Genomic DNA, 57,671 nt, shown 5'->3' on the forward strand with positions numbered 1-57,671 from the left:
AGCGACTATCTTCCAGATTCCATTCACAACAGCTGTCACATTGGTCAAATCCTACAAAACCAAAGTAGGTCGAATCGATAAAAAGAGGCATGGCTAGAATAGACTTAACACTTTGCATAGGCCAAAGGACCCGGACTGAATCCTCGGGAAGCTCTTTGATATCGCGACAATTGATACTGCTGCGGTTTAGCATAGTCTGGTGCCACCAAGGGATATCGGCTGTTTTAATTCCCTGCAGACGGTGTTTCAGAGAAGGGACGCCTTGTGCCAACCATTCATAGGTGTTGTTTATCGTTCCCTGTTCGGCATGGTATTCAAAGATATATACCCGGCTGAGCCGCAGCTTTTCGCCGATAATAGCCAGACAGCGGGAAAAGAATTGTTCGGGGTTGGCCTCTTGCATGGCTAACATGGCAGCATTAAAGAGCAGTTCTTCATTTGAAAGCTGGCGTTTTAAATAGCGCTCCGCTTTGCGGTTCTTTAAGAGCTGAGAGGAGTCGATTAAATGTATCACATAATGCTGAGGCTGCGGCGAATGAATGTTTGCCTGGTAGATACGGCGGTGGGATCTGAAATAAGTTCTCAAGCGTAATGGCCTGCCTTGGGCGACCCGCCCTAGAGCACCCAGGAGAAAGCTGAGTTCACGCTCCATTCCGCTACAAAGCTTGGAAAGCGGCTGCCCTTTAATATTGTCTTGATTAAGGTTGAAAATCTCCATAAAAGCCGGATTGGCTTCAATTATCTCCAAATCGCTGATGCTGCCCGCATGGTCTGTCAGCGAGCGGCAATAAACATACCCGGAAAGTGCGTTCTGCACCACCGTGCGGTAAAACTCTTGCTCGTTCATACAAGTCACTCCTGATGAATCCTTTGCGGATTTCTTATCTCTACTAAATTATATCGGATATGCCAGTACCACTCTGCAGTACAATGTAAAAATGATTTCCCCATCAGGGCTCTGATTCGCATTTGCTGGCAAATTTTGATAAAATGGGGACAGTTTAGAATACAGATAATCACAAGGAATGAAGGCTGATGGGAGGGTTTTAGTGCGCAAAGATCAAGACCATTATGAAGGCTGCCTTTTGGGAGGGCTCTGGGGATGCTCTAGGCGGCGGTGGAGTTTATCAATTATCAGCAGATATTATACCGCTACGGCGCTGAAGGCATTCAAGAACCGCAGCCGGGTGAGCAGGGATTATTTGAAATCACTGACGACACCCAGATGACACTGTTTACTGCAGAGGGGTTATTACGGGCCAGAGTGGCGCAGGCAACTGCGCCCCAAAGCAGCATCGTCGGCATTGTGCATCACGCTTATTTGCGCTGGCTGCATACTCAAGGCGAGGATAACCCTCATTTCGCTAATATGTACGGTTTTCATAACGACGATGGCTTGCTGATACAACAATTTGAATTATTTAAACAGCGATCCCCCGGATTGACCTGTACTGCGGCCATGATGAACCCGGAAATCGGAACCCCGCAGAACCCGCTTAACAACAGCAAAGGCTGCGGCGCGGTGATGCGCTCAGCTCCGGTGGGGATGATAGATCTGGGCGTTGCGCCTTTCCAATTATCCTGTGAGATCGGAGCTATAACCCATGGGCATATCGACGGTATTCTGCCAGCCGGGGTCTTGGCCGTTTTAATCCAAGAAATCCTGGCCGGCCAGGATTTAGAGGAAGCAGTTCAAAGCTCCCTGCAGGTGCTGCGGCAACAGGATGGCAGCGGTGGCCTGGTGCAAAGGATCGAAGAGGCGGTTGGCCTGGCTCACAGTGACCTCCCCGTGCAGACTTGTTATAAAAAGCTGGGTGAAGGCTGGGTAGGTGATGAGGCCTTGGCCATAGCCATATACTGTGCCCTGAAATCTCCCCGTGACTTCAGGCAGGGAATCATACTGGCCGTTAACCACAGCGGGGACAGTGACAGTACCGGAGCAATCTGCGGCAATATTTTGGGGGCTTACCTGGGTCGAAGCGCGTTGCCTCAGGATTGGCTGGCCAAACTGGAATTGTGCCAGGTCATTGCCGAGATGGGGCGGGATTTGTTGACCGCCTACCGCGAGGATGAAGAGTGGCAGGCCAAATATCCCGGCTGGTAAAACAATCTAGGGCTAAAAAATATCAACCTACGGAGACTGCCAAAAGCGAAGTCCGAGACTGGCAGAGGGGACCGGGGGTTTTCTGTTATAATTGACAATAGAGAGTAGATAGAAAGACTGATAAGGTGGGAGTATAATGGGGGGAACCTTTAAGCAGATATCTGGCGGCACCATGTGTCGGTTGGAGATCAACTTTTTTGACCGCGACCGAGCCTGGGTAGGTATCATAGCCTATCTGTTCGATATTCGCGAACTGGATGTGATCCGCTTCTTTGCTCTGTACCTGGCCAAAATTCTTTTTACACTGGGAAACAGCAACACCGCCAGTGCGTTGTTGCTCAATGTCTACGACCATTTTATGGCCATGGCCAGCTACCCGCTGCCAGACGGTTCAGTAGCCCGCATCCAGGTACTGCAGAAAGAACAGAAGTTGGAAGATTCCAATGAACCGCCGCAGCGCATCTACCGCTCTCAGTTTTACGGCACTAATGATCTGGACCGGGAAATCGACATCAGTATGCCGCTGGGCGAAGAAAGCTATTATGCTCCGGCGGCGGTGATGTTCTTTTTGCAGTACCTGATTTTGAACCTGTCTGATAAAGGCCTGCAGATGATGGTGTCATACATGAAGCATGTCCTGGATTATTACCTGCACATCGGGGATTATGCCAAACTGCGGGCTGGTTGGGAGGCTGACCAGTATGCCTTGAACATGCTGCTGGCGGCAAGCAGTGATAGCGATCCAAATCCCGGGCTGATGTAAGCCGGCCCGATAAGTACATGAGTATAATAGCACCATTGAGCCGCAGGCGAACAGGTCAATCTATCGCCACGGAAAAGAATCATATAATATATTTAGGAGGCGGTTCGCTGAATTGGCCGCATCTGGCTGCAGCCCGTACTGCGCCGTCATGACGGACAAGGCCGGGCCATAGAGGGGTCATCGTGATCGTCTCCGCTCCCCGGTTGGTTCTGACCAGCCCTGGACAACGCATATAATAATAAGTGAGCATTGATAAGCAGCCAACAGGTCACAGCTATTCAGGAAGGGGAGTAATCGGCAGGTGACATCAATCAGCAAGCTGAACAAGCTAGTTAATGTAGAGCAGGCCTTGGAGCTGACCTGTGGTCTGGTCAGGACAGTGGGAGAGATCCAAAAGGCCAACCTAAGCCACAAAAATTTAGGAGTGGGCACCAAATCATCCGGCATTGATCTGGTCACCGAGGTTGACCATTATTCCGAGCAGTATCTGATCACCGCGATTCGCCACGCCTACCCCCAGCATGCCATATTGTCTGAGGAGCAGCCTCGGCAGATCGGCGCTTCGGAGTACCTGTGGGTTATCGATCCCTTGGACGGGACCACCAATTACTCACAAGGGCTGCCGATCTTCTCTATATCAATAGCCCTGCAATTCCAGGGCGAGACTATAATGGGGGTGGTGTATGCTCCGCTGCTGGAGCAGATGTTCACCGCCATCCGCGGTCAGGGGGCTATGCTAAATGGCAGCTCCATAAGCGTGGGCCTAAAAACGGATTTGGGGCAATGCGTGCTGGCAACCGGATTCCCTTATGACCGTGCCACTCATGCGGACAATAATCTCAATTATTTTGCCCGCCTGACTCCACGGGTGCGAGGTATATTACGCATGGGATCGGCCGCTTACGACCTCTGCAATGTGGCTCTGGGCACCTTGGACGGCTACTGGGAATTGAATCTGAGTAAATGGGATGTGGCGGCCGGTGCCCTGCTGGTAGAAGAAGCCGGAGGCCGGGTGGTATACCTGCCCTACCACCGCGGCGTATCGCTGGTGGCGGGTAATTCTACCATTTGCGAACGTATACTGGCAGAAATGCAGCATGCCGAAACCCTGTGGCCGGTAAGCTATTAAAAACATGGAAGATTGCGAGCAGGAGGAGGAGGAGATTACTATCATGCTGGAATTATTGATCAAAAGACGCAGTATACGCAAATTCCAGGATAAAAAGGTGGATGCGGAGCACATCGAGCAATTAATCAAGGCTGCATTGCTGGCCCCGTCTTCACGAACCCGGCGCCCCTGGGAGTTTATCCTGGTGGAGGACCAGGAACTGTTGCGAAAACTGGCGTTGTGCAAAGAGCATGGCGCTGGTTTTCTAGCAGAAGCCCCGCTGGGCATTGTCATTGCGGCCGATCCTGGCAAATGCGATGTTTGGGTGGAAGACTCAGCCATCTGCACCCTGCTTTTACACCTGCAGGCAGCTTCCATGGGACTCGGGTCGTGTTGGATCCAAGTGCGGGAGAGGTGGCATGCTGACCACAAAACCTCTTCCAATTATGTAAAAGAACTTCTGAATCTGCCTGATCAATTCCAGGTCCTGGCTATCATGGCCATCGGTTATGCGGCGGAGCAAAAGCCTCCCAACGATGACCAGAACCTCCCTTACCATAAAGTGCATTATAATACCTTTGGGAACTCCTTTGTGAATGATTAATGATACACCGCCACACGGAAAGATAAGGAGGTAGATAGAATGCAGCAGTTAACCGAAAATGTCAGGCTGTTTGGCAATAAGTATTTTAATTATTACCTGGTGGGTGATGAAGAAGCTGCTTTGATCGAATGCGGCACCAGCGCTGCGGCGCAGATTTTTGCGGCTCAGTGGCAATCCCTGGAATCGAAACCGGATGTTAAATACATAGTCATTTTGCACTCCCACTTCGATCATGTCTGTGGCCTTCCCATACTGAAAAGCCTGTTCCCATCTGCTTTGGTGGTGGGCAGTGGCAGCGCCCAAAAGATTTTGTCCAAAGAGAAGGCTATGGCCAGTGCTTTTAGCAGCGATAATTTTGTGAGTGAATCCTATCTTAAAGCGGGCTTCATCAACACCCTTCCCGAGCTGCCGGAATGCGCCACCATTCCCGTCGATGTGGTGGTAGGGGAAGGCGACCATTTGCAGTTAGGGGACAAGCTCAAGCTGGACATCCTCGAGGCCCCGGGACATAGCGCCTGTTCGCTGGCAGTGTATCTGGAAAGTGATGGCGTCCTACTGGTCTCGGATGCAGCCGGTTATCAGAGCGCCCCAGGGGAAATATCCCCGGTGTTTTTCCACAATTATGACAGCTATATAGCCACATTGAAGCGCTTTCAAACCCTGCCGGTCAAAGTCTTGGGCATGGCTCACGGTGATATCATCACTGATGCAGCGGTAGCCCCATATCTGCAGGCCAGTATCGCAGCTGCCGAAGAGGGCTGTGCATGGATCCAACAGGCCTTGACGGCTGGTGAAGACGAAGAGCAGGTAAACCAAAAGGTATTCGATCGTTACTTTAAGGGCGGTCTTACCTACTACCCGGCAGACATCATGTACAGCACCATGAAGCTCCTGGTGCAAAATGCCAAGGCCAAATTATAAGTCTAAATAATGATTCCACTGCAAAAACCCCAAAAATATTGTAAAACAGCAGGATAACCATCAGAATATCGGCGCTAATATGATATTTAAAGCAAAATAAAAGATAAACTAACTTTAGGGTATTTTATGGTATGTTCCGGTAAAAACGATAGTCACTATCAAGATGAACTTTTTAGGCCATTACCAGTCCATATGAGAGACCAAGCATAACCATTAAAACAAAACCCAATTCAGTTTAAACATGTTTTTGTAACCAACGAAGATCTTGTTTGTTCCATGTATTGTCTTGATACCGGCAGACCCAATGTTCCAGTTAATATACTGATGTCATTAGAGATTATCAAAAAACATGTTTATTATAATTGATCAAGAATTAATCGAGCAGTTCTACTTAACTTCCAGGTCAATTATGCCCAGGGTATAAGAACCTGCGAGGTTTAATTGGCTGAACGTACCTTAATGAATTCAGAGAAAGAGTCATATGGGCACATTAGAGCATCCCGAGCAAGATGAAGTGATTTTCCAACAGTTTGAAATCCTATCCAAGAATTTTATCGAACAAGCCGGGATAAAAACCGATTGACCAGGTATGGATTCACTCTGATTCTAACATCAAGAAAGTTGGTAGATTCCTGTTAGCCTTTGGATGTATTGGTTCAAGCGGTATGAGGCATTGCCTTCTTTTCCGGATAATTCCCAAACAAGGTTAAGATAGTTTCAGGAAACTGATTTACTATACAGAATTAGAAATCAGGAACTGGAAAGCATGGTTCCAGAGTCCTTAACCTCGCGCAAGAGGTAGATAATCAGTAAAATAAGGATTATAACCTTTGCTTCCAAAACGAGAAATGGTTCGCTAAGGTTTCTAGGCGGAACAGGTCGCTTTCGATGGAATCTGGTATGAAGTTTATGGTTTCGCCAAGCCCAGTAGTGAACGAAAGCGGTCTCCCGTAAATCAGCTGCATGATAGTGACGCTACCTTCCGCAACAAAGCGGGTATAAGAACCATAGCGGATACGTTTTAAACGAGCTGAAGTTCAGTAGCAAAGAAACCTGATTCAGGTGATTACCGACTTTTCAGTACAACCAATAACATCGAAGCGATGTAGAGGATGGCTAAGGAGCGTATACCCATCATTAAACAAAGTATACGATGTATTGACATCTACTTTAGATGAGGTTACTACGGCCAATATGTCATAGAAATGGCAGATGAGCTAGAGGCGTTAACCTACACCATACAGATATGACCGGAGCGGGTATTCCATCAGATAAACTTCCACAACCAGTTTTAAGCTCTGGATGAGATGATGAAAATAATCAGTTGCCCCAGGCAAGAGTCTATTTAGCGATTTCAATCGGTTCCAAGACTAGCAGTTGCCATCAAACACGAGGATTGCTGGCGATGCGCTTCCGAATTTTGACATATGTCCATAGTAAAGACCTCCAGAAGAAAAGACCGATAATACGGGTTAGCGAAACCATCCAGGCTATCCAGAGATCAAATACACGATATTATGTCAGACGAAAACACCAGTTATCGTTAACTGAGCAACCAACTTCCGCCTAAAAAGAGGAGAATATCCGAATAACCTACACGGCATGCTAAAAACTTACTTGTTCACTGCTTACAAAATTATAGCCCGAAACATAAGGCGTTTTCTGGATGACTCAAGCGTTAAGGAAGCCGAAAAGGCCAAAAGTAGGGATATTATGCCCAAATTTAGGTTAACGAACACAAAACCATAGAATGGAGGTCTAAATTAGCGATCTTCAGTTGAAAAAGAACTTATTGTGTATCACTATTGACCCCCTAAGAAAGTCTTGGCAAGTAAATAGTCTTTGCTAATGTAGTTCTTCGGAATACTCTTCAATATATAACAAAATTAGGTAACAAACACCATTTGCCCCTCATACTATAAAACGAGAATCGATCCATATGCTGGAATCTTTATAAATAGTAGAAAGGGGAGAATAAATTGCCGAACTATAAAGTTTTTCAGGATTTTGCTGATTCTTTACGTACAAAAGTATTCGGCGTAGATAGTGGTAATAACACAAGACCAATTCGGATAGACAGTAGTGGAAGATTGGAAGTTCAATCAGCCATCAGTGGTCCAGTCGATGTAAGTGGTGTCGTCGGTATCAGTGGCCCTGTCGAGATTAGCGGTGTTGTCGGCGTCAGCGGCAGTGTTGCCGTCAGTGGTCCTGTCGATGTAAGTGGTGTCGTCGGTATCAGTGGTCCTGTCGAGGTTAGCGGTATCGTCGGCGTCAGCGGCAGTGTCGCCGTTAGTGGTCCTGTCGAGGTTAGCGGTATCGTCGGTGTCAGCGGCAGTGTTGCCATCAGTGGTCCAGTCGATGTAAGTGGTGTCGTTTGGCGTCAGCGGCAGTACGCCGTTATGGTCCCACGATAGCGGTGTCGTAGCCAGCGGCAGGCTGCCATACCAGTGGTCCTGCTCGATGTAAGTGGTGTCGTCGGTTTCAGGCCCATTAGAGATTGAAGTGATTGTCGGCGTCAGCGGCAGCGTCGCCAGCAGTGGTCCTGTCGAGGTTACGGTATCGTCGGTGTCAGCGGCAGTGTTGCCGCCAGGTATCCTGGTTTTATTAGCGGTATCGTCGAACAGTGTTGCCGCCAGTGGTCCTGCCGATGTAAGTGGTGTCGTCGGTATCAGTGGTCCGTCGAGGTTATATGTGTCGTCGGCGTCAGCGGCAGTACGCCAGTGCATATCCTGTCGAGGTTAGCGGTATCGTCGGCGTCAGCGGCAGTGTCGCCGTTAGTGGTCCTGTCGAGGTTAGCGGTATCGTCGGCGTCAGCGGCAGTGTCGCCGTTAGTGGTCCTGTCGAGGTTAGCGGTATCGTCGGCGTCAGCGGCAGTGTTGCCATCAGTGGTCCAGTCGATGTAAGTGGTGTCGTCGGTATCAGCACGCCGTTAGTGGGTCCGGTCGATGCGAAGCGGTATCATGCGTCAGCGGCAGTGTCGCCGTTAGTGGGTCCCACGAGGTTGAAGCGGGTATCGTCGGCGTCAGCGGTAGTCGCCGTTATGGTCCCCGCCGAGGCGAAGGGTATCGGCGTCAGCGGCAGTGTCGCCGTTATATCCAGTCAGATAGCGGTATTACCGCGTCAGCGCAGTCGCCGTTAGCGGTCCTGTCGAGGTTAGCGGTACTGTCGGTGTCAAGGGCAGTGTTTACCAGTGTCCAGTCGAGGATGCGGCAGTCGTCGGCGTCAGCGGCAGCGGTTACAATTGTGCGGTCCAGTCGATGCAAGTGGTACGTCGGTATCAGTGTCCCGTCGAGGTTAGCGGTATCGTTTGCGTCAGCGGTGTCGCCGTTAGTATCCCATTATGTTGAAGGCATCGTCGGCGTCAGCGGCGTGCTGCCGTTATATCCCATCGAGGTTAAGGTATCGTTTTACGTCAGCGGCAGTGTCGCCGTTAGTGGTCCCAATATGTTAGCGGTATCGTCGGCGTCAGCGGCGTCGCCGTTAGTGGTCCCACGAGGTTAGCGGCATCGTCGGCGTCAAAGGCAGTGTCGCCGTTAAAGTGGTCCTGTCGAGGTTAGCGGCATTTTGTCGGCGTCAGCGGTACGCTGCTATTAGTGGTCCTACGATGTTTAGCGGTATCAATGGCGTCAGCGGGCAGTGTCGCCGTTAGGTATCCCATGAGGCGAAGTGGGTATCGTCGGTGTCGCGGCAGTGCTGGCCACCGGCGGTCCAGCCTGATGGCGAATGTCGGCATCAGTAAAATTACGAGGATTAGCGGTGTCGTCGGCGTCAGCGGCAGTGTCGCCGTTAGTGGTCCTGTCGAGGTTAGCGCATCGTCGGTGCCTGGCGGCAGGTTGCTACCGCGGTCCAGCCGATGGGCGGTGTCGTCATCAGTGGCCCCACAGAGATTGAAGGTGCTCGTTTACCGGCGCCAGCGCAGTGTTGCCGTTATGTCCTATTCGATAGTTACGGCATCGTTTGGTGTCAGCGCGCGTTGCCATCAGTGGTCCAATGATGTAAGTGGTGTCGTCGGTATCAGTGGTCCTGTCGAGGTTAGCGGTATCGTCGGTGTCAGCGGCAGTGTTGCCATCAGTGGTCCAGTCGATGTAAGTGGTGTCGTCGGTATCAGTGGCCCTGTCGAGATTAGCGGTGTCGTCGGCGTCAGCGGCAGTGTTGCCGTCAGTGGTCCTGTCGATGTAAGTGGTGTCGTAGGTATCAGTGGTCCTGTCGAGGTTAGCGGAACGGTTATCGTACAAAACACTAGCGGAAGTCCGCTATATGTCAATATATTTGCCAGAAATACTGTTGATTCAGGCCCTATATTAACCCCGGTCAGTGGAGGCACATCAGGTGCACTCAATGGTGGAATTTGGGATGTGCTAGGGTATAATTCCTGGACCCTGGCTGTAAAATACAGTGGAGCCAGCGGGGAACTAATGAATGTAAAACTGCAGATGGCAGCAGTAAGTGGGGACGAAAACTTCGTAGATGATGCTGCTTTTGTAAATTATAGCGGAAGAACCTGGCATTTCTTTACTCCTAATTATCACGTCCGCTATGCTCGTATGTACTACCAATTTAGCGGCACCTCCGATGATGGTAATTTGTTGCTGCAATTCCAAGGAGAATATTAATTTCCGGAAAAGGTCTGCATATCCAAAGGCAAGCTTATTAGCTTGCCTTTTCTATGCTTAGGTAAAGGTATAATATTCACCCATTCAATTATTGGTTTATTAACAGGTCTGCTATTGCCTGGATTACTCCCTGACCACCGTTGATATCAAGTACATAATCAACCTGATTTTTTAGTTCCAGAGTGGAATCCTTCAGCGCCAAGCTGAGACCCAACCTGGGCATAGATAACAAATCAGACTGGTTATTACATAAACAAGCAATTGCTTCACAACAGAGGCCTTCTTTCTGACAAAGCATGTTAGCAACAGAAGCTTTGTCAAAATTCGAATAATCAGTATTAAGCTGAAATTCTTGAGCAGCAAATTTGATGATAGGATCTTCCTCCGGATTAATGAGCAGAATGGTAATCCCTTTCTGCAATAAACGAAGGACGCCTGTACGATCCTGGTAATTGAATTTCTTAAATGCTTGCCCGGAAGCATTATAATAAACCGAACCATCAGTCAGGATACCATCTCCTTCTAGCAACAAGACTTTAATTTTAGCAGCTTTGGCGCCGATATATTGGTTTTTAATTGCCTCATTCATGGCCTGGAAATGGGGGCTAATATCGTTGATATCCTGTTCACAATGTAACAAATAGGGACGGAACTTTTCTTCCATCATCTTTGCTTTACGAACGGGTTCCCTTTCGGCTGAGATGGTTGGAATCGCTAACATTAAAAATTCCAATTCTACCCGATTCATAGGAGTAATAAAAGTGCTGAAAAAAGGATTATTCCTTAATTCTTCCATACTTTGATTAAACTGCTCATAGCTCTGGTTAATCCTTACCGGATCACGGCAACTTGCCAGTTCATTAATCATATCCAGCTTATCTTTACATACGGTTATCAAATCGAATACCTTTGCATAGGCATCCTGCATAATCTTGTTTTGTTTAATTACATAGTCCATATCATAACTTAAGTTATTGCCTTTGAGCCAATCCTCTTCTACAATGTGCTCTTGCAGTTGATTTTTTATCACATCATCTAGACTTTGAAATATGGTCCCTTTTATATGGGCACCTTGTTTCGTGGTATTGATTACATGCAGGGATTTATAATGACTTAGATAAGCTTCAAATTGCTGGCGCATGCGATTAAAGGTATGGCTGCTGGGTACGGGATTTCCATGTACATCTTCAAGCCAAAGTGCCTTATCCAGGATTTGTTCGCTAGCCTCCCAGGGATGAAAAGTAGTGCCAGCCGCATATACTTTATGGCCACGATAAGCCAGGTTTTGACCTACCAGGATGATAGGGTTGAAACCTAGCCGGGCTAGCAACTGGAGGGTGATTACTGCAATAGTAGTAGCATCATAAATAGTTTCATTAGGAACGTTGTTTCGTGGCTTGAGATAATATGCAGCTAGAGTATCCTGGCTGATTAACATATGCATTTTAGGGCCCGGGTATTGGACAAGAGTCTTGTAATATACTGTGCTGCCAAAGATTAGTGGAATTGAATTAATCCCTTTATCTATAACTTCTTTGCCAATTACTAAATTTTTTTCACTAGGGTCATAGGTACAGGCAGCATCAGGATAAATTCCGTTGCGAACCAAGGCATTCAATGCTGTACCTACGGAAAAAATATAGGCTAAGCCTTGTTCCTTTATTTTTCGCAGGTTTTCCAGTTCGTCCTCCAATGAAGGCCCTGAAGCTACCATGACCGCTGGTTTATTAACAAAGTAATCCTTTTTCTCTAGAAGAATATTAGGACAATTTAATACTTCAATTAAATTATGGGCACTGTTCAGGGTCCAGCGCTTTTCAAAAGCGGATAATGTATTTATCGAAGCACTACGCTCTCTGATATGGTCTTCAAAAACAGTAAAGAAGTAGTGTCGCTTTTCCGTAAAGATCTCTTTGTAAGCAGGAAGCTCTATAACCATTCCTGAATAGCCAATAGTTTTAACATAATTACGGCAAAATTGTTCAACGTCTGCGGGCTGGGTTTCTATAAAGATGTTTTTTAATAAATGGCGCGGGATTTTGGTCAGATCAGTTTGTGCCAGAAACTGTTGGAATATCTCGGGGACAGGTTCATATATGGAAAAAGGCTTGTAGGGATATGCTTCTATAAAAGCTTGAATAGCATAGCCTAATCCTGTTCCATAAAACAAAATATCGGAGTGTTCCTCAACATTTTTTTGGCTTTCAATAAAATCTTGGGCTTCCCGACGGGGATTGTTTTTATCATGAATGAAATTTTGTTCTACCTTAATATTATGAATGCCCTTTTTATTTGCTACCAGTTGAACCAAATCATGATTCAATGTTTTTTCTAATGAAGACATCTTTTCCCAGGCCTCGGGATAAAAATCTTTTAGAAATTTCATGTTTTTCTCTAAATATGACATGTTGCTCTCCTTTTCTGGTCATAATGTTTTTTTATTCTATGACCAGGTTGGAAAGATTGTGTTAATGGCAACAGAACATGTTTATTTTGGAGATTTGGGATGTAGCGCTCCCCGTCCCATATTAAGTTTAATTAACCAAGAGGCAAGGAATTATGCTAGGGATGGTTTGGTGGCTTAGAGCTTGCCCAGAGGACTTTAAGGGCATGGGGGTCCTGTTGAGGATAGAAGAAAGCTCCCATATAACAAATCTACTTCACTATCTATATCCAGGGATCTTTCAACAGGCATGGTATAGGCAATTGTTTGTCGGTTTATAAAGCTGCGTTCTTGCATTAAATTAGGAATGAAAGCCATGTAGATGGCACCATTAAGAACATATACAGGGGGGAGATCTTGTTTGCGAGTAATAGAATGCTCCTCAGGCATTAAGGGAATAAGCCTTTTTTGCTGGTTCAGTATGTACATCCAATACGGGCTTGATTGGGCAGCACAGACCGAAACACAAGATGGCGCATTTTCTTGTATACAATAATATATGCAGTTGTCAATATCCTCCGTAGTACGTAAAGGAGAAGTAGGCTGAAGTAAAATAACATAATCATAAGTCGTTTTCAGCGTTTGTATAGCGTGAATAACCGGTTCGATCCCAGGAGTTTCATCCCTGGACAGCTCAGCCGGACGTACAAAAGGCACCTCACACCCCCAGGTAGCAGCAACGGTAATAATTTCCGGATCTTCCGAAGAAAGAATTAAGCGGTCAATGTAGCGAGAATGGAGCCCAGCTTCGATTGTCCACGCTATAAGTGGTTTGCCTCCGAACATGGTAAGGTTTTTACGGGGGATACCTTTAGAACCACCTCTAGCGGGAATAACTCCTAGAATTCTCTGTCCATTGATCATGTAAACACCTCGTTAAATTCGTGGTTAGCCCGCTCATACTCATCGAAGTGACCAATATCAATCCAATACTCACGGATAGGAAAAACGGTAATTTCTTTTTGATCTTCTTGGAGGGCTTTGATTAAATCAGGAATATCATAGAATGTTTCCGCAGGTACATATTTCAGAACCTCCGGATTAAATACATAGATGCCAGCATTGATAAAATAGCGTTGAAAAGGTTTTTCTTCAATATGCAGCAGACGGTTTTTGTCAAAATTCACAATTCCATAGGGAATCTGTCTATATTTTTCCTTAACACAGATGGTAGCAACACCCCTATTTTTTCTATGAAAATTGAGTAATTGCGTGGTGTTTATTTTGGTTAAAATATCCCCGTTCATGACCAGCAGAGGTTCAACCGGTTGGTCGGGAAGCAAGCTCAAAGCACCGGCGGTTCCTAAACGTTTGTTTTCGTGCAGATATTGAATTGATACCCCCCATCTCGAGCCATCACCAAAGTAATCCATAATCATTTCCGCCTTATAATTGACCGAAAAATAAAAATTCTTTAATCCTTCTTCTACAAAATTTTCTAATATAGTCTCTAATAGAACCTTACCACCTATTTTTAACAAGGGTTTAGGGCAATTTTCGGTTAAGGGTTTTAAGCGCTGACCCAAACCACCAGCCATTATTATTACAGAGTTATTGTATGAGGGGGAATCAAAAAAGTCCTGGGATACTTCTATCCCTACCACACAATGATCCTGGTTCAGAATGGGAATCTGATTTAATTTATGGGTTTTCATGAGTTGAAAAGCGTTTTCTCGGGATTGCTTGTCAGTGATATATCGTGGATGAGTGTTCATAATATTGGCCACTGGTTTGTTTAGATCCGTATATTTTAATATAGCACGGCGAATATCTCCATCCGTAACCGTTCCTAATAACTGGCCTTTTTCATTGACAACCAGGGCGATCTGCAGGGTGGACTTGTCAATCACGGCAATGGTGTCCTGTATACTCGTTTCCGGCCTGACTAGCGCTTTCTTCCACATTATGAATCACCCTATTTTCTTACATAGGAATTTAGTAATCCATTATATGTGGAATGAGTAATAAAAGTTCAATTGGGCTATGGAGAATTGGTAAACTTGTGCTTAATGACTGATCCTGCTCTAATGATGCAATTAGCACCAATTTCAATTCCCTGGACAATGGTAGAACCTGCACCAACGAAAGTACCGTCGCCGATAGTAACATTACCACATACAGTAGTTCCGGGAGCAAGGTGTACATGGCTGCCGATCATCACATCATGGTCAACTGCTGTCCGGGTATTAATTATGCAATTTTCCCCTATGACAGTACCCGTCTGTATAACCGCACCAGCCATGATCTGCGCCCCCTCCAGCAGAGTTACATTTGCTGCCAACACGGCTGAAGGATGCACTATGTTGGCAAAGGTGTAACCTTTATGTTTGAATTTATGGTAAATGTCCCTGCGGCGGAGAAACCCAGAACCGGGTACCATCCCCAGGCCATTGACTAAATAAATAGTTTCCGGAGGATAACTAAACACCTGTTCATCAGTCCCGAGCAGAGGAAGCTCAAAAAATGCATCAGAAGTGATATTTCGCTGAAGGCAAAGAGAAGTAAACCCCAGAATGGTACAGGATACTTGGCTTAAAGTATCTAACAATACCCGGGCATGACCTCCTGCCCCAATAATAATAACAGGTTTCAAGATATCACCTCATCAGCCTCATAGGCCCGGGATGCCTTCTGGCCCAGCATTTGCCAATAACAAAGTGGAGACATTCCGGTGCCAGGGCGTTTAATTCCCAGGTTCTCTTCCGTAAAAACCGCACCTTTTTGTATAGCCCTGGTTGCTACCAGGCTTTTTCTTACTAATAAACGATTTGCGGTTTCAGCCGGGGTAACGGTTTTGTGGGGGGAACCCAGGGCCATTTCTACCTGGTGAATAGCTTCCACCATGGATTGTAGTTCATCCGGTTCAAGTGAAGATTGATGATCTGGGCCGGGTAGATTACGATCTAGAGTAAAGTGTTTCTCGATAATGGCAGCCCCTCTGGCTGCTGCCGCTATGGGGACTACAATGCCCGGGCTGTGATCGGAATAGCCCACAGCTAAACCAAATGCTTTTCGCAGGGTTTCCATTGCCCTGAGATTGATTTGATCCAAAGGTGCCGGGTATTCTGAAGTACAGTGCAGCAGGGTGACCTTATCTCTAAGAACCGGTTCTCCTGCTAATAATGCATAACTATCCTGAAAAGCTGGCGGAGATAATGTTGTGTTTTTATTCAGATAGCCCCAGGCTAATAACCCGAGAGCAGTTTCAATCTCTCCCAGGTTGCTCATCCCGGTGGACAAAATGATTTTTTTCCCGGTTGAAGCGGCTTTCACTAGCAATGGAGCATTGGTGATCTCCCCAGAGGGAATCTTCAGGCATGTTACTTGTAAACGGGAAAGCACTTCTATACTATTAAGATCGAAAGGACTACATAAAAACTCGATATTGCGAGTACGACAGTATGCTGAAAGTTTCTGCAATTGGAATTCATCTAATTGTAGTCTCTCCAGCATCTGCCATTGGTTTTCTCCCAGTGGATCCGATTTTTTTTGGTAACCTGCTTTAGGGGCAGACTGGCTAACCAATTCCGAAGCCGTAAAGGCCTGAAATTTGACCGCATCAGCCCCGGATTTAGCTGCAATATCTATTAATTCATAAGCCAATGCCATCGAACCATTATGATTCACACCGGCCTCTGCAATAATATAAACATGTTTCATGACCACAGCCCTCCTTATTAACAACCCAACCTTGACCGTAATTAATAATCAAAAGAGGTCATAAAATTTTTTCTTTAAAATTCCACTTAAATGAGCCTTTTTTAACACTTCTTTTATTTTTTCAGCACTATTTCCTGCTCCGTATAATGACTTCGTACCCGGGAGCTTGGCCTGGAATTGCGGCGAAAGGGCGTAATCTATAGCTCTCTTTATATCCGCTTCTCTTGGTTCACAGTCAACAATACACGTTGCTTTTAATCTACCGGATTGCCTGCTGCCGATATTTACCACGGCTTTTTTGAATACTGGTGCTTCGATAATGGCACTGGATGAATTACCAATGAGCAGTTGACAATGCTGCATTGCACTCAGATATTTCAACTGTCCCAGGGAAGGACTATAGTAAACCCGGCCCGGATTCTTAAAAGCATAGTCCTTCATTAAGGCGCTAATCCGTCTCCCCCCCATGTCAGCATTGGAACCGGTCATAACGATTTTGATATTTGGGTAGTGATGCAAAGTTGCTGATAGTTCCATAGCACTATCGTTGGCTTCTGTTTCCAAGGTGGGAGGATGATAGGAAACCAGGAAAAATGGAGGCTTAAGATCAAAGTCCAGCGCTTGCGCCAATTCCTGTCGGGATAAGAGTTGCAGTTTTTTTAAGTGATCAATACCGGTACTGCCCACATTATAAACCCGCTCCGGATCTTCGCCCAGTTGGATTACCCTTTGGCGGTAGATTTCCGCGGCAACAAAATGAAAATGTGCCATCTTGGTAACAGCATGACGTATGTATTCATCGACCGCACCTTCCGTAATCTCTCCCCCAGCGATATGGGCAACAGTAATATGGTGTAATATGGCAGCCTGCGCTGCAGCCAGTATTTCATAACGATCTCCTAACAGCACCAGTATATCCGGGCGCAAACGTTCCAGCGCTTCAGCCAAGCCGATGATGGCAAGGCCCAATGATTTGGCCATACCCACTGCAGTATCGCTGGATAAAAGCATTTCCAGTTTTTCATTGATCTTGAAGCCATCATTTTCAATAATTTGATAGGTAAGCCCATATTCGGGAGACAAATGGGTACCAGTAGCAATTATTTGTAGTTCCAGGTCGGCATCAGCCGCAATTTCTTGCATTAGCCAATACAGGAGTCCATATTCGGCTCTCGTACCGGTAAGCACACAGATTTTCCTATTCATAATCCTCCCTCGGTATAACCCCTTGCTTTTCTATATAAATATAAATAATTCGGAATAAAAAATATGTTCGGCACTTTTCTGTCATGCCAAAAAAGCACTGCTGGGCAGGTTGATGATTCGGCGTTCCAGGCTTTCAGCGGTAGAAAGATCCATCAGCGGGCATTGCGCATACATCGGTAGTTTATGCATAAGAGTCCATGCTGGCCGGGTCATAATACCGTTTTTGTGGGTAAGTTGAAGCACATGATCGCGTTCCTGCATGTGTGCTTCATCCAGCAAGAGCACATTCAGCCAATAATTACTGGTAGCATAGTCCGGTTCGTGAAATATTTTTATACCTTCCAGACTTTTAAAAGCTTGCTGGTAACGCTGAGCCAGGTCTCGTTTCTTTTTAATGAAATGCGGCAACTGTTCAAGCTGGGCACAGCCCAGGGCAGCATTGAGGTTGGGCATACGGTAATTAAATCCTGTCTGATCATGGTTAAAAGCCCATGGGTGGGGAAGTTTGGCCTGTGTACTTAAATGCCTGGCTTTTACTGCCATCAGGCTATCATTGGTTAGTATCGCCCCACCGCCTCCAGTAGTAATTATTTTATTACCGTTGAAACTAATAATAGAGAGGAGACCGTGATGACCTACATGCTTTCCTTTATAATATGATCCTAAGGCTTCGGCTGCATCTTCAATTAGAATCAAATTATGTTCTTGACAAAGTCGCAGCAAAAGATCCAGATCTACCGAATGTCCAAAGGTATGCATAACAATTAAGGCCTTGATACGACGGCCTGTATTCTTGTTGAAACATCCTTCCGGTTTTTGCGAGGCTACATCATGCAAATATTGATTCAATTTAGCACCGTCTAAGCCCAAACTGTATTCACTGCTGTCTACAAAATGGGGAATAGCTCCAATATATTTAACCGCATTGGCAGTAGCGATAAAAGTAAGGGTTGGCAACAATACTTCATCGCCTGCTTTAACCCCGGCTACGAGCAGGCTTAAATGTAGAGCTGCGGTACCATTCACAACCGCAACCGCGTATTTAGCACCGGTAAAGGTTTTAAGGCGCTCTTCAAAATCATTCACATATTGTCCCGCAGAAGATACCCAACGTGAATCGATACACTGTTTTATATAGTTCCATTCATTACCAGCAAAAGAAGGTTCATGCAAGACTAACGGACGCTGATGATTCGGCAGAATTATGTCCAACACTTGCATAATGGCATCAGCCTTGAATTTTGATTTCATAGATTATACACATCAGTTCGATACTTTTTTAGATGGTTAGGATCGCAAAACCAATGTATGGTTTCTTCTAGCCCTCGTTTTAAGCCATCTATACCTCCATAGGTTGGATGCCAGCCCAGGAGTCTTTGGGCTTTACTATTATCTGCCCACAGGCGCTCTACTTCACTTTTTTTCGGCCGCAGGCGCTCTGCATCTGTTTCAATTTTTACTTCTACCTGCATGAGATCGATAATTGTTTTCGCCAGACTTCCCACCGCAATTTCATAATTACTGCCGATATTAATAATTTCTCCGATAGCTTCATCACATGCCGCAACGGCTAAAAATCCCGAGATGGTGTCCTGGATATAATTAAAGTCGCGCGTGGGATGGGTTGCTCCTAGTTTTATTATTCGTTGTCCGCTGGCGAGTTGAGTGATAATCGTTGGGATAACGGCCCGAGCCGATTGGCGTGGTCCATAGGTATTAAAGGGACGGATGATGGCAACCGGTGTTTGGAAAGAACGATAAAAGGCTAATGCCAGTTGATCGGCAGCGATTTTAGTAGCAGCATAGGGAGACTGTCCCTGGAGAGGATGATTTTCATCTATAGGTACATAACGGGCGCTGCCATAGACTTCACTGGTGGAAGTATGGATAACCTTCTCTACACCTAATTCACGAGCTGCCTGTAATATATTTAATGTGCCTTTAATATTGGTATCCACATAAGTCTCCGGTGAGTGGTAAGAATAGGGAATAGCAACCAGTGCAGCTAAATGAAAAACCAGATTGCAGCCTGTCATGGCTTTCTTGACCCCATATGGATCACGTATATCTCCTACAACAATATCCAGCTGCTGCAGGATGTCCGGTGGAGTATTATCTAACCAACCCCTGGAGTTAAATGAATTATAAAAAACAAACGTCCGCACGTTGCACCCTGATCTCACCAAGGCCTCCGCCAGATGTGATCCCAGGAATCCATCAGCACCAGTGAGTAAAATTTTGCCACTATTAAGTTTCATATCAATCCTCTTTTCATGTCCTACTATTCCGATTATATTTAGCATTTGGGATTGTTATCACTCTTTTCTTTTAACTGGAATAATATGTTTAGTAGTATTAAATTTTTCATTAAAGGGAAGTGAAACCATGAAAAAGACTGTTTTGTCTTGCTTTGAAGCCAATAAAAATCATGTTTATAATTGTAATTTTTTACTTCCAAATAATTGTAGAAATGTTCCAGATGGTTGGCTGATTTGCGCAAATGAGGGTTATGCTCGGTTTTGTTGGCATAAATCATGCCGTAGTAAATCTTCGGTAACCATCCAGAACACTTGCCCGCAATTTAGTAGTATATGCCAGGAAAGACCCTATTATATACCGGTTAATGCCCAGGAAGAGTGGCAGGTAGGAGCAGTTTTAAAGGCTAACCGGAAAATGCGGGCCAGTATTATAGTGCACATGATTAATAGCTGTGGTCAGATTTCCAGCTTCGAAATGATTTTTATGCTGCAGCCTGGGTGCCGCTACTATTATCGGCATATAACTATACCTGACGATATGCAGTTAGCCTTCCTGGAAATAGGTACCGCCGAACTGAAAATTCTGAGTATACGTGGAGTAGTTTTTAGAAAAGATGAATCGAAAATAAATGTTGGTGTAGTTGAGGCTGTTAAAAAGATAATAGAGCCGGTTAAAATTGATAGATATATCTGTGATACGAGTGAAGACGTCATTGCTACTATGATTGAACAGGTTTCGGAAACAAAAAATGTACTTTTACTTAGAAATTATACTTTTTCCGTACTAAACTTGGGAAGTATGCCGGCACTGGTTAGACTCCAATCAAGTCCAGATGGGATTCATTTCATGGATGAACCTATGGGAGATGAAATAATTGCACCCGATGAAGTTAAAGCCTATACGTATAACTATTTTCTCCCCTTTGTTCGAATCTGTTTTAAAACGGAAACAGGCAGCACTCATTTACGCGTTTTTTTCCACGGACATGATTAAGCAGTCCTGTAATGCTTAAAAGAACTTTGAAAAAAGGGACGCCTTTCTCTACAATGAAATTGTGCTAGATCCAGCAAAGACGGCACAAATCATAGTTCGGAGGCGTCCCTATATGAAAATACACAGAATGAAAAGATTCCGCAAATCAATTTTTTGACTCTGGTGGTTGGAATAGATATGGCCAAGGAAACGCACTACGCTAGAGCTTTTGTCTACAGGGGGATAGAGCTATTCAAGTTGCTCAAATTCAGCAACACTGCAAGGGTTATGAAGACTGGTGCATTGGCATATGTCTCATCAATAGCTTAAGCCGTCTGTTGCCAAGGTGCGTTGCCTCAAGAAACCACCTACCTGGGCTCCCGGCGGCTTGGCTGTTGAATCAGATGCGGAAACGTTTAGATGTTTTCTTCTCCGTTACCAATATATTTGACCTTGAGGTTGATCTGTTGATTCTGGACACTACCACCACCTACTTTGAAATAGAGGTGAAGATGAGGATACTGATGAACAGGACAGTCTTCGAAAGCGTGGTCATGGCAAAGATAATCACCCGAAGAAACCCTGGCCAGTGTTGCGGAAGGGGTCTAAGCAAAGAATCATACCTAAAGTTACAGCGAGGCAGGACGCGCGTCCTGTTTTTTTGCGTCCTATTTTTTTTGAAGGAGAAATATATGGATAAACGAAAGATGTATCTCTTCTTTCTGCCGGTCCTGTTCCTCTTGGACATATGGATAGTGGGATACATTTCAGCATTCTTTGTCGCTCCAGAAGTATTGGGGTTTATTAAAGAACACCCCCTCCGCGCAACATGGGAATTGACGATTGCTCTGTTTGGAAAAAATGCTTCCCCCGCAGGGGAGGCGATAATCCATACCTGGAAATGGGCTAATCTCTTATTAATGATATCTGTCCTGTCGCTTCTAGGCGCACATCGGCTGGGAACTCAAAGCAAAACCGAACCTGAATATCACGGAAACCTTCTGGGTTCGGAACGATGGGCCACCTTTAATGAAATCAAAAAGATTTTCAGATTCAAACTCTCTCCGGGCTTATTATTCGGAACCTTCAACAACAGACCCCTGATACTTCCTTCTGATATAGGAGGAAACCTGAACGTATCCGTTCTAGGGCCGCCCGGCTCCGGTAAATCAAGGGCTTATGTGAGATTGAACTTATTCCAGGCCGTAGACAGCGGTTGGTCGGTAGTGGTCACTGATCCCAAAGGAGAACTCACCAGGGATTTCCGATCATTTTTTTTAAAACAAGATTACGATGTGAAGATATTTAACTTGGTTGATATGCTCCACTCCGACCGTTGGAACCCGCTATCACAAGTAAAAACAGACATAGACGCGCAGCTTTTTACTGAAGTAGTGATCGCGAACACTCAGGCACCAGGTAGAAAGAGCGGTGACCCCTTCTGGGACCGCGCTGAAGCGAACTGTGCGTCCGTAATGGCAATGTAGAAAATCTGCCATAGCAAGCAGTGGGCGTGACCCATATACCCATCATCAACCGGTTTACCTGAGAGGGAAACCTCAAAAGGGAAAATAGCATACTGGTGAAACCATGAGTTGGCAAGTTACCATGCCACGACTGAATGGGAAGATGAAATCTGGCGAAAGCCGACCAATAGATACAAGGATAAAACCTGAATTGGTTGAACGATAGTCTGAGTGGTCTGACTCGGGTCTATGACGTAAGGTAACTACAATCGTCATACTGTAAATCTGTCTTTCCGCAAGTTTGGGAAAGATAGCATGGGGAATTTACAGCACAATTTCAACAAGAAATAAAAGGCGAAAGTCGTATCCGACAATCTATTGGGCTAGTTTCTACATTTGCTAAACGGAGATTGCCTAAGTTGGAACGCTTGCAATACAAGCTATTAAGCACAAGGTTTATGAATATCCAATATGGCAACGGAGCCGCCATAGTAGTCTGAGAGCGGGAAAGCCGTTTACATGGCGAAGGGCGGCAGCTTATGAACTTAACATTGATTTAGGAAGGTGTGAGAGACACTATGAGAAATCCCGAAAAAATGTTGAGCAGTCTAGTAAAACACAGTGCACAAAAAGAGTACAAGTATGAACGCCTGTACCGTCTGCTTTACAATCAGGAAGTGTGTTTAGCTGCATACCACCTGGATTCCCGTCAACTCATAACGAGGTGGGCAATTCAACCCCCAACGCGTGATAGACTTCTTTTTGCTTTTCTAGCAGTTCGCCTACACGCAGCCGTTGACCAGGGAACTCAAAGCATTCAATAACATCCAGCTTATCCAAGGCTCCCTGGATGCTATACTTTTGGAACAACTTCGACACCTGCATTTGCTTTTTGATGTAAGACAAGTAGATCAGTGCCACAAATTCAACGAAAAGCTTGCCATCCAAGCTTTGCTCGGATGATACTAGAGCGCGGCGCAGGTTTAACCGTTCTTTTAGGTTGCCAAAAGCCTTTTCTACCAGATCCTTGTTCCGGTAGGTTTCAAGAGCAGTAATCGCATCCATGGTTTCGTTGGTGAGTAGTGCAAAAAACCCGAAATACTTCTTGGCCTGTAAAACCGCTTCTTCCTTTACGGTGGCCTTTGTACCCCGTTTTGGTGTGGTTTTAACATCGAAGTACTTCCTATACTGAGTTTCATGTTCTGGAACCCGCTTGCCGGATTCTAGTTCGCGACGTAGCATGATCAACTTTCTGTCAAAGGCCTTTTCCTCATCAGCTGCTTTTTCAATGTTGTAGTAATAGTGAACGTAGATCCGACGGGGTTCTTTTAGGGTTTCTTTCTTGTATGGTCGATACTGGGTATACTGCCATTGGGTTTCAATGCTGCGGTAATAAAGCTCATAGGTCTCGCTGTAGTGCTCAAAGTTGCGAAAGTTGTCATAGACACCCTCCAAATTGGACTTCATAAAGTTTAGAGACATTTTGCCGGCAATGAGGAATTTTACATGGTCTTTGAAAAGGGCATTCAGGTTTTCTTCACTGTAGAAACCCCGGTCCATGACCAACTTCACCTTGGAAAACCCCAGGGTGTCCAAATCTGACAATAAGTGCTTCAAGGTTTTGGAGTCGGGGATGTTACCTGCCAGTTTTCGATAGTAAAAGGGCAGGTTGGAGGTTTGGCCAAAGACCAGCGCTAGGTTTAGCTGGGGAAGTCTGTCATCCTCCTTGTTTTTCCCATACTGCACTTGTCGTAGGGATTCCGAATAACTTGAGATGGAGGTAATGTCATAGGCCCAGTATTCTTTTTCGCTTCTGCGCTTCCCTTGCAGCTTGAAGAAATGCTGCTTTTCTTCTTCAGTAATGGAGGCGAACAACTCGCTGCTTCTTTGAGAGGGTATGTTTTTACCATAGGGGTGCTTGTGAAGGCTTCCCCACTTTTCAAAGCGGTACAATGGGTTATGGTCTTCCAGAACCAGGTAATAGGCTGTGGACAATATCTGCCGGTAGGTTGCCGGGAAACAGGTCTTTAAGTCTTGGGTTATGCCCAGCTTCTCGCTAATAGCATCTAGTAGATAGGTAGCGCCATAGAAAAAGCGCGCAGTTTCCTCCGTGGGTACTGGACCCCTTTTAGCAGGGACGGATTCGTCCTTCTTCTTTCGCCCCCGACCGTCTGTAGGAAGGATTTCGCCAGTCTTGTCATCTACTCGTCCAATGAGGGTTCTTCTAGAACGCGACTGCTGCTTCTCCTTGTCCCAGTAGGATACGGATTGATATGCGTATGTAATTCCAGAGCGTTTATCTTTCTGATGAATGATTGCTGCCACAGGAGCACCTCCTCGTTATGCATATTATTACACATAACGAGGTTTGGGGCAATTATAAATGTTCGCCAAAGTAAGTAAATTCATAGGTTTTCAGCCTTTTTCTCGCTGACTCGTTATGTGTCAGCGGGAGGGCAGGATACCAGAAAATATATGCCAAGCCGGGGAACCTTACTAGGGGCATAGATAAATCTTCCATTGACGGAATGAACATGAAACGTATCGACGCAATTATCGAATCCCTGAAGGATGAAAGCTACCAGCCCAAGCCTTCACGGCGGACATATATCCCTAAGAAAAACGGGAAAAAGCGTCCGCTAGGGATACCCTCGTTTGATGATAAATTGCTACAGGAAGTCATCCGCATGATACTGGAGGCCATTTACGAAGGCAGTTTTGAGCCATCTTCTCATGGATTCCGTCAGTGTAGGAGCTGTCACACAGCCCTGATTAGTGTGCAGAAGACCTTCACAGCAGTTAAATGGTTCATCGAAGGGGATATTCACAGCTTTTTTGACAGTATCGATCATGACATTTTAATTGATATATTGCGAGAACGAATTGCGGATGAACGATTTTTGCGGCTAATACGAAAGTTTCTGAACGCTGGATATATTGAAGACTGGACTTTCCACAAGACCTACTCCGGCACCCCGCAGGGCGGTATCATCAGCCCGATTCTGGCAAATATCTATCTGGATAAGCTGGATAAATACATGAAAGAGTATTGTAAGGCTTTCAATAAAGAAAAACGGCGGGACAGAAATCCGGTGTATCGGCAGAATGAAACACTTATGCTGAAAACCCGGAAGGAGCTTGCTATAGCAACTCATGAAGCAGAAAAAAAGAGAATTATTGAGCGAATCAGGCAACTGGAACGGGAGCGTATGACCCTTTCCCCAACCCTGGCGATTGCCACGGGGTACAAAAGGCTGTTTTATGTCCGGTATGCGGATGATTGGTTATGCGGTGTAATCGGCAGCAAAGAAGATTGCAAAACAATCAAAGAGGATATTAAGCAATTTCTTCATAAAAAACTGCGCCTGGAACTATCAGAAGAAAAAACACTCATCACCAACGCCAAGGATAAAGCCCATTTTCTAGGGTTTGATATCTATGTCCGTCATACGAATTTAGCAAAGCGGGACGCTCTTGGCAGGCTGGGCAGGAACTATACTAAGAAGGTGGTTTTGGCAATATCCAACGATACCATACGCCAAAAACTACTGGATTATGGCGTAGTCAAGATAATACACCATCAGGGGAAGGAAATCTGGAAGCCATGGCATCGCAACAAATTGAAAAACCATGACGACCTTGAAATTATCGAATCCTACAATGCCCAGATTCGCGGGTTTTACAATTATTATCGTATTGCCAATAACAGTTCAATTCTCAATAATTTCTACTATATCATGAAATATAGTATGCTCAAGACTTTTGCGGGCAAGTACAACACAACAAAGTCAAAAATCATTCAGCGGTATCGCGTTGGAAAGGACTTTGGCGTGACATACACAAATGCAAAAGGCAAAGAGATTACCCGGCTATTCTATAATCAAGGGTTTAAACGGAAAACAGATTGTTCATACAAAAAGTGCGACACTATAGTTCCTATGGCGTTATTTAATACCTCCACCAGTCTGATAGATCGATTACGAGCAAACAAATGCGAAGTTTGTGGGAAAGAAGACACAGAACTTCATGTTCACCATGTCAGGAAGATCAAGGACCTAAAGGACAAGGATTTCTGGGATTCATTCATGATTGCTCGACGTAGGAAAACGCTGGTGCTGTGTGAATCATGCCATTCAAAATTACACTGGGGAAAACTAGACTGATTTCATAAGTGGAGAGCCGGATACGCGGAGACGTGTAAGTCCGGTTCGGAGGCGAATGTTTGGAAACCTACCGAAGTGATTCGACAAGGCGCCGAGCATTTAGCCTACTGCTGAAAGCTCTCACCCTGTACGTCCTTAATGAACTTCCTCAGTCTGAGCGAAACCTTGGTTCGCTATACCAGATTTTAGCCTCCGGCGATTCGAAGTACATGGACCTGATATTCAGCCCGCTGCCTTTTGATCACCCGGCTAAAATGCCATACAACATATACGCCGAAACCTCAGCACAGGTAAGATCAGGGGTCATCATCGGACTGGGGACCAGATTACAGGTCTTTCAAAATACTTTAGTGAGATCACTCACTGAAGAATCAGACATCAGTTTGGAAGCTCCAGGTCACACCAGGACCGCGTATTTCTGCATCGTGTCTGATATGGATAGAACCTTTGATTTTCTGGCTTCCTTATTCTTTTCTTTCTTATTTATAAGCCTCACTCGTAGCGCGGATCGGAACGACGGCAGATTGCCGACCACCGTAAATTTTTTATTGGACGAATTCTGCAACATCGGACACATCCCGGACTTCACCAAAAAAATATCTACCATGCGCAGCAGAGGCATTGCTTGTTCAGTAATATTCCAATCGATAACTCAACTTCAAAGTCACTACCCTGATGGAGACTGGGAAACGATCATGGCCGACTGCGACTCCTGGCTAACGCTCGGAGTGAAAGACGTAACCAGCGCGAGATATATCTCCGAACACCTGGGCAAGGGCACGATCGAAGTTGAAGCCCAGACGCGCCGGGTGTTCGCAGTATTCGACTTCGGGAGCAAGCGCAAAGACTCAAAAGCCCGCTATCTTATGAACCCTGACGAACTCACTCATATGCCACCCCAGGATGCAATCCTGTCAGTGTCATGGGGACTAAACCCCATCAGAATAAAAAAACTAGACTTCTCAAAACACCCCATGACTAAATTGTTGCAGCCAGCTTCGGTGTCGGATTTTAAGCCCGACTGGGCGGAGGAATTCAAGAAAACCGGAGGCAAGAAGATCACTTACGCATCAGAAATAAAGACGGAAACCACCAAAGACGAAGCGCCCGGAATATATACGAAAGGCGGTGACTGTGATTCGTTTTGGAGCTAAAGCCAATCTTGGCAACGAACTAGAAACCTTGTTAGACACAGCCTGCCAACAATACTACCAGAGAAATCGGCTCGGTCAACACGGAAATACAATCGGCCCCTGCCGCCTCATATTCCTTCGCAATCTGCAAATATGGAAAATCTGGGGATATCAATCCTTTTGAAGGGGAGGCCTTCTTGCACGCACAGAGCCACTGGGGGTCACAGGGCCATGATACCAGACCTCTTTGCGGTAGGTCTTGTCACCCTTATAGCTTGCCCAGGGTCATCCGGGAAAACTGCTTAATATTTCGGGCTATAATTTTGTAAGCAGTGAACAAGTAAGTTTTTAGCATGCCACGTGTGTAAAGGTTATTCAGATCTTCTCCTCTTTTTAGAGCGGAGTTGGTTGCTTCGATTCCAGCACGATAACTGGTGTTTTCACGTCTGACCTCAATATCGTGTATTTGATCTCTAACCCGGTCAGCCTGGATGGTTTTTAAACTAACCCGTAATATCCGGTCTTTCTTCTGGGTCTTTACTGGACATATATCAAAATTCGGGCATCCTTGGCAATCCTCGTGTTTGAAGTGGCAACTGCTAGTCTTGGAACCGGGATTGAAATCGCTTCTAAATGGGCTCTTGCCCTGGGGGCAACTGATTATTTTCATATCATCATCAAACTTAAAACTGGTTGTGGAAAGTTTATCTGATGGAGCCTTACGTCCGGTCATATCTGTATAGTGTAGGTTAACCTCTAGCTCATCTGCCATTTCTATGACCTCTTGGCCGTAGTAACCTCCATCTAAGTAGATGTCCAATACATCCGTACTTTGTTTAATGATGGGTATGCGCTCCTTAGCCATCTCTACATCGCTGATGTTATTGGGTTGTACTGAAAAGTCGGTAATCACCTGAATCGGGTTTTCTTTGCTACTGGTTTCGCTCACGTTTAAAACGTATCCGCTATGGTTCTTACCCGCTTTGTTACGGAAGGTAGCGTCACTATCATAAGCTGATTGCAGGGAACCGCTTTCAATTTCACTACTGGGCTTGGCGAGCCATATTCCCTTAGATTCATCGAAGGCAGCCTGTTCGCCTAGAAAACGCTTAAGCAGAACCATTTCTCGTTTTGAAGCAAGGTTACGATCCTTATTTGCCAAGTTATCTACCTCTTGCATGAGGTTAAGGACTTTCTGGAACCTGCTTTCCAGTTCCTGATTTCTAGTTCTGTATAGTAAATCAGTTCTGAAGCTATCTCTTAACACTTGTTTGAGATTATCGGAAAGCATGTTAGAAGCAATGCCTCTTACCGCTTGAACCAATACATCCAGGGCTAACGAGAGTCTACCGGCTTTCTTGATATTGGGAGAAATCAAGGTAGAATCCATACGCTGGTCATCGGTTTTTATCCCGGCTTGTTCGATAAAATTCTTGGTTAGGATTTCAAACTGTTGGAAAATCACTTCATCTTGCTCGGGATACTCTAATATGTGCCTATAAACTCTTTCTCTGAATTCGTAAAGGGTACGTTCAGCCAGGTAAACCTCACCCAGGTTTCTTATACCTAGGGCATAATTGACCTGGAAGTTAAAGTAGAACTGCTCGATTAATTCTTGATCAGTATAACCAAACATGTTTTTGATAATCTCTAATGACATCAGTATATTAACTGGAACATTGGGTCTGCCGGTATCAAGACAATACATGGGGGCAAACAGATCTTCGTTGATTTTACAAAAAACATGTTCATAGAAAACTGGTGCCCAGGTTTTGTTTAGTAGTTTGGCTACACTTGGTCTCATGGACTGGTAATGGCTAAAAAGTTCATCTTGATAGTGACTATCGTTTTTACGGAACATACTGCAAAACCACCCTAAAGTTAGTTTATCTTTTATTTGCTTTAAATATCTAACTATTACTTCGATATTCACAGTGGTTTATCCTGCTGTTTTACAATATTTTTGGGGTTTTTGCAGTGGAATCAATAATAAATAGTAACGAAAAAATTGCCGCCGAGACGGGGTCATCGACAAAGGATGTCGACAGCCCCGTCTAAATGTTATTATGGTTTCAAGCCTCCCCACCGGCAGGCGTTTTCTTTGAGGTTGTTTCAGATTCTAAGGCTTTGATTTGAGGCGAGACCTCATCCTAATATGACTCTTACAGCCCAATGGAGGAAAGCGGGGCCCAAAAGAGAATATTCTATAATGAGGTGCCTAATCAGATGTCTATCAAGAGAAATCAACCCCAAATCGATATCAAGGTGATTTTTGCTAAAAAGCGCCGCGCCATAGCTATCAGGATTGAGGCTGCGGCTGCCCGGGGCCAGGTATACCTAGAGTCAGGCAGTACAGAAGCTTTAGCCGATTTCGCTGATCATGTCCTGGTAACCATTCGTGAAGGTGCCTTTGAATTGCTCCGATCGGTGCCAGAGCAGACCTTGTGGAGCAGTCAGTGGTCTGAAATACTGGACCGCTGCCACGGCTTCGTTGACGACCAGGGCGAGTATCTTTTCAAAAGATGCCTGGAGCTGTGGGGCAGTGATGCTCAGGCTGTACAAGTCTATATCGAAGATGCCTGTCACCGCATCAAAACTGATTTGAGCGGAGAAGTGGAGATCGCCCAACGTTTACACAGGCAGAGCCCCTGGGAGGTTAAAGTGCGCCCGGGCATCAAGATCCCCCCTCAGGAAACCATCAAGCTGCTGGTAATCAGCATTGCCGCATTGGCCTTGGGGTTTCTGCTGGGAAGACTTATATAGCAGTGTTTAGGGCTTAATAAATGCACTGGTATTTAAAGAAATGGTAGTTATCATCTGGCAATTAAGGTCTTAATAGCCGTGGTTGAAGCCTTCAGCCATCAAACCGAGTCCCATCACGGCGAACACCAGCATCCAGTTGGTGTTGAGGGGAAAAGGCTGCAGGATCACGAAACCGATGAGGAACAGTCCCAGGGCGATACGGATGCCTCGGTCTAAGGCATCGAGATTTTTATAGTCCATTTGCTACCCCTCCAGTTCGAATCTAGTTGTTAATTTGCCCTGGGGGCGGTTTAATAAATCCTCGGACGCTATGAATATAAAACCTTTTGGGGAAAAAAAGACCAGTGCGGGTCACTTAATCCAGGATGCGGAGAAAACTGGGATTGTTGTTAAACAGGCCGGTTCGCTTAAGCTGTTATGTTGATACATTTGGAGGAGGAAAGATATGCGCAGTCTGCTGCTGGCCATCAGTTTTTTAACTATTTTTCCGGTTTACGGCAATCGCATCGCTGATGATAGGGAATTTTCTAATTCGCTGTATTTCTATCCCCTGGTGGGCTTTATTATCGGCATGATCCTCCTGCTGGTGTTAAAAGGGGCGGAAATGCTGGGGCCAGGCCTGGCCACAGAGGCTTTGCTGCTGTTGGTCTGGGTGGCAGTCACCGGGGCTCTGCACTTGGACGGTCTAATGGATTCCGCCGATGGCTTGTTCTCCGGCAGAGAGCGGGAGCGCAAATTGGAGATCATGAAGGACAGCCGGGTGGGCGCCATGGGAGCGGTGGCGCTGGTAGTAGCTTTACTGCTCAAACTGGCTTTCCTGGATAATCTGTCCCCGGTGGATAAGGCCTGGGTGATCCTGGTGGCACCGGCCGCGGGGCGCTTTATGATGGTGTATGCGGTTTGCCGCTACCCATATGCCAGGCCTGCAGGAGGCCTGGGAGCGGCGTTCGGCGGTCAGGCGGGATGGCCTCAACTGACCGGGGCGGCTCTGCTGCTGGCTGCCGGCGCCTGGTTGGTTTTTGCCGGGACGGCTTTGCTTGCGGTCGCGATTGCGGTTGTTACTGGAATGACGATCGCCGCCTGGATAGCCCGGCAGTTAGGGGGCTTGACCGGCGACAGCTTCGGGGCTTTATGTGAATGCACCGAGACAGTATTCATAATGGCTGCGGTATTACTGCTTCATTAGAGCCTTATTTAAAGGAGTATCAACATGAGGTTAATTCTGATCAGACACGGGGAAACCGCGTGGAATGCCAGCCAGAGGTATCAAGGCCAGACTGATATACCGCTGAACGAGAGCGGGCGGGAGCAGGCCAGGCGGCTGGCGGACTATCTGGCAAAAAATGAAGCTCTGCAGGCAGTGTACTGCAGCGATCTGTCGCGGGCCATCGAGACCGCTCAGATTTTGGCCCGGGAAGCGGATATTGAGCCCATCCCGGATAAACGGCTGCGTGAATTCTGTTTCGGCCTTTGGGAAGGTCTAACTTTTAATGAGATCTGGGAGAGCTACCGTGAGGACTTCGAGAATTGGTTCAATAACTTCGAGGAATTCTGCGTGCCTGAAGGAGAGTCTTTCAGCGATTTGTCTGCGCGCAGCCTGGAGGCTATCGAAGAGATAAAGGCCAAACATTCCGACACCGTGGCAGTGGTCACCCACGGAGGGGTAATCAAGGCGGTGCTGTGCAACCTTAAACACAGCCCTGATCCCTGGCGGGATACCGTTCCCCCCGGATCAATTACCATTGTCGACTTTTTCCCTGAGCATACCGAGATCCGCTGCGTAGGCCTGACGGTTCAATAGAGAACCCGGCAGATCATCACTGCATGGGCCATATTTGCGCCCAACATCCGATATATCTCCTTTCAACTACATCCGCCAACTTACATAAAACTGGTAGACACGCATATAATAAAGCGGATATAAAAACATAAAAGGCACCCTTGAGTGCCGAGGACGGGTTGAGCATAGCATTGGCCTTGACATGAGCAATAAAACCTTTTCACATACAGCAGATATGAAAATATCGCCCGGGTCAAGTCATCCCGGTAATTTTGAGTATTGGGCTGACATATGTTGTAGAGGGGATGTCTGCCAGATGGCCAGGTTAACGACTCAACCCGCATGGGCAAGACGACTCGTGGTTCTCTAGCAACAAAGAGGAACAAGATTTCCTTTTTATTGCACTGTTTTTTTTCGTACACTTCACATATAATCAAATAAATAGAAAGCAGAAAAGTCGGCAGATAATGTCAAAACAGCCTGTGAAGGGAACGGAACAACCGTCGTAAACGTAGTTTTGGGGAATGCAGCAAGATGCGGAGGTGAGGCTGTGAGTAAGCGATGGGGTAAAGGCGATCCAGTGAACTTATCCGATTTATTAAAAATTACTCCGGTTGCCAATGAAATAATTCAATTAGCGGAAGAACTGGAAATAAGCGTAGCAGACATACTATGGATAGTGACGCAGATCATTGATAACGGTGATGAAATCGATGCCAAGGCGTATGCTAAGCTGTTCAATGAAGAAGATTTGAACATGGAAGAAGAATGGGAAGACATTGAAATTGATAACATAGAGTCAGATATGGAACAGGCCACTTACACCGTCGACGTTAAAATCAACAGTGCCGGCCGCTTCCCGGAAGTAGGCTTCAAAGCCGGAATCAATGAGCGTGAGGATATCAGTTACTTCTTCGACATGGTTCTGGATATGTTGGAGAAGTTGGAATAAACCGAATCCCAGGATATACTAAACTACAACCAGAGCCCGGGATCTCCCGGGCTCTTTGATGTGTTTATGAAGGCTAAAATACTGCTAAGCGAATCACCGAATTACGCGAGGCTTAATGGCTTTTTTGATTTCCTTATCAAGGATAAAATCGAGATGGTTATAAGCTCGACTTCTGGCTTTGCCACCAGTCTATGAGCTCTGCCAGGGGGGAATATCTGAGGATGGCGCTGGCCAGTTCGACGGTTCCCAATACTCCGCAAACGGTGGCCGGCCATCCGCTTACCAGACCGGTTCCGGAAGCAAAGAAAAAACAGATCGCCAGGATAAACCTGGCCATGGCCCCATCACGACTCAACATATCTAGACCACCTGACCTTTCTCTTATTATCCTCACCACCGTGCTGCCCGATTATGTGGGTACAATTTCCCAACAAAAGATTCAAGCCCGACTAGCCTTGAGATATACTGAATGGAACAGAGGAAAGCGAGGCTGAATAATATGACCGATTGGGCAGTACTGCTAGCTACAGGGGCTGGATTGATTATAGGCGGATTAGGGATGGCTATGGCCATGCGAGGGCACTTTGAGGCTCAAAAGGGCTTGTATGAGCAGAACAGTGAACTGGAACGGTCCATGTATCAGAGCCACATCGGCCATAAAGAACAGCAGTTGGTGGAGCTGCGCCAGCGGGAGGCCGTTTTAGAACAGAAATGCGCTGAATTGACCGGGGAACTGCAGAACGAGCAGCAAAAACGTTCAGCCGCCGAGGAACGCTGTTTGCGCATTGACGCTCTGGAAATCGCCCTGGAGAAGAAAGAAGGCCGGTTAAGTGAATTGCAGGTGGAGTTGAACCGTCTGCACAAAACCCAGGCAGGACTGGAGGAACGACTGCAGGAGAGTACAAAGAGGCTGGCCGAGGAGAAGCAATTGCTGGACCAGGCCAGGGAAAAGCTGACCGAGGCTTTTGCCTCCCTGTCGGCTGAGGCCTTGCGCAAGAACAATCGGTCATTTCTCGACCTGGCCGCCACTTCCTTGCAGCAATTCCAGGAAGGCGCCAAAAACGATCTGGAAATAAGGCATAAAGCCATTCAAACCCTGGTGGAGCCGGTTCTCAATTCTTTGAAAGAAGTTGATAATAAAATGCAGCAACTGGAGAAGGAGCGCACTGCTGCATATGCCGGACTGATGGCTGAGGTGGGCAATATGACCCGCACCCAGGCACAGCTGCAGCAGGAAACCGCCAATCTGGTGAAGGCTTTGCGCCGCCCCGAGGTCAGAGGCCGCTGGGGAGAGATGCAATTGCGCCGGGTGGTGGAGTTGGCGGGGATGATCAACCATTGTGATTTCGTGGAACAACTGAGCAGTTCAAGCCCGGATTCCCGCCTGCGTCCTGACCTGATTGTCATGCTTCCTGGGAACCGGCGCGTTGTGGTCGATTCTAAAACCCCCTTGCAGGCCTACCTGGATGCCATGGAGAGCGAAGATGATGATCTCAAAAGAGCCCGGCTGGCTGACCATGCCCGACAGCTCAGAACCCACATCAGCCAACTGGGAAACAAGAGCTACTGGGAGCAATTCCAGCCCACCCCAGAGTTCGCGGTTATGTTCATACCTGGGGAGGCCTTTTTTTCCGCCGCTTTGGAATACGACCCCAGCCTGATTGAGTACGGCTCACAGCAGCAAGTCATGCTGGCCACGCCAACCACTTTGATAGCCCTGCTCAGGGTAGTGGCTTTCGGCTGGAAGCAGGAGGCCATTGCTGATAATGCCCGGGAAATCAGTGCTCTGGGCCAGACCTTGTATGAACGTATTCGGGTCATGAGCAGGCATTTTGAAGAATTGCGCAAAGCCCTGGAACGAAGTGTTGAGGCCTACAATCAGACGGTAGGTTCTTTAGAGAGTCGGGTGCTGGTCACCGCACGGCGTTTTGCGGAATTGGGCATCTCTGCCTCAAAACCGCTCGCGAACACGGTGATGATAGATAAGCATCCCCGTGCCCTGCTGGGAATGGTAGATGATTCTCTGGCTCAGGCATCCAGCAGCACCGATCAGGAAGGTGGACCCGGGTAGATAATACGCGAAATTTTTCTAAAAACTTAACAGAAATCGCCATATTTTTTGTGGTGGAGGATACTATAATATATAATATGAGTTGAAGACAAAATACCCGGAGAGGAGGTGAGATGCAATTGGATAAAAAGCTTATAGATGAGATCCTGCGTTCGATTGGACTGGAGCACATCGAGGACGACAGAGATGACAGAGAATAAGAAGAAGCCATTTAAGAACCCTTAAATGGCTTCTTCATTTTTCTGCCAGCCCCTGCCCAAGGCTACTCCTCAGCCTGGCGCAGCAGTTCGGAAATGGTCACTATTTCGTAGCCCTGACTGTGGAGGTTATGGATGATGATCGGCAAGGCCTGGGCGGTTTGTTTGCAGGTATCGCTGGCATGCATCAGGATGATGTCGCCGGGATGAACGCGCTTGTTGATGCGCTCCACAATTACTGAGACTCCCGGGTTCATCCAGTCCAGTGAGTCGGTGCCCCATTGTATGGCCTTATAATCACACTCGCGAATGGCTTCCATGACATTGTCATTGTAATCGCCGTTGGGGGTGCGGATGAGGCGGGGGGCTTCACCAGTCACCTCCTGAATCGCCTGGTGAGCCTTCATGATTTCCTCCTTGACCTCGGTCTTGCTGAAAATGGTGAGATTGAGGTGCCGGTGCCCGTGGCTGGCTATCTCGTGGCCGTCGGCCTGAATGCGTTTTACAATTTCAGGATACTGAGTGGCCCAGGGGCCGGAGATGAAAAAGGTACATTCTACCTGTTCGGCTTGGAGTATATCCAGGACCTGAGGGGCGGTTTCAAAACCCCAACTGATATCAAAGGTCAAGGCAACGATTTTCTTGTCGGTTTTAACCTCCTGCAGCGGTTTTTGTTTCAGGAAGGCCTGTACATAAACCCCACTGGTTGCCAAAAGCAGCATCACCAGTACGGCGATCACTACCAACTTGGTCTGCGGATTCATTTCATAAAAACCAAAGAATCTGGGCAAAATCCTCACTCCCTTGCCTTTAATGAATTCTATGGCGAAAAAGGCGGCTTTATTCAGATTTTCCCCAGGCTGATCAACTCCTCTATGGTGACAAGACCTAACCTTCGCCGCGTTTCCGCCGTGCCTGCAGGGTAACCCCGGCAAAAAAATACCGGGGGATTATCCCCCGGCTGTAATGGCCGATCTGTGACGCAACTATTCATCCACCAACTGCAGGTCCCACTCTTCGGTGCCCCAGATGTTGCAGGCCAAAACCAAGGCCTCGACAGCGGATTTGGCAGAATACTCTGTGTCTATGCGGTTCTCATCGGGATCTACCCAAAATATGCGCCAGCAGTCACCCTGTTCTTCGGCCCACAATTCTGTCCTGCCTTCCATGCCTGCTGCTTTGATGGTACCGATCAATTCCTTAGCCATATTTGTCCCCTCCACTTGCTCTTTTTTCCATAGTTCCCTTTTTGACAGTAAAATCCTCTAAATATTTCTTCCAAAAGAATAGCAAGCTTTGTTGAACGATTTATTGAAGGTCGGCGATCGTGTCGCTTACGCCGGATTTGCATTGATTAAAACGGCTGAATCCGGTCATAAAAAATGTCATAGGTTGCTTTTCCAGGCGGAGTAATGGGGCCTTAGATACTCGTGCTTTTTAGAACAGTCTTGTCTGCGTCTCGGCTATTGAAAAGCAAACATAAAACACGGTTCCCTGCGAGCTGGTCTCCACCTCTATTCTGGCATTATGACGGGCGGCAATGCTGTAGCACACTGCCAGCCCAAGCCCGGGACCGTCATCTTTGGTGGTCAGAAAAGGAGTGCCCAGCCTGTCCAGAAGTGGCGCGGATATTCCCGGCCCTTCATCCTTGATAAATAGCACCACTTCATTATCCTGCAATGTGGTGCCAATAGTTAGCGTGCCCCCGGGCGACATGACCTCCAGGCCATTATAGGACATATTAAATACCAGCTGGCGAATCTCACTCTCATCTATTAGTACCTGTGGAGTATAGCCTAAGTCCAGACGGGTGTTCATTGCTCGTTGGACCGCGTCGGCTTTGATGAGAGGGTGCAGCGCTGTGATGACCTCGTGCAGGTAAGTCGGCTTTGGGTCGATGTTCTTGTCTTTGGCCATTCCCAGGAACTTGGTGATGATATCGTTGGCCCGGTCCAGTTCATCGATCATGAGGTTAAAATAGGCAAACTCGTCGGCGTATTCATATTTAGAGCCCAGCATCTGCAAGAAGCCCCGTACGGCTGTCAAGGGATTTCTGATTTCGTGGGCGATGCTGGCAGCTATTTCCCCGATCAGGTTGAGGCGGTCCATACGTGCCAGGTTGAATTCCATCAGCCGCATAGCGGTGATATCCTGGAAGGCGATCAGACGACATAATTGGTGGTTGAAGTCGATTAAATCCAGGGAAGCCAAGACTGTTAAAACCCTGCCCGTGACCGTGTGCAGCTGAGTTTCAACATTGTCGATTTTGCCTTTGTCAGCAAGTTCGGAAAGTGCTTCGGCAAACTTATCCTGGTTGGTCCAGATGCCAAGTTCCTGAGGGGTATGCCTGATCAGCTGATCGCGTCGGCACTCTAATTTATCAATAAAAGCCTGATTGGCCTCCAGGAATACTCTGCTGTCCATGCTCAAAATTGCCATCATGATCGGACTTTGGTTAAAAACCCGGAAAAAGCGTTCTTCTGCCCGAGGACGATCGATTTCCAACAGTTTTTCTGCAATCCAATGCAAGTTGTGGTCACTATCTTGCAAGGCATGAGTAACCAGAGCATGTTCGATTTTCAGCCACAGCCTTTGCGCCAGAGAACGCTGCAACTCGATTTGGTCATCACTCCACACCCGTGCACCGGTTTCACCGTACGAATGCTGGTTCTGGTCTGCCTTGTCTTTCATGCCTACCTCCACTCCACCGTACCACAGCATTGCAAAGATACACCAAGCCACCCTTAGACCATTCCAAACAGTAAACAAATTAGATGGGACGATGGCCATTAATGGGCAAAAGCCTTAGTGAAATGATAGTTTTTGCGAAAACTCAGGAAAAACAGGCTGTAGTGTTAGGAAAACACAACGTAATTGGTCATTATTAGCAATCTAACATAAGTATTAAGCTGAGCTGTGTCGAACTTTGCGTAGTTTATGAGCCAGGAGTGGAGATGTTTGCTGGCAGGATAACTCGCTTTTTGGGGAAATGTGGCAGTTAACCTCGGCGCTGCTAAAGCCGCCATATGGTTTTATGGTGATAATTGGGATTGTCGAAATAAGGCGTTTAAACAAAATTTGTTGATATATTTAGAAAAACTTTAGAAGAGACGGTGGCAGGAAAAATGTCATTTTATATGGAAAGGCTCGTGATATACCCCAGCTTTCGACGGCCGCCAGGCGTATTTATGTAGAGCATAATTATATGGAAGGATGTCATGATATGACAACAAATACTGAGTTTTGGCAGAGGGCGATAAAAACCTCTCTATGCTTACTGTTGTCCCTGGGACTGATCCTGAACCTGTGGTGCCTGCAATCTCTGGCTGCCAGCGCGGTAGTCACCGGCAGCGTGGTCAACGTGCGCTCCGGACCGGGCACCGGGTATACAGTGGCGGGAGTCCTCTATAATGGTACGCAGTTGGAGGTGACCGGTCATAATGGGTCCTGGGAAAAGGTCCGTTACGGTTCCCTGGAGGGCTGGGTACTGTCCTCACTAATAAAGGTCTCACCGCCTCAGACCCTGGTGGTGGGGGTCGGAGTCGCCAACCTGCGTTCCGGACCGGGCACCGGTTACGACATTGTCGGTGAGGCCACCAAAGATGAGGTGCTGACGCTGGTGTCCCAGGAAGGTGATTGGTATCTGGCCCAGACTGCTGCAGGGCTGGGGGTATATATCCGTAAGGATATGGTTGCCGGGCCAAAGGCAAGCATTGCGCTTAGTCAAAATGATGCTCCCGACACTGGCATTTTGGGGCCGCCGGTAAAAATGGTTTTAAATGGTCGGTCCCAATCGGGCCCCATCTCACCCATTGTGTATAACCATCGTGTGCTGGTACCCTTACGCGAGGTCTTCGATGAAGTCGGAGGCACAGTGGGTTGGAACAAGGCCGCTCAAACTGCTACGGTCAATTGGGGCAGCAAGAAGATAGTGCTGCCGGTCAATTCCTATGAACCAACCGTAAATGGGTCGGTGTGGGGCACTGATGTGCCTACTATGATAGTACAGAATAACACTATGGCCCCGCTGCGCTTTATTATTGAAGCCCTGGGTGGCACCGCTTGCTGGGATTCTAAGACTGCTACGGTGTATGTCTTCATCCCGCCTGCAGACGGATTGAAGGCAGTGGCATTGGTTGTCAACTCGCCGGGCGTCAATCTGCGCAACGGACCGGGTACTCAATATCAAGTGGTCGACCAGGCCATGCGAGGAGAACAAATGGCGGTTGTGGAACAGCAGGACGGCTGGTACAAAGTCACCCGACGAGGACAGACCGCCTGGGTGGCTGGCTGGGTAGTTGATGTGATCTGGGGGTATGCATCAAATAATATACAATGATTTTCCAGGTTTATTTCTTTAGTGGCATTTGGCAACAAAGTTCAATTCACTTTATCATCTATCCCATTACCGGAATACTATTGGTTTATTTGGAAAATGTATTGCCGTATGGGATATTTCTTCCTAATTTGTAAGCCCCGATATGCTACAATTATTGCTAGGTTATATATATTAGAAGACTGCGTGCATAGCCTCCTGCCTCCTGGCCTGGAGGTATGCCACGGTATGGTTTAAAGCCATGCTATGAATAGGGGGGGCATTACCCGCTATTGGCACCAAAGGTGGTGCATGGTAGAGGTATTGCGTGTATCGAGGTAAGCATGGAAGACAATAAGATACATAAATGGGAACAAGTCGAAGCCGAATTGTTGAAGGCCAACCGGCGTGAACGCCTGCTCAACGCTGTAACCTGTCGGCTATTGGCCAACGATGACCCTCAGAGCATAATAGACGACCTGTGTAAGGACACCATGGAATATCTGGAATGTGAGTTTTTTTTCAACTATCTACTGGACCGGGAAATGGATTGTCTGCATCTAAATGCCTGGGCCGGTATACCCCGGGAGGAAGCTGTTAAAATAGAATGGCTCGAATATGGGGCGACGACATGCGGGTGTACAGCCGGGAATGGTTCCCCCCTGGTATCAGAAAACATGACCACCATCCCAGATCTCGGGACTGACCTGATCGAGTCTTACGGTTTGCAGGCTTATGCCTGCCACCCGCTAATGATAGGCGAAGAGCTTTTGGGGACCATCTCCTTCGGCACCTGTTCGCGGCAGGTTTTCACCGAGGAAGAATCGGCCTTGATGAGAACAGTGGCTGATCACATCTCCATGGCTATGGGCCGCCTGCTGGTAAACCAGGAACTGAGAAAGAGTGAACAGCGGCTGGAATCGCTGGCGCAGGAACGCACCCGTGAGTTGGAGGAATCCAACCAGAACTTCACTAAAATTCTCGAGAGCATCACTGATGCTTTCTTCACTATTGACCGCGACTGGAAGGTTACTTATTGGAATGGGGCGGCCGAGCAGATGTTCAGCGTCACCCGTGAGCAGATTTTGGGCAATGTATTTTGGGAGGTTTTTCCTGAATCGGTGGGGTCGGAATTCTATTACGAATACCATCTGGCTATGCGCTACGACATCCCAGTGTCGTTCGTAGCCCATGGAGGTGACATCGATCTCTGGGTAGAAGCCCGGGTTTACCCCTCACCATCCGGTCTCACCATTTATCTGCACGATTTCACCGAGCGCAAACTGGCCGAAGATGAACTGCGCAATTCTGAGGAGCGCTTTTATACTATCTTTAACAACAATCCTGATGCCATAGCTATAGTGCGCATGAAAGATAACCGCTATGTGGATGTGAACCAGAGGTTCCTTAACCTGACCGGTTATAGCCGGAATGAGGTTTTGGAGCATACCCCTGAGGAATTGGGCCTGTGGTCCCTGGATAGGGCAGAGCTGGATTCTTGTCTGGGATATTTGGAATCAAGAGGTGAGGTTCACAATTGCGAACTCCGAATAAGAACTAAGACAGGGAAAATCGCCAGTGTTTCCTTGTCAATGGTCATGATAAACCTGAATGGGGAATTGTGCAGAATAGCTATTATCAGAGATTTGACCAGGGAAAAGATGATGGAGGCGGAGATTACCAGGCTGGATCGTTTGAACCTGGTGGGGCAAATGGCTGCCAGCATCGGTCATGAAATAAGGAACCCCATGACAGCAGTGCGAGGGTTTCTGCAAATGCTGTGTGAAAAGGACGAATACCAAGAGGAGCGGGCCATCTTCGACCTTATGATAGAAGAACTGGACCGTGCCAACTCCATCATTAGCGAATACCTGGGTATGGCCAAAGACAAAAAAATCAATTTACAGCTTAAGCAGTTGGACGACATCGTACAATCGCTGGAGCCTATCCTCCGTTCTTCGGCCCTGAAAAAGGATATGAACCTTAAGCTCGATTTGGCCGAGCCATCAACGTGCCTGATTGATGAGAACGAGATCCGCCAATTGGTCCTGAACATGGCCCACAACGCTTTCGAAGCGATGCAAAGCGGCGGCTTACTGACCATAGGTACCTTAGAGGAAAATGATCAAGTGGTCCTCTATATTAAAGACCAGGGTTCGGGCCTTGATGCAGAGATCATGGAAAGATTAGGCACTCCCTTCGTTACTACCAAGGAAGAAGGCACCGGACTGGGGTTGGCGGTCTGCTATAGCATTGCTGCCCGGCAGAATGCTAAAATCGATGTGGAGACCGGACCTGCCGGGACTACCTTCCTGGTCAGATTTCCTATAGCCACGAGGTCGGGCGTCGGGACATAATCCCACTATCAATTGCCGCGTTTCGGTTCGCGACCGGGGTGCGTCTCATGGTGGTATACTGGCAGCAACGGAAAACCAGCACAAAAGGCCGGGGACTATAAACCCCGGTATTGCTATGCGCCTGTGAAAGCAAATGTATTGGAGCACCAAGCTTAGGTGGTTGTTATAGCGTAACTATAATTATTCTTCTCTGGCAAGGGTAAAGCTATATTAATATTATGTGGGGTGGTAATGATTATGAATGTTTGCAGGGAATGTTCCCAAGAACATAATGATAGCCTTCAGCTTGGACAAGGTGGGTGTATTTGCCCTGATTGCTTGAAGGCCAAAGAAAATAGACTTGTCAGCAGCAAATCGGGACTATCCAAAGAAGAATCGTCGAAACCGCCATCAAACGTATGGGATACTACTGCTATAATAATTGCCGGATTTATCGCCGCAGTGGGTGTATATTTGATCTTTCGTTTCAACAATACAGCTCATACCATATGGATTATCATTATAGGTTATCTAGCCAGCCGCGGGGTGCAAAATGTGATGAAAAGTAAATCACAAAAGCATAACGAAATGTTTTACCGTGAAAAGGAGAGTAGAATAGCGGAACTCCAAAAGAATATCGATAGCCTTGAAGGGGAGTTGAGTTCAATTTACGAGGAGGCAGTGAAACACAGAGAACAGGGACGCTGCCAGCATTGTGGACGGATAGAGCGCCCCAGCATGGCCCCATTCCAGGTATACAATTTTTCAGATGCTGAAACGGAAGGCAGCTATGATTTTTCCCACTTGATGCTTCTATGCGAAAACTGTCGCTCCAAAATCGATGAATCCGGGAATGAATTGAGCAAGAAAGAGAGAAGGAAAAAAAAGTGAAACAAACCTGAATGGTAATACTTGGGGAAACCTGACCGAAGTATCCAAAACCCTGTAGATCGGAGCTAAAAAATAGATGGGGTGCTCCCGGAGAACTCAAAACCGGGAGTTTTCTTATTTTGAACGGTCATATGTCCCCTCTCAGACTGCGACAATAACAATGAAGCCGCAAAAGCTGATATATCGGGATTCTAATTTTGTAATCATCCATTCGTTATTCGGTTTAAAATAAAACAAACCCCTATATATCGGGGTTTGCAAATGTCTTTTATGGTGGGCCGTATAAGATTCGAACTTATGGCTTCTTCCGCGTCAAGGAAGCACTCTCCCACTGAGTTAACGGCCCGTGTGCTTATAAATTATATAACGATTGGCAGCGAAAATCAACAGCTTAGCGGATGAGTTGTTAAAGGTTTAAATTTGAAGGAGGATCTCCAATGATCGTCCTGAAATGAGAAAACATGGGAACATCCGTCCTTAGGCCTCTAAAGGTGATTAGTCTTTTCACAGCCGGATATTCTGCTATAATAACTTTAATTGTACATATTTTGGGAGGTGAAGAAATGAAATCTAGTTATGAGAAACCTTTATTAATGATTTACGATGACCTTCAGGCGATTACCGCCGGTAGCATAAGCATTGGGCTCAGCTAATTAGAAGGCAAAGACAAAAGGGACGGTTCAGGGACAAAGGGACCAGGGACAAAGGGACGGTTCTGTTGTCCCAATTATTGGGACAACAGAACCGTCCCTTTGTCCCTGCAGAACCGTCCCTTTGTCCCTGTTTGGTTAGCAGGGTACTGTTCCCCCGCATTCATTGATTAAATAAAATCCCCCTCTTTATGCACCTATATCCATCATTTACACTATGAAACATCGGACTTGCTACTGAATAATGGTTTTTTGGCAAACATATAATTAGACTAACTTTTATGCAGGAGGCCATTTATGGTTTACGAATTACAGGTAATCACCATGCGGACGCCAAACCGCCTGGGGGATTTGATCAATGAGCGGCTAGAGTGGATAAAACAGCGGGGGTATGAAGTGGAGATCGTATCAGAACCCCTGGACGAGGAAATGGACAGTCTGCTTTTTAAACTGCACGTGACTGATCGGCCTGAGAGCGTATTCCAAAGTGATGATATTGTTTACATTTGCAGGCATCAACTGGCCGAGGCTATAGCCGAACATATAGTAAACGGCTGGGAATCTCGCCTGTTGTGGCGCGAGATCCAGCGTGTCTGCCGGTCCATGTCACCGCAGGATAAACAGCGATTGCTGGCCAAAGCAGAGGAATTTATCAAATGCTGCCATTCCAGTGAGAGCCTCAATATGCTTATGAATTTTGGCCGCAAGAGCCGCATCGCCAGCCGCGTCTTGGGCTACATTGAGGAAGCCCGGCAACTGGTGGTGGAAGGCTTTATCACCTTCTGGATGCAGGATTACATGACTGAGATCAAGTTTGCTGTGGAGGTGGCCATAGAAGAACTGCGCAATGAAAAGGAATACAATGATTTCGTCAATTTGTTGCGTTATTTCGTAGAGACCCAACCTGCCAAGGTTCAGGAGGTAAACCTGCTTATGAGCAGCAACGGGGTGTTCTATCTGTGGGACAGTGCCGGCACCAAAATCGACGAAAGCTATATGGACTACTATCTGGATGATATGCTTATGGAAGAAATTGACTTGGATGATGTCCTGGTCAGTATACTGGTGACCATCGCCCCCAGGCGCATAATAATACATGAGAGTGATGGCCTTGTCCTCAAAGAATCGGTCACCATGATTCGCAATGTATTTCAGGAACGCATCGTGACCTGTCCTGGCTGTGAGCGCTGCAAACAACTGGCTGGCCACGAGGCCGGGCTGCGCCGTCCCTGACTGTAACCCGCCTGTACTGTCTGCCTTTCCCCAAATCCCTCTTTATTGCGACTGCCTGTGAAATCTGCTATATTTGTTTAAAACAGTTAGGTGGCCTATGAGTCTTGCAGTTATTGATCATACCTTTGATTGGCGCCTTCATCGGGTATATTACTAATGTTTTCGCCATCAGGATGCTTTTCTGGCCCAAGCAACCAGTCAAATTATTTTGCTTCGAACTGCAGGGCTTGCTCCCCAAGCGGCAACGAGAAATTGCCGAGAGTATCGGAACATTGATCGAAGCGCGCCTGTTGTCTGTAGATGAACTGTTTGACAGCGTCGACACCCCGGAACTACGTCACCGCATTTTGAATGAGGTGGTGCAGACTCTGAAGAAGAGGCTGCGTCAGACCATGCCGCGCGTGTTACCGGACAGGCTTTATCGCTTGATCGAGGAGAGTCTGGAAAAGATCGTGCGCCAGGAAGCGGACCACATTATCCATAAGGCTATCAAAAGCGGGCGGGAAACCGTCTCGGCAAAGATAAGCGTCAAACAACTGGTAGAGGACAAGATCAACGCCTTTGACCTGGACGAGCTGGAGATGTTGATCCGTGGGGTTGCTCATACCGAACTCAGGTTTATTGAGGTTTTAGGTGGTGTCCTGGGCTTCCTGATCGGGTTGATCCAGGCGGCCATTGTTTTATTTTTCCCAAGCTGACAGATTGCAGGCAGGAGGTATTTAAATGGTATCAGTAAAATTAAAAGACGGCAGTGAGAGGCAGTTTCCCAAAGGCACCACCCTTTTGCAGGCAACTGAAGGAATCAGCAAGAAATTGGCCAAAGAAGCTCTGGTGGGCCGGTTTAATGGTGAATTGACCGATCTCAACCGACCCCTTGACGAAGACGGGGTATTGGAACTGATCGGTTTCGAAGATCCTTCCGGACAGGATGTGTACCGGCACAGTTCTTCCCATGTCATGGCCCAGGCGGTCAAGAGGCTGTGGCCGGATACGCAACTGGCCATCGGGCCTGCCATCGACAAGGGCTTCTATTATGACTTTGAGAGTACCCATACCTTTACTCCCGAGGATTTCGCAGCTATCGAAGCGGAGATGAACAGTATCATAAAGGCCAACTATCCCATCATCCGCAAGGAAATGCCCCGTGATGAGGCGATTCGCTTTTTCAAGGAGCGGGGCGAGGAATACAAAGTCGAGCTGATCGAGGATTTGCCTGAGGATGCTCAGATCAGCCTGTATCAGCAGGGGGAGTTTGTGGACCTTTGCGCCGGTCCACACGTGCCTTCCACCGGGCGGATCAAAGCGGTCAAACTGATGAGCCTGGCTGGAGCCTACTGGCGCGGCAGTGAGGCCAACGCCATGCTGCAGCGCATCTACGCCACCTCGTTTCCCAAGAAGGCACAGTTGGATGACTACCTGTACAAGCTGGAAGAAGCTAAGAAACGCGACCACCGCAAACTGGGCCGTGAACTGGGCCTATTCGTCATAGTTGATGAGGGCCCGGGCTTTCCGCTGTTTCTGCCCAAAGGCATGATAATTAGGAATGAACTGGAGAATTTCTGGCGTATTCAGCACGCCCTGGCCGGTTATCAGGAGATCCGCACCCCCATCATCCTCAATGAGGAGTTGTGGCACCGCTCCGGCCACTGGGACCATTATAAGGAGAACATGTACTTCACCAAAATAGATGAGGAAGACTATGCGGTCAAACCCATGAACTGTCCGGGCGGGCTATTAGCCTATAAACAGAACCTGCACAGCTACAGGGAATTGCCTCTGCGCATGGGCGAGATGGGCCTGGTGCACCGCCATGAACTTTCCGGGGTGCTGCACGGCCTGATGAGGGTGCGAGCCTTTACTCAGGATGATGCCCATATCTTCATGCTGCCCGAGCAGATCATTGCAGAAATCAAAGGGGTCATCGATCTGATCGACCGTTTCTACAGCTTGTTCGGCTTCCCTTACCATGTGGAACTGTCCACCCGGCCTGAAAAATCTATGGGTTCGGATGAGGATTGGGAAGTTGCCACCAACGCCCTGGAACAGGCCTTGATAGAAAAGGGCATGAACTATAAGATAAACCCCGGCGATGGTGCTTTCTATGGCCCCAAGATCGATTTCCACCTCCGCGATTCGCTGGACAGGACCTGGCAGTGCGGCACCATTCAGCTGGACTTCCAGATGCCGGAGCGTTTTGATATATCCTACATCGGCGAGGATGGCGAAAAACACCGCCCGGTGATGATACACCGCGTCATTTATGGCAGCATCGAGCGTTTTATAGGCATCATCACCGAGCATTTTGCCGGGGCTTTTCCCGTCTGGTTAAGTCCGGTACAGGTCAGGGTCCTGCCTATCACCGACCGCCACCATGATTATGCCCAAGAGGTCTTAGCCCAACTCAAAGAAGCCGGCCTGAGGGCTGAAGCCGATCTACGCAGTGAGAAGACCGGCTACAAAATCCGCGAAGGCCAGTTGCAGAAAATCCCTTACCTTTTGGTGGTGGGGGACAAAGAGGTGGAAGCCGGAACTGTTTCGGTAAGGCATCGCAAAGAAGGCGACCTGGGCAGTCAGGGTTTATCCGAGTTTATCCAGACTATAAAACAGGAGATAGAGGAAAAACTTATCAGATAAGCCCTTGCAGGGCGAATCTGCTTATGTTATAATTTTTGGCGTAATCAAGCAGGAGCTTAGCTTCTCACCTTACTACTGCGGTTCGTAAGGTATTATACCAGTCATTACAGGCTCTGGAGTCGACCAGGCCTGTTAACCTGAAGTATAAGAAGCGAGCCTTGCTGCTCGCTTTTACATTTTTATGGAGGTGAATTCATTATCAGTAAGGATTGGAGAGTTAACGAAGAAATCCGGGCCAAAGAGGTTAGGCTTATCAGTGAAACTGGGGAGCAATTAGGGATCGTGCCCATACGCGAAGCTTTGGAGATGTCGCTTGTTAGAAACCAGGATCTGGTTGAAGTAGCGCCTTCGGCCAAACCACCGGTATGCCGTTTCATGGACTACGGCAAATTCAAGTTCGAACAGAACAAGCGCGATAAGGAAGCACGGAAAAAGCAGAAGATCATTTCTGTTAAGGAAGTCAAAATGAGGCCTAACATCGAGGACCATGATTTTCAGACCAAGGCCAAAAATGCCCGCAAATTTCTTTTAGGGGGCGACAAGGTCAAGCTGACCATCATGTTCAAGGGAAGACAGATCACCCACCCGGAGCTAGGCGAGCGACTCTGTATTAAACTTGCTGAACATTTAGCGGATATATCTACAGTAGAGAAGAGCCCCAAAGTAGAGGGGAGAAATATGACTAGCATATTTGTGCCCAAAGCTGACATCGAAAAAAAGGAGGATGCCTAAATGCCGAAAATGAAGACCCACCGGGGAGCCGCTAAGCGATTCAAAATGACCGGTAGTGGTAAGATAAAGCGCTCCAAAGCCAATGCCAGCCACCTGCTGGGTGACAAGAGCCCCAAGAGAAAACGCGGCCTGCGCAAAGCCGGACTGGTCAGCAAAGCCGAGACCAGCCGCATTGCCAAGCTGATTCAGCAATAAACGGGAGGTAGTAAAATATGCCGAGAGTTAAACGTGGTGTTACATCACATCGCAGACATAAAAAGATTCTGAAGCTGGCCAAAGGATATCGCGGCAGCAAATCCAAGCTCTACCGGGTGGCCAATGAACAGGTAATGAAATCCGGCCAGTACGCGTACATCCATCGCCGCCTCAAAAAGAGGGATTTCCGCCGCTTGTGGATAGCCCGCATCAACGCTGCCGCCCGTAATAACGGTATGTCGTACAGCCGCCTGGTGCATGGCCTTAAAGTGGCTGGAGTGGATATCAACCGCAAGATTTTATCGGAGATGGCCATTAGCGACCCGCAGGGCTTCACCAGACTGACCGAAGTCGCCAAAGCCAGCGTAAGCAAATAAATTACTTAGAGAATCGAGGGGCTGTTCCATGGGTGAGACTAGGGAACAGCCTTAAGTTTTTCAGGGCCAACAAAACTAACATGAGCCTTCGGTTCACAAGCATGAATGAAAATCCTTTGGCTTTAAGGGGATTTTCGTAAAAAAAGAACGGCAGACTGTGTAAAAACTATTCTACGTTTTTTGGGCGCCCCACTTTTGGCTGTTTTGGGGCTGATATATGGGATGGGGGCTGGCATTTAGTTCGGAATGGCACGACTGTCCCCCACTTTGAGAGCACAGTTCATGAATTCGAGGACTTTTCGCACGGTCTGACGTCCCTCTGTCCCCCTGTTGGCCTGTTGGTCGAAATAGGTGGTTTACATGAAAGAGTTGATTTCGAAAGATAACCCCATAGTCAAGGAGATTGCCCGGTTAAAACAGAAAAAATACCGTGATCTGGCAGGGATGTATGTGCTGGAGGGACGGAACCTGGTAGAAGAGGTCCTGAAGAGCGGGCAGCATCCGGTTTATCTTGTGGCGGAGAGACAGCGTCTGGACCAGTACCAGGAAATAATCGCCGCACATCCCAACCTGCCCTGGCATGTGGCAGATGCACGCATCATGAGGCAGTTGAGCGATACAGAGAGCCCGCAGGGCATGCTGGCGGTAATGGCCAAACCCGTGTACAAGTTGGAACAAGTGGCCAGACCGGGGGGGTTGTTGGTAGTGTTGGATCAGCTCAGCGACCCCGGCAATGTCGGAACCATTATCCGCACCTGTTGGGCATTCGCAGTTGATGGGTTGTTGTTGACCAGAGGGAGTGTAGACCCATTCAATCCTAAAGTGGTGCGCAGCAGTATGGGAGGAATCCTCAAGGTGCCGGTGATTGAGGACGTCACTACCACACAACTGCAGCAATTGACAGGCCTGGGCTATCATCTCTTGGCAACAGCAAGCGCCCAGGCGATGCCGATCTATGCTGCCGATTTCAATGGTTCAGTGGCCGTAGTGATTGGCAGCGAAGCCAGGGGCTTGAGTCCTCAGGTGGCGGCCATATGCGACTCCACTGTAACCATCCCCTGCGCGTTAGGCGTGGATTCGCTAAACGCTGCTGTAGCATGTGGTATTATCCTGGGCCATAGTTGGCGGTGTCGTTTTCATCGCGATTCTTTTGTCTAACCAAAATTGGTGTGATATAATAGCTCTAGTTGGGCCCTAGCTTTAACAAAGAGGGGTGAAGGGTTAGTGATGACGCAAGCTGACGATTTGTGGCGCCTTTTCGAGGTGTCCGGCTGCATTGTATATTACCTCTTGTATAAGATGATGGTTACCCAATAATACTGATATAATAAACGAGGAACAGGACAAGTAGCCTGTGTTGTGATCCCGACAGGGAGGTGCGGTCAGCGATTGAGAGCCGGACTCGGGGTGGGTGCAGGCCAATTCACCTGGGAGTTGTGGGCTGAAATCTTGAGTAGGCTTTACCGGGGTGCCCCGTTAACGGCAAGGAGAGTGAGTCAGGTGCATTACCTGGCTAATATGGGTGGTACCACGGAACATGGCTTTCGTCCCTCGGGGACGAGCTTTTTTATTTTCTGAAGGAGGCGACGGCAAGATGTTGGCAAGACTGGAACAGCTATCAAAGCAGGCTGAGGCAGCCCTGAGCGTAGCGGCGGATTTGGAGGCGGTAAACGACATCAAGGTCAAGATGCTGGGCCGCAAAGGGGACATAACCCTGTTGCTACGGGGCTTAAAAGATCTGGGGGCTGAAGAACGCGCTGCGGTCGGCAAACGGGGCAACGAAGTCAAAGCACGTTTGGAAGAGCTTATAAGCAATCGTACTGAAGAGCTGCAGCGCTCGCAGTTGGAAAAAAGGCTGCAGCAAGAGAGTATTGATGTGACTCTTCCCGGGGTACCCCTGCCGCGGGGAAGCAGGCACCCACTCACCCGCATCAATGAGGAAATCGTACGGATATTTACCGGCATGGGCTTTAGCGTCGCCGAAGGTCCGGAAATTGAACTGGATTATTACAACTTCGAGGCCTTAAATGTCCCCAAAGACCATTCCGCCAGGGACATGCAGGATTCTTTCTATATAGATGAGGATGTATTGCTCAGAACACATACTTCGCCGGTGCAGGTACGCACCATGGAGAAGATGGCTCCACAGCTGCCGGTGAAAATAGTGGTACCGGGCAAGGTCTACCGCAAAGACGACGATGCCACTCATTCACCCATGTTCCAGCAGGTGGAAGGTTTGTTGATCGATCGTCACATCACCTTTGCCGATCTTAAGGGTACTCTGATGCTGTTTGCCCAGGAGATGTTCGGCTACAATGTGCGGGTGCGCTTTCGCCCCAGCTTCTTTCCTTTCACCGAACCGAGCGCGGAGATGGACATATCCTGCGTGATGTGCGGCGGCTCAGGCTGTCGGGTATGCTCCCACACCGGCTGGCTGGAGATATTAGGCTCAGGGATGGTGCACCCCAATGTACTTCGCTATGGAGGCTATGACCCCGATAAGGTCTCCGGCTTTGCATTCGGCATGGGGGTGGAACGCATCGCCATGCTGAAATACGGCATTAATGACCTGCGCTTATTCTTCGACAATGATTACAGATTTCTGCGTCAATTTTAGGAGGTGACAGGATGGGAGTATCATTAAACTGGCTAAAACAATATGTTGATATCGAAGAAAAACCCGAAGTGATCGCCCACCGTCTCTCCATGGCGGGAATTCTGGTGGAAGGCCTGGAGAAGGTCGGCAGCGATTTGATAATGGATTTGGACTTGACCCCTAACCGGGGCGACTGCCTGGGGTTGATAAACCTGGCCCGAGAGGTTTCAGCCTTAACTGGCAAACCGGTCAAGATCCCCGAGGTCAAACTGTATGAGAATGCGGAGCGTATCGAGGATTACATTGAAGTGGAAATTGAAGATCCCGACCTGTGCCCCCGTTATGCGGCCCGGGTGGTCAAAAATTGTGTTATTAAACCGTCTCCGCAGTGGATGCAGGAGGCTCTCAGCAATTCCGGAATCCGCCCTATCAATAATATAGTCGATGTCACCAATTACGTGATGCTGGAAACCAACCAGCCCTTGCACGCTTTTGATTATCGACTTTTGGGGGAAAACCCCCGCATCGTAGTGCGCCGCGCCAAGGAAGGGGAGCCATTCACCACCCTGGATGAGGTGGATAGAATTCTGGACAGCAACATGCTGGTCATCACTGATGGGAATAGACCGGTGGCTTTAGCCGGGGTTATGGGTGGCATGAACACGGAGATAAATGATGATACCTGCGATGTGCTCTTGGAGTCCGCCAACTTCCTGGGGACGAATATCCGCAAGACTGCTCAGAAACTGGCCATGCGCAGTGAGTCTTCTATGCGCTTCGAGAAAGGCCTGGACATCAATGGGGTTATATACGCCGTAAACCGGGCTGCGCAGCTATTGCAGGATCTGGCCGATGGCGAAGTGGTCTGGGGCATTTGTGATTGCTATCCGCAAAAAGCTGTACCGGTAGAGATTCTGTTGCGCCCCGATAGAGTCAACCACCTGCTGGGGACGGATATTAGTGCAGAGGCCATTAAGGGATATATGAACAGGCTGGGCCTACCTTATGACGAAAAAGAGCACGGTCTGCTGGTGCATGTACCCAGTTACAGGGTCGACCTGTCCATAGAAGCCGACTTGATCGAAGAGGTAGCGCGACTCTATGGATATGATAACATTCCCAGCAGCCTTCCCAGAGATGCCAGCCGGGGCAGGCTGAGCGAATACCAGCAATTCCGTCAAGAGGCCACCGTGATCATGGCTCGTTATTGCAATGAGGTCATAAACTACAGCTTTATTAATCCGGCTGTATTTGACCAGATCATGCTGCCAGGAGACAGTCATTTACGCCGCACGGTCAACATAGCCAACCCGCTCTCTGAAGAACAGAGCGTGATGCGCACTCTCTTGCTGCCCGGTCTGCTGAAAAGCCTGAGCACTAACTTGGCCAGGAGAAACCTCAACATGGCCTTGTTTGAAACCGGCAAGGTGTTCTATCCCGGTGATGAAAAGCTGCCCCGGGAGAACTTGAAGCTAGGAGCCATTGTCTGTGGACGCAGTGAAATCAACTGGATCAAATATGATGTAGAGATGGATTTCTTCTTCCTCAAAGGCGTGACTGAGATTCTGCTACAGGGACTAGGCTGCTCGGAAGTCAGTTTTGCGGCGGGGGCGATGCCTGGCTACCATCCTGGGCGCACGGCGGTTCTATCGAGTAAAGGTGAGGAGATCGGGGTCTTGGGCGAACTGCATCCTGCGGTATTGGAAGCATACAATATCAAGGAGCGGGCTTGTGCCCTGGAAGTGGATCTGGATAAGATTTATTCGCTGTCCAGCCAGCGCATCGAAGCCCGTGGGATACCGCGCTATCCGGCGGTGGAGCGCGACTTGGCCCTGCTCTTAAAGCAGTCCAAGACCGTAGCCCAAACGGTGCAGGCCATCCGCGAAGCGGCCAGCAATCTCTTAGAGACGGTACACCTGTTTGACGTTTATGATGGTGAACAGGTCCCGAGCGGATATAAGAGCCTGGCCTTCCGCCTGACCTTCCAGGCGTATGACCGTACCCTGACCGATGCCGAGGTGAACGCGGAGATGGATGCTATCCGTAGGAGTGTACAAGAGAGATTAGAGGCGGCACTGCGATAATATATCCAATCAATTGTGGGAGCCCTGTTTTGTGTGGGAAAGGCTTATAGTAAATCTGCCAATAACTTTGGCGCCTGGCGCCAAAGTTATTTTTATTGGGGAAGCAAGGGGACACAATCCGTTTAGCAGTCTGCATCCGAACCCATAAAAAAAAAGTATTCATTCACGTTTTTGAAACTGAAGGTTCATGGAAGTCTTGCTTCCTTTACGCCGCCTCCCGTTCTCTTCCATAAAAAAATTGGAAGAACGCATTTCACCCCGCTTCTTGCCGCTGCCCTCCTGTTTCCACCATCTAACCAGCCTGTAAATGTTTTTGCTTCTATATGAGAGGCTTTTTAGGGCAGTATGATTTGTGTTGATCACATTTTTCTATGGTTAATAAGTCCATACTATTAGAACCGACATTCAACCGACTGGAGGCAGTGTTATTGGCCAATGACCATAATAGGGTACCGCTTAGAAAGAGACAAATATCAAAATATTCTTGGGTATTAGCGGTAATCCTGGGTTTAGCCTTGGCAGGCTATTTGTGGCAGGGATATCTCAACTCTGGGAGGGCTGTAACCCAGCCAGCAAGTCCCGCTGACATGGTGGATCTGCGCGATTATATCCCCGGCATCCAAATTGAACTGGTTTATGCCACCGAAAACAATGTGTATAAAAAGCCTATATATGATAGTGATCAAGCCCTGTTGCGCCGGGGCACTGCGGAGAAGCTGAAAAAAGCACAACAGACCCTGCAATCCCAGGGCTATTCCCTGAAGATATGGGATGCTTACAGGCCTCCGCAAGCCCAATATCGGCTGTGGGAGGTGATGCCGGACCGCCGTTATGTTATTGATCCTAATCAGGGTTTCTCCAATCATTCCCGGGGGGCGGCGGTAGATGTGACCCTTGTCGATCTGACCGGCCAGGAACTTTTCATGCCAACTGGATTCGATAATTTCACCGCCCAGGCCGACCGCGATTATCGAGATATAAGCCAGGTCCAGGCGGACAATGCTCGGCTTTTGGAAAAAGCCATGGTCGACAGCGGATTCAGTAGTATCTTCTATGAATGGTGGCATTTCAATGACACTGATCTTGGCCAGTACAGTGTATACTGGCCACCGCAGGCTCAGATTCCATAAACTGAAAATGCTTTAATAAATTGTTAGCAGGAAGTCGAACAGATCCACCGAATAAATAATATTAAGCAATACAGGCACGGTCGCGAAGATTGCATACGCCGTGAAAAAGAGGGCATAAGGCCCTCTTTTACTTGGGGTCTAGAAGTCAGATAAGTGATTTTAGTAGCTTTTCCTCGCGAAAAAGCAGAAGATTTTACCGTGTCGGCTATTTCCTGCTGCTAACGACAGCATAAGCTCGGAAACGCTTATCTTTTGCACATCTTACGAAGCCCGGCTTAATGCGATGATGCGCACAACCGGGCCGTATTGTATTATAATGAACGTTAGATGACTGTGGGAAGAGGGGGAACTAGTATGGCTATCTCAAGTTATCAGAGCTATGACATCAATGTGCATGTCAAGGGATTTGGAACTTATGTAATACCTGCTGAGAGCACCACTGCAGAGCTGATCGATACACTGCGCGACAGGTTGCGCCATCGGGTGGTGGCGGCCATAATCGACAATCAGTTGGAGGATTTGAGCTTTGTCCTCGATAAGGACTGTGATATCGAACTGGTGGATATCAGTAGTGAGATCGGGGCCAGAATTTACCGCCGCAGTGTAGTCTTTATGCTCATCCGTGCCTGCCGGAGCCTATTTCCCTATAGCGAGCTGATTGTCAAGCATTCGCTTTCAAACGGCTTATACTGTGAACTCGAAGATATTTCACTAAGTGATGAGGATATAGAGCAGATCCAGAAGCGTATGCGTGAATATGTGGTACAGGATCTGCCCATCAGCAAACATGTAGTGAGCCGCGAAGAGGCGCGGCGCATCTATGCTCGGCAATGCCAGCTGGACAAGGTCGGGCTGTTGGAGTACCGGGATAAGGCCACCGTCCACATCTATGAACTGGACGGCCATTATGAATATTTTTACGGTTATATGCTGCCAAATACCTGTGATTTGGACAGTTTCCGCCTCATCAATTATCCTCCCGGGATGATATTACAGACTCCGGATGTCAACTACCCGGAAGGTATTCGGCCGTTCACCGACCTCCCCAAATTATTCAACGTCTACCAGGAGGCCAAAAAATGGGCGGTTATGATGGGCACTCCCCATGTGGCCGCTTTGAACGGTATTATTCAGCAGGGCGGCCTGAAGGATCTGATAATGATCAACGAGGCCTTGCATGAGAAGAAAATCTCTGACATCGCGGACCAGATCTGCTCTGACCCCGCCATCCGGCTGGTCACCATAGCCGGTCCTTCTTCTTCGGGTAAGACCACTTTTGCCAACCGTCTGATGATACAGCTTAGAGCTAATGGAAGGCGCCCCGTGGCCATTTCCCTGGATAATTACTTCCTCGATCGCGATCTTACCCCAAAAGATGAAAATGGAGAATTTGACTTTGAAGCCCTTGAAGCCTTGCAGTTGGACTTGTTCAATGACCACCTCTGCCGCCTCATTGCCGGAGAAGAGGTGGAGATCCCGCGCTACGATTTCCTGACCGGCAAAAGCCACCTGCAGGCCAGCAGAATGCAGGTGCCGCCCGGGGAATTGATAATCATTGAAGGTATTCATGGACTGAACGAAAAGCTGACCTTCAGCGTTCCTTCACAGCAGAAATTCCGCATATATATAAGTGCATTGACTCAGCTGAACATCGATTACAGCAACCGTATACCGACCACAGATTCGCGTCTGATTCGCAGGATCGTTCGTGACAATCGGGTCAGAGGCTATTCCGCTCTGGAGACCTTGCGCCGGTGGCGTTCGGTACGCCGCGGGGAGGAGCGTAATATATTCCCATTTCAGGAGAACGCCGATGTGATGTTCAATTCCTCCTTAGTCTATGAACTGGCCATCTTAAAACCGCATATCGAGCCTTTACTAGAGGAAATCAAACCAGATGTGCGGGAATATGTAGAGGCCACTGCACTATTGAAGTTCTTGAGTTATTTCCGCGCCGCAACTGATGACTTCGTTGCGCCCAATTCGATACTGCGCGAATTTATCGGAGGAAGCTGGTTTAAGGATTAAGTTCTGACAGGCTGATTTGAACTGACCGGTTGAGCACAGAATAATATAGTGTTCGAATTTCTGTTTATAGATTTTTTCCTCGTTGGTGAGCATGCTCTGTTAAGAGTGACTGGATAATCAACGAGCTGATTGAGAACTGATTTCAAACTTACATAGATAAAACGTCACCAGGGGGTCCGGACTGATCACTTATTTTTTCCTCGGCGTAGGGGTGGGGCTCTGCTCCATCCGAAAAAACGGGTGCCCTTCGTCTACCTTCAGGGCTTATTGAGGCGGGCCGGGCCTAAGGGCGGTTTAAGCAGGTAGAATGAGCAACAGCAGAGGGAGGTAGGCACTGTCCTAATAGTATCTGTATAGTTAAAAAGAAATGATTCGAAAGTGACTCAGAAAATGACACAGATAAAGCGTCCCCGTGTGTCATTAAGATAAGGAGGGTTGTAATGCCGAGTCTGTTTCAACGTCGTCTGACCCTGTTCTATTTTTTGCTCATCGCAGCCGTCATGGCGGCCATGGGGTTTATACTCTATATGGTTATCGATCGCAGCGGCTTCGATTTCACTGCGGACAAGTTCTTGATGACTGTACTCCTGGCCGCAGTCGCTGTAGGTATTCTAGCCCTATTGATGAATATCTTGATTGCTGCACAGATTTCGCGGCCGCTGGATATCATCACCGCCGGGGTGGATAACATGTCGGAGGGCAATCTGCAGCACCGCATCCACCTATTACCCTCGGATGAGTTGTACCATCTGGCTCAGACCATTAATGAGATGGCTGAAAGGCTGGAGAACAACCTGATCGAAATCTCCTCGGTGCGAAATCGTCTCGCCCTGGTGCTGGACACCACGGTCAATGGCATCTTCACCGTAAGCCAGTACGGCCGCATCACTTATATGAACCGCCGGGCTGCCAAGATTCTGGGCATTGGCCCTGAACAAATTGGCCAAAAACACCAAGAAGTCCTGCAAAACCAGATATTGGTGGATATGATCGATAAGGTGCGCGTAAATTATCAGCCTATTCGCAGCGAGGTTAAATTCCACGGTGTTTATGACCACCTTCTGGAAGTGAATGTGGTTCCCTTAAGAACCGGCTTAAATGGACGGGAGGATGGAACTTTAGCCATCTTCAATGACATCACCGAACTAAAAAGGCTGGAACGGGTCCGTAAGGATTTTGTGGCCAACGTCTCCCACGACCTGTTGACACCTGTGAATAACATCACCGGATGTGCCAAGCATCTCTTGAACAGACGGGATATGGCAGATCAGGAAATCAAGTCTAACCTGGAA

The 57,671-nt window shown here is 47.6% G+C and carries 48 protein-coding genes, 1 tRNA gene, 1 pseudogene and 1 other annotated feature (1 of these 51 running past the window's edge); of the genes and pseudogenes, 30 read left to right on the forward strand and 20 right to left on the reverse strand.

The window, feature by feature from the left end; all coding sequences use genetic code 11:
• Window positions 1-847: hypothetical protein (locus AC15IQ_RS14525; protein WP_483180098.1), on the reverse strand; the 847-nt coding region annotated here is incomplete at its 3' end.
• A 270-nt stretch (window positions 848-1,117) separates the two neighbouring features.
• On the opposite strand from AC15IQ_RS14525, the gene AC15IQ_RS14530 reads away from it, so the two are divergent.
• The 5 genes from AC15IQ_RS14530 (at window position 1,118) to AC15IQ_RS14550 (ending at window position 5,500) form a co-directional block, all read left to right on the forward strand.
• The gene (locus AC15IQ_RS14530) at window positions 1,118-2,104 is read left to right on the forward strand and encodes an ADP-ribosylglycohydrolase family protein (RefSeq protein WP_483180101.1); all 987 of its coding nucleotides are present in this window, start codon (window positions 1,118-1,120) and stop codon (window positions 2,102-2,104) included.
• Window positions 2,105-2,240: 136 nt separating this feature from the next.
• The gene (locus AC15IQ_RS14535; RefSeq protein ID WP_483180102.1) at window positions 2,241-2,867 is read left to right on the forward strand and encodes a hypothetical protein; all 627 of its coding nucleotides are present in this window, start codon (window positions 2,241-2,243) and stop codon (window positions 2,865-2,867) included.
• A 301-nt stretch (window positions 2,868-3,168) separates the two neighbouring features.
• On the forward strand, window positions 3,169-3,996 hold the full coding sequence (locus AC15IQ_RS14540; protein WP_483180104.1) for an inositol monophosphatase family protein: 828 nt from the start codon (window positions 3,169-3,171) through the stop codon (window positions 3,994-3,996).
• 4 nt (window positions 3,997-4,000) lie between these two features.
• Window positions 4,001-4,579, forward strand: a complete 579-nt coding sequence (locus AC15IQ_RS14545; RefSeq protein WP_483180106.1) for a nitroreductase family protein — start codon at window positions 4,001-4,003, stop codon at window positions 4,577-4,579.
• 39 nt (window positions 4,580-4,618) lie between these two features.
• Entirely contained in the window at window positions 4,619-5,500 is an 882-nt protein-coding gene (locus AC15IQ_RS14550; RefSeq protein ID WP_483180108.1) for an MBL fold metallo-hydrolase, read from the forward strand.
• 2,102 nt (window positions 5,501-7,602) lie between these two features.
• Here the strand turns inward: AC15IQ_RS14550 and AC15IQ_RS14555 are convergent.
• Together AC15IQ_RS14555 and AC15IQ_RS14560 are read right to left on the reverse strand one after the other, a co-directional pair.
• Window positions 7,603-8,226: a hypothetical protein gene (locus AC15IQ_RS14555; RefSeq protein WP_483180109.1), complete on the reverse strand. Its 624-nt coding sequence runs from the start codon at window positions 8,224-8,226 to the stop codon at window positions 7,603-7,605.
• A 363-nt stretch (window positions 8,227-8,589) separates the two neighbouring features.
• Entirely contained in the window at window positions 8,590-8,763 is a 174-nt protein-coding gene (locus AC15IQ_RS14560) for a hypothetical protein (protein WP_483180111.1), read from the reverse strand.
• A gap of 624 nt (window positions 8,764-9,387) precedes the next feature.
• Between AC15IQ_RS14560 and AC15IQ_RS14565 the strand changes: the two genes are divergently transcribed.
• Window positions 9,388-10,113 (forward strand): hypothetical protein, encoded by a 726-nt coding sequence (locus AC15IQ_RS14565; protein ID WP_483180112.1) that lies wholly within the window; start codon window positions 9,388-9,390, stop codon window positions 10,111-10,113.
• An 88-nt stretch (window positions 10,114-10,201) separates the two neighbouring features.
• On the opposite strand, the gene AC15IQ_RS14570 is transcribed toward AC15IQ_RS14565, so the two are convergent.
• The 8 genes from AC15IQ_RS14570 to AC15IQ_RS14605 form a co-directional block, all read right to left on the reverse strand.
• Window positions 10,202-12,520, reverse strand: a complete 2,319-nt coding sequence (locus tag AC15IQ_RS14570; RefSeq protein WP_483180113.1) for a 6-hydroxymethylpterin diphosphokinase MptE-like protein — start codon at window positions 12,518-12,520, stop codon at window positions 10,202-10,204.
• A gap of 195 nt (window positions 12,521-12,715) precedes the next feature.
• On the reverse strand, window positions 12,716-13,420 hold the full coding sequence (locus AC15IQ_RS14575; protein WP_483180114.1) for an acylneuraminate cytidylyltransferase family protein: 705 nt from the start codon (window positions 13,418-13,420) through the stop codon (window positions 12,716-12,718).
• Window positions 13,417-14,460, reverse strand: a complete 1,044-nt coding sequence (locus AC15IQ_RS14580; protein WP_483180116.1) for a nucleotidyltransferase family protein — start codon at window positions 14,458-14,460, stop codon at window positions 13,417-13,419. Before AC15IQ_RS14580 ends, AC15IQ_RS14575 begins: the two co-directional genes overlap by 4 nt.
• Before the next feature lie 77 nt (window positions 14,461-14,537).
• Window positions 14,538-15,149, reverse strand: a complete 612-nt coding sequence (locus AC15IQ_RS14585; RefSeq protein ID WP_483180118.1) for an acetyltransferase — start codon at window positions 15,147-15,149, stop codon at window positions 14,538-14,540.
• A complete protein-coding gene (neuB, locus tag AC15IQ_RS14590) occupies window positions 15,146-16,216 on the reverse strand; it encodes an N-acetylneuraminate synthase (protein WP_483180120.1) in 1,071 nt (356 codons plus the stop codon). The genes AC15IQ_RS14585 and neuB overlap by 4 nt, the downstream gene beginning before the upstream one ends.
• 48 nt (window positions 16,217-16,264) lie before the next feature.
• Window positions 16,265-17,422 carry a UDP-N-acetylglucosamine 2-epimerase gene (neuC, locus tag AC15IQ_RS14595; protein WP_483180121.1) on the reverse strand — a complete coding sequence of 386 codons (1,158 nt, stop codon included), beginning with the start codon at window positions 17,420-17,422 and terminating at the stop codon, window positions 16,265-16,267.
• An 81-nt stretch (window positions 17,423-17,503) separates the two neighbouring features.
• On the reverse strand, window positions 17,504-18,673 hold the full coding sequence (locus tag AC15IQ_RS14600) for a LegC family aminotransferase (protein WP_483180123.1): 1,170 nt from the start codon (window positions 18,671-18,673) through the stop codon (window positions 17,504-17,506).
• Complete coding sequence (locus AC15IQ_RS14605; RefSeq protein ID WP_483180124.1) at window positions 18,670-19,680, reverse strand: NAD-dependent 4,6-dehydratase LegB; 1,011 nt, start codon at window positions 19,678-19,680, stop codon at window positions 18,670-18,672. Before AC15IQ_RS14605 ends, AC15IQ_RS14600 begins: the two co-directional genes overlap by 4 nt.
• A 127-nt stretch (window positions 19,681-19,807) precedes the next feature.
• Here AC15IQ_RS14605 and AC15IQ_RS14610 point away from each other — a divergent pair, with 127 nt between their 5' ends.
• Both AC15IQ_RS14610 and AC15IQ_RS14615 read left to right on the forward strand, forming a co-directional pair.
• Window positions 19,808-20,674 carry a DUF6385 domain-containing protein gene (locus AC15IQ_RS14610; protein WP_483180125.1) on the forward strand — a complete coding sequence of 289 codons (867 nt, stop codon included), beginning with the start codon at window positions 19,808-19,810 and terminating at the stop codon, window positions 20,672-20,674.
• 383 nt (window positions 20,675-21,057) lie between these two features.
• Entirely contained in the window at window positions 21,058-22,140 is a 1,083-nt protein-coding gene (locus AC15IQ_RS14615) for a type IV secretory system conjugative DNA transfer family protein (protein ID WP_483180198.1), read from the forward strand.
• 693 nt (window positions 22,141-22,833) lie between these two features.
• Here AC15IQ_RS14615 and AC15IQ_RS14620 read toward each other — a convergent pair.
• The gene (locus tag AC15IQ_RS14620) at window positions 22,834-24,444 is read right to left on the reverse strand and encodes an IS1634 family transposase (RefSeq protein ID WP_483179590.1); all 1,611 of its coding nucleotides are present in this window, start codon (window positions 24,442-24,444) and stop codon (window positions 22,834-22,836) included.
• 209 nt (window positions 24,445-24,653) lie between these two features.
• Here AC15IQ_RS14620 and AC15IQ_RS14625 point away from each other — a divergent pair, with 209 nt between their 5' ends.
• Window positions 24,654-26,282, forward strand: coding sequence for a reverse transcriptase/maturase family protein (locus AC15IQ_RS14625; RefSeq protein WP_483180126.1), 1,629 nt, complete (start codon window positions 24,654-24,656; stop codon window positions 26,280-26,282).
• A gap of 59 nt (window positions 26,283-26,341) precedes the next feature.
• Window positions 26,342-27,436: a VirD4-like conjugal transfer protein, CD1115 family gene (locus AC15IQ_RS14630; protein ID WP_483180128.1), complete on the forward strand. Its 1,095-nt coding sequence runs from the start codon at window positions 26,342-26,344 to the stop codon at window positions 27,434-27,436.
• A 67-nt stretch (window positions 27,437-27,503) separates the two neighbouring features.
• Here the strand turns inward: AC15IQ_RS14630 and AC15IQ_RS14635 are convergent.
• Both AC15IQ_RS14635 and AC15IQ_RS14640 read right to left on the reverse strand, forming a co-directional pair.
• Window positions 27,504-27,626: pseudogene (locus tag AC15IQ_RS14635) on the reverse strand (indole-3-glycerol phosphate synthase TrpC); the annotation flags it as partial.
• Between the two features lie 57 nt (window positions 27,627-27,683).
• Entirely contained in the window at window positions 27,684-29,276 is a 1,593-nt protein-coding gene (locus tag AC15IQ_RS14640) for a transposase (protein ID WP_483180129.1), read from the reverse strand.
• Between the two features lie 311 nt (window positions 29,277-29,587).
• Between AC15IQ_RS14640 and AC15IQ_RS14645 the strand changes: the two genes are divergently transcribed.
• Window positions 29,588-30,178: a hypothetical protein gene (locus AC15IQ_RS14645; RefSeq protein ID WP_483180132.1), complete on the forward strand. Its 591-nt coding sequence runs from the start codon at window positions 29,588-29,590 to the stop codon at window positions 30,176-30,178.
• A gap of 69 nt (window positions 30,179-30,247) precedes the next feature.
• On the opposite strand, the gene AC15IQ_RS14650 is transcribed toward AC15IQ_RS14645, so the two are convergent.
• A complete protein-coding gene (locus tag AC15IQ_RS14650; protein WP_483180134.1) occupies window positions 30,248-30,418 on the reverse strand; it encodes a YgaP family membrane protein in 171 nt (56 codons plus the stop codon).
• Between the two features lie 205 nt (window positions 30,419-30,623).
• Between AC15IQ_RS14650 and cobS the strand changes: the two genes are divergently transcribed.
• From cobS to AC15IQ_RS14665, 3 genes are all read left to right on the forward strand, one after another.
• Window positions 30,624-31,364 carry an adenosylcobinamide-GDP ribazoletransferase gene (gene cobS / locus AC15IQ_RS14655; protein WP_483180136.1) on the forward strand — a complete coding sequence of 247 codons (741 nt, stop codon included), beginning with the start codon at window positions 30,624-30,626 and terminating at the stop codon, window positions 31,362-31,364.
• 24 nt (window positions 31,365-31,388) lie between these two features.
• Entirely contained in the window at window positions 31,389-31,979 is a 591-nt protein-coding gene (gene cobC, locus AC15IQ_RS14660; RefSeq protein WP_483180138.1) for an alpha-ribazole phosphatase, read from the forward strand.
• A 529-nt stretch (window positions 31,980-32,508) separates the two neighbouring features.
• Window positions 32,509-32,910: a hypothetical protein gene (locus tag AC15IQ_RS14665; protein ID WP_483180140.1), complete on the forward strand. Its 402-nt coding sequence runs from the start codon at window positions 32,509-32,511 to the stop codon at window positions 32,908-32,910.
• A 157-nt stretch (window positions 32,911-33,067) separates the two neighbouring features.
• Here AC15IQ_RS14665 and AC15IQ_RS14670 read toward each other — a convergent pair whose 3' ends face one another.
• A complete protein-coding gene (locus AC15IQ_RS14670; RefSeq protein WP_483180142.1) occupies window positions 33,068-33,268 on the reverse strand; it encodes a YgaP-like transmembrane domain in 201 nt (66 codons plus the stop codon).
• Window positions 33,269-33,379: 111 nt separating this feature from the next.
• Here AC15IQ_RS14670 and AC15IQ_RS14675 point away from each other — a divergent pair, with 111 nt between their 5' ends.
• Window positions 33,380-34,981 carry a DNA recombination protein RmuC gene (locus tag AC15IQ_RS14675; protein WP_483180144.1) on the forward strand — a complete coding sequence of 534 codons (1,602 nt, stop codon included), beginning with the start codon at window positions 33,380-33,382 and terminating at the stop codon, window positions 34,979-34,981.
• Window positions 34,982-35,243: 262 nt separating this feature from the next.
• Here AC15IQ_RS14675 and pdaB read toward each other — a convergent pair whose 3' ends face one another.
• From pdaB to AC15IQ_RS14690, 3 genes are all read right to left on the reverse strand, one after another.
• Window positions 35,244-35,978, reverse strand: a complete 735-nt coding sequence (pdaB, locus tag AC15IQ_RS14680) for a polysaccharide deacetylase family sporulation protein PdaB (RefSeq protein ID WP_483180199.1) — start codon at window positions 35,976-35,978, stop codon at window positions 35,244-35,246.
• A gap of 186 nt (window positions 35,979-36,164) precedes the next feature.
• Complete coding sequence (locus tag AC15IQ_RS14685) at window positions 36,165-36,386, reverse strand: hypothetical protein (protein WP_483180146.1); 222 nt, start codon at window positions 36,384-36,386, stop codon at window positions 36,165-36,167.
• 229 nt (window positions 36,387-36,615) lie between these two features.
• Window positions 36,616-37,869: an ATP-binding protein gene (locus AC15IQ_RS14690; protein WP_483180148.1), complete on the reverse strand. Its 1,254-nt coding sequence runs from the start codon at window positions 37,867-37,869 to the stop codon at window positions 36,616-36,618.
• 532 nt (window positions 37,870-38,401) lie between these two features.
• Here AC15IQ_RS14690 and AC15IQ_RS14695 point away from each other — a divergent pair.
• The 3 genes from AC15IQ_RS14695 (at window position 38,402) to AC15IQ_RS14705 (ending at window position 42,720) form a co-directional block, all read left to right on the forward strand.
• Window positions 38,402-39,517, forward strand: a complete 1,116-nt coding sequence (locus AC15IQ_RS14695; protein WP_483180150.1) for an SH3 domain-containing protein — start codon at window positions 38,402-38,404, stop codon at window positions 39,515-39,517.
• 320 nt (window positions 39,518-39,837) lie between these two features.
• On the forward strand, window positions 39,838-41,850 hold the full coding sequence (locus AC15IQ_RS14700) for a PAS domain S-box protein (RefSeq protein WP_483180152.1): 2,013 nt from the start codon (window positions 39,838-39,840) through the stop codon (window positions 41,848-41,850).
• A gap of 318 nt (window positions 41,851-42,168) precedes the next feature.
• Complete coding sequence (locus tag AC15IQ_RS14705; protein WP_483180154.1) at window positions 42,169-42,720, forward strand: hypothetical protein; 552 nt, start codon at window positions 42,169-42,171, stop codon at window positions 42,718-42,720.
• A 271-nt stretch (window positions 42,721-42,991) separates the two neighbouring features.
• Here AC15IQ_RS14705 and AC15IQ_RS14710 read toward each other — a convergent pair.
• Window positions 42,992-43,066 (reverse strand) — tRNA-Val (locus tag AC15IQ_RS14710).
• 601 nt (window positions 43,067-43,667) lie between these two features.
• Here AC15IQ_RS14710 and ytxC point away from each other — a divergent pair.
• The 12 genes from ytxC to AC15IQ_RS14770 form a co-directional block, all read left to right on the forward strand.
• Window positions 43,668-44,603 carry a sporulation protein YtxC gene (gene ytxC / locus AC15IQ_RS14715; RefSeq protein WP_483180156.1) on the forward strand — a complete coding sequence of 312 codons (936 nt, stop codon included), beginning with the start codon at window positions 43,668-43,670 and terminating at the stop codon, window positions 44,601-44,603.
• A gap of 104 nt (window positions 44,604-44,707) precedes the next feature.
• Window positions 44,708-45,301, forward strand: coding sequence for a DUF445 domain-containing protein (locus AC15IQ_RS14720; protein ID WP_483180157.1), 594 nt, complete (start codon window positions 44,708-44,710; stop codon window positions 45,299-45,301).
• Between the two features lie 25 nt (window positions 45,302-45,326).
• The gene (thrS, locus tag AC15IQ_RS14725) at window positions 45,327-47,237 is read left to right on the forward strand and encodes a threonine--tRNA ligase (RefSeq protein WP_483180159.1); all 1,911 of its coding nucleotides are present in this window, start codon (window positions 45,327-45,329) and stop codon (window positions 47,235-47,237) included.
• A gap of 198 nt (window positions 47,238-47,435) precedes the next feature.
• Window positions 47,436-47,969: a translation initiation factor IF-3 gene (gene infC / locus AC15IQ_RS14730; RefSeq protein WP_483180201.1), complete on the forward strand. Its 534-nt coding sequence runs from the start codon at window positions 47,436-47,438 to the stop codon at window positions 47,967-47,969.
• Window positions 47,970-48,164 (forward strand): 50S ribosomal protein L35, encoded by a 195-nt coding sequence (rpmI, locus tag AC15IQ_RS14735; protein ID WP_483180160.1) that lies wholly within the window; start codon window positions 47,970-47,972, stop codon window positions 48,162-48,164.
• Window positions 48,165-48,181: 17 nt separating this feature from the next.
• A complete protein-coding gene (rplT, locus tag AC15IQ_RS14740) occupies window positions 48,182-48,541 on the forward strand; it encodes a 50S ribosomal protein L20 (protein WP_483180162.1) in 360 nt (119 codons plus the stop codon).
• A gap of 360 nt (window positions 48,542-48,901) precedes the next feature.
• Entirely contained in the window at window positions 48,902-49,699 is a 798-nt protein-coding gene (locus AC15IQ_RS14745) for a TrmH family RNA methyltransferase (RefSeq protein WP_483180164.1), read from the forward strand.
• Between the two features lie 167 nt (window positions 49,700-49,866).
• Window positions 49,867-50,096, forward strand: a binding site (T-box leader).
• A 39-nt stretch (window positions 50,097-50,135) separates the two neighbouring features.
• Window positions 50,136-51,158 carry a phenylalanine--tRNA ligase subunit alpha gene (gene pheS / locus AC15IQ_RS14750; protein ID WP_483180165.1) on the forward strand — a complete coding sequence of 341 codons (1,023 nt, stop codon included), beginning with the start codon at window positions 50,136-50,138 and terminating at the stop codon, window positions 51,156-51,158.
• Between the two features lie 11 nt (window positions 51,159-51,169).
• Complete coding sequence (pheT, locus tag AC15IQ_RS14755; protein ID WP_483180167.1) at window positions 51,170-53,221, forward strand: phenylalanine--tRNA ligase subunit beta; 2,052 nt, start codon at window positions 51,170-51,172, stop codon at window positions 53,219-53,221.
• Between the two features lie 371 nt (window positions 53,222-53,592).
• Entirely contained in the window at window positions 53,593-54,351 is a 759-nt protein-coding gene (locus AC15IQ_RS14760; RefSeq protein ID WP_483180169.1) for a M15 family metallopeptidase, read from the forward strand.
• Window positions 54,352-54,705: 354 nt separating this feature from the next.
• Window positions 54,706-56,379, forward strand: coding sequence for a nucleoside kinase (locus AC15IQ_RS14765; protein WP_483180171.1), 1,674 nt, complete (start codon window positions 54,706-54,708; stop codon window positions 56,377-56,379).
• 440 nt (window positions 56,380-56,819) lie between these two features.
• Window positions 56,820-57,671 carry the 5' portion of an ATP-binding protein gene (locus tag AC15IQ_RS14770; protein WP_483180173.1) on the forward strand. The gene runs 573 nt beyond the window's last position, so 852 of the gene's 1,425 nt are visible here — the first part of the coding sequence; it begins with the start codon at window positions 56,820-56,822; the stop codon falls past the right edge of the window.

This window comes from Syntrophomonas sp. DTU019, assembly GCA_913757435.1.
GTDB lineage: Bacteria > Bacillota > Syntrophomonadia > Syntrophomonadales > Syntrophomonadaceae > DTU019.

What these genes read in the sequence shown, in the direction of transcription:
- neuB (WP_483180120.1), bottom strand. Translation starts at nt 16,216, where the DNA reads ATGAAACATGTTTATATTATTGCAGAGGCCGGTGTGAATCATAATGGT.
- AC15IQ_RS14580 (WP_483180116.1), bottom strand. Translation starts at nt 14,460, where the DNA reads ATGTGGAAGAAAGCGCTAGTCAGGCCGGAAACGAGTATACAGGACACC.
- rplT (WP_483180162.1), top strand. Translation starts at nt 48,182, where the DNA reads ATGCCGAGAGTTAAACGTGGTGTTACATCACATCGCAGACATAAAAAG.
- AC15IQ_RS14700 (WP_483180152.1), top strand. Translation starts at nt 39,838, where the DNA reads ATGGAAGACAATAAGATACATAAATGGGAACAAGTCGAAGCCGAATTG.
- AC15IQ_RS14550 (WP_483180108.1), top strand. Translation starts at nt 4,619, where the DNA reads ATGCAGCAGTTAACCGAAAATGTCAGGCTGTTTGGCAATAAGTATTTT.
- AC15IQ_RS14610 (WP_483180125.1), top strand. Translation starts at nt 19,808, where the DNA reads ATGAAAAAGACTGTTTTGTCTTGCTTTGAAGCCAATAAAAATCATGTT.
- cobS (WP_483180136.1), top strand. Translation starts at nt 30,624, where the DNA reads ATGCGCAGTCTGCTGCTGGCCATCAGTTTTTTAACTATTTTTCCGGTT.
- AC15IQ_RS14650 (WP_483180134.1), bottom strand. Translation starts at nt 30,418, where the DNA reads ATGGACTATAAAAATCTCGATGCCTTAGACCGAGGCATCCGTATCGCC.
- AC15IQ_RS14685 (WP_483180146.1), bottom strand. Translation starts at nt 36,386, where the DNA reads ATGGCTAAGGAATTGATCGGTACCATCAAAGCAGCAGGCATGGAAGGC.
- AC15IQ_RS14535 (WP_483180102.1), top strand. Translation starts at nt 2,241, where the DNA reads ATGGGGGGAACCTTTAAGCAGATATCTGGCGGCACCATGTGTCGGTTG.
- AC15IQ_RS14600 (WP_483180123.1), bottom strand. Translation starts at nt 18,673, where the DNA reads ATGAAATCAAAATTCAAGGCTGATGCCATTATGCAAGTGTTGGACATA.
- thrS (WP_483180159.1), top strand. Translation starts at nt 45,327, where the DNA reads ATGGTATCAGTAAAATTAAAAGACGGCAGTGAGAGGCAGTTTCCCAAA.
- AC15IQ_RS14745 (WP_483180164.1), top strand. Translation starts at nt 48,902, where the DNA reads ATGAAAGAGTTGATTTCGAAAGATAACCCCATAGTCAAGGAGATTGCC.
- AC15IQ_RS14695 (WP_483180150.1), top strand. Translation starts at nt 38,402, where the DNA reads ATGACAACAAATACTGAGTTTTGGCAGAGGGCGATAAAAACCTCTCTA.
- pheS (WP_483180165.1), top strand. Translation starts at nt 50,136, where the DNA reads ATGTTGGCAAGACTGGAACAGCTATCAAAGCAGGCTGAGGCAGCCCTG.
- AC15IQ_RS14545 (WP_483180106.1), top strand. Translation starts at nt 4,001, where the DNA reads ATGGAAGATTGCGAGCAGGAGGAGGAGGAGATTACTATCATGCTGGAA.
- AC15IQ_RS14605 (WP_483180124.1), bottom strand. Translation starts at nt 19,680, where the DNA reads ATGAAACTTAATAGTGGCAAAATTTTACTCACTGGTGCTGATGGATTC.
- pheT (WP_483180167.1), top strand. Translation starts at nt 51,170, where the DNA reads ATGGGAGTATCATTAAACTGGCTAAAACAATATGTTGATATCGAAGAA.
- AC15IQ_RS14570 (WP_483180113.1), bottom strand. Translation starts at nt 12,520, where the DNA reads ATGTCATATTTAGAGAAAAACATGAAATTTCTAAAAGATTTTTATCCC.
- AC15IQ_RS14675 (WP_483180144.1), top strand. Translation starts at nt 33,380, where the DNA reads ATGGAACAGAGGAAAGCGAGGCTGAATAATATGACCGATTGGGCAGTA.
- rpmI (WP_483180160.1), top strand. Translation starts at nt 47,970, where the DNA reads ATGCCGAAAATGAAGACCCACCGGGGAGCCGCTAAGCGATTCAAAATG.
- AC15IQ_RS14690 (WP_483180148.1), bottom strand. Translation starts at nt 37,869, where the DNA reads ATGAAAGACAAGGCAGACCAGAACCAGCATTCGTACGGTGAAACCGGT.
- AC15IQ_RS14575 (WP_483180114.1), bottom strand. Translation starts at nt 13,420, where the DNA reads ATGATCAATGGACAGAGAATTCTAGGAGTTATTCCCGCTAGAGGTGGT.
- AC15IQ_RS14760 (WP_483180169.1), top strand. Translation starts at nt 53,593, where the DNA reads ATGGTTAATAAGTCCATACTATTAGAACCGACATTCAACCGACTGGAG.
- AC15IQ_RS14670 (WP_483180142.1), bottom strand. Translation starts at nt 33,268, where the DNA reads ATGTTGAGTCGTGATGGGGCCATGGCCAGGTTTATCCTGGCGATCTGT.
- AC15IQ_RS14765 (WP_483180171.1), top strand. Translation starts at nt 54,706, where the DNA reads ATGGCTATCTCAAGTTATCAGAGCTATGACATCAATGTGCATGTCAAG.
- ytxC (WP_483180156.1), top strand. Translation starts at nt 43,668, where the DNA reads ATGGTTTACGAATTACAGGTAATCACCATGCGGACGCCAAACCGCCTG.
- AC15IQ_RS14615 (WP_483180198.1), top strand. Translation starts at nt 21,058, where the DNA reads ATGCGGAAACGTTTAGATGTTTTCTTCTCCGTTACCAATATATTTGAC.
- AC15IQ_RS14555 (WP_483180109.1), bottom strand. Translation starts at nt 8,226, where the DNA reads ATGCACTGGCGTACTGCCGCTGACGCCGACGACACATATAACCTCGAC.
- cobC (WP_483180138.1), top strand. Translation starts at nt 31,389, where the DNA reads ATGAGGTTAATTCTGATCAGACACGGGGAAACCGCGTGGAATGCCAGC.
- AC15IQ_RS14640 (WP_483180129.1), bottom strand. Translation starts at nt 29,276, where the DNA reads ATGTTCCGTAAAAACGATAGTCACTATCAAGATGAACTTTTTAGCCAT.
- AC15IQ_RS14645 (WP_483180132.1), top strand. Translation starts at nt 29,588, where the DNA reads ATGGAGGAAAGCGGGGCCCAAAAGAGAATATTCTATAATGAGGTGCCT.
- neuC (WP_483180121.1), bottom strand. Translation starts at nt 17,422, where the DNA reads ATGAATAGGAAAATCTGTGTGCTTACCGGTACGAGAGCCGAATATGGA.
- AC15IQ_RS14625 (WP_483180126.1), top strand. Translation starts at nt 24,654, where the DNA reads ATGAAACGTATCGACGCAATTATCGAATCCCTGAAGGATGAAAGCTAC.